This window comes from Acinetobacter sp. HA (assembly GCF_000264725.1).
Taxonomy (GTDB): domain Bacteria; phylum Pseudomonadota; class Gammaproteobacteria; order Pseudomonadales; family Moraxellaceae; genus Acinetobacter; species Acinetobacter schindleri.
The window spans coordinates 1-52,999 of record NZ_AJXD01000031.1; the positions used below are offsets into that span (position 1 = coordinate 1).

The 52,999-nt window shown below is 43.9% G+C and carries 47 protein-coding genes, 2 tRNA genes, 2 rRNA genes and 2 pseudogenes; 25 read left to right on the forward strand and 28 right to left on the reverse strand.

Features of this window, described 5'->3' with window-relative positions:
* From HADU_RS07250 to HADU_RS07260, 3 genes and pseudogenes are all read left to right on the forward strand, one after another.
* Positions 1–383 (forward strand): 23S ribosomal RNA (locus HADU_RS07250); the annotation flags it as partial.
* A gap of 227 nt (positions 384–610) precedes the next feature.
* Positions 611–725, forward strand: a 5S ribosomal RNA gene (gene rrf / locus HADU_RS07255).
* A gap of 148 nt (positions 726–873) precedes the next feature.
* Positions 874–2,489, forward strand: a pseudogene (locus tag HADU_RS07260) (Na/Pi cotransporter family protein).
* Here the strand turns inward: HADU_RS07260 and HADU_RS07265 are convergent.
* Positions 2,452–3,834: a dihydrolipoyl dehydrogenase gene (locus HADU_RS07265; protein WP_008304903.1), complete on the reverse strand. Its 1,383-nt coding sequence runs from the start codon at positions 3,832–3,834 to the stop codon at positions 2,452–2,454. The pseudogene HADU_RS07260 and the gene HADU_RS07265 overlap by 38 nt on opposite strands.
* 154 nt (positions 3,835–3,988) lie before the next feature.
* Between HADU_RS07265 and HADU_RS07270 the strand changes: the two genes are divergently transcribed.
* Positions 3,989–5,992, forward strand: coding sequence for a hypothetical protein (locus HADU_RS07270; protein ID WP_004815999.1), 2,004 nt, complete (start codon positions 3,989–3,991; stop codon positions 5,990–5,992).
* 165 nt (positions 5,993–6,157) lie between these two features.
* Here the strand turns inward: HADU_RS07270 and HADU_RS07275 are convergent, their stop codons facing one another.
* Both HADU_RS07275 and HADU_RS07280 read right to left on the reverse strand, forming a co-directional pair.
* On the reverse strand, positions 6,158–6,580 hold the full coding sequence (locus HADU_RS07275) for a beta-lactamase hydrolase domain-containing protein (protein WP_008304907.1): 423 nt from the start codon (positions 6,578–6,580) through the stop codon (positions 6,158–6,160).
* On the reverse strand, positions 6,573–6,908 hold the full coding sequence (locus tag HADU_RS07280) for a TIGR01244 family sulfur transferase (protein WP_004816001.1): 336 nt from the start codon (positions 6,906–6,908) through the stop codon (positions 6,573–6,575). Before HADU_RS07280 ends, HADU_RS07275 begins: the two co-directional genes overlap by 8 nt.
* Positions 6,909–7,032: 124 nt before the next feature.
* On the opposite strand from HADU_RS07280, the gene HADU_RS07285 reads away from it, so the two are divergent.
* The 3 genes from HADU_RS07285 (at position 7,033) to HADU_RS07295 (ending at position 8,798) form a co-directional block, all read left to right on the forward strand.
* Positions 7,033–7,929 carry an alpha/beta hydrolase gene (locus HADU_RS07285; RefSeq protein ID WP_004816002.1) on the forward strand — a complete coding sequence of 299 codons (897 nt, stop codon included), beginning with the start codon at positions 7,033–7,035 and terminating at the stop codon, positions 7,927–7,929.
* Positions 7,930–8,361: a thioredoxin TrxC gene (gene trxC, locus HADU_RS07290; protein WP_004816003.1), complete on the forward strand. Its 432-nt coding sequence runs from the start codon at positions 7,930–7,932 to the stop codon at positions 8,359–8,361.
* A gap of 74 nt (positions 8,362–8,435) precedes the next feature.
* Entirely contained in the window at positions 8,436–8,798 is a 363-nt protein-coding gene (locus HADU_RS07295; protein ID WP_221415591.1) for an acyl-CoA thioesterase, read from the forward strand.
* Positions 8,799–9,014: 216 nt separating this feature from the next.
* Here the strand turns inward: HADU_RS07295 and HADU_RS07300 are convergent, their stop codons facing one another.
* A complete protein-coding gene (locus tag HADU_RS07300; protein ID WP_004816005.1) occupies positions 9,015–9,527 on the reverse strand; it encodes a DUF4442 domain-containing protein in 513 nt (170 codons plus the stop codon).
* 27 nt (positions 9,528–9,554) lie between these two features.
* Positions 9,555–10,043, reverse strand: a complete 489-nt coding sequence (locus tag HADU_RS07305; RefSeq protein ID WP_004816006.1) for a YajQ family cyclic di-GMP-binding protein — start codon at positions 10,041–10,043, stop codon at positions 9,555–9,557.
* A 91-nt stretch (positions 10,044–10,134) separates the two neighbouring features.
* On the opposite strand from HADU_RS07305, the gene HADU_RS07310 reads away from it, so the two are divergent.
* The gene (locus HADU_RS07310; RefSeq protein ID WP_004816007.1) at positions 10,135–10,449 is read left to right on the forward strand and encodes a rhodanese-like domain-containing protein; all 315 of its coding nucleotides are present in this window, start codon (positions 10,135–10,137) and stop codon (positions 10,447–10,449) included.
* A 179-nt stretch (positions 10,450–10,628) separates the two neighbouring features.
* Here HADU_RS07310 and mnmC read toward each other — a convergent pair whose 3' ends face one another.
* The 4 genes from mnmC to HADU_RS07330 are packed head-to-tail and all read right to left on the reverse strand — an operon-like array spanning position 10,629 to position 14,039.
* Complete coding sequence (gene mnmC / locus HADU_RS07315) at positions 10,629–12,527, reverse strand: FAD-dependent 5-carboxymethylaminomethyl-2-thiouridine(34) oxidoreductase MnmC (protein WP_008304913.1); 1,899 nt, start codon at positions 12,525–12,527, stop codon at positions 10,629–10,631.
* A gap of 39 nt (positions 12,528–12,566) precedes the next feature.
* Complete coding sequence (locus tag HADU_RS07320) at positions 12,567–13,091, reverse strand: hypothetical protein (RefSeq protein ID WP_004816010.1); 525 nt, start codon at positions 13,089–13,091, stop codon at positions 12,567–12,569.
* Between the two features lie 5 nt (positions 13,092–13,096).
* A complete protein-coding gene (locus HADU_RS07325) occupies positions 13,097–13,399 on the reverse strand; it encodes a YciI family protein (RefSeq protein ID WP_004816011.1) in 303 nt (100 codons plus the stop codon).
* 28 nt (positions 13,400–13,427) lie between these two features.
* Entirely contained in the window at positions 13,428–14,039 is a 612-nt protein-coding gene (locus HADU_RS07330; RefSeq protein ID WP_008304915.1) for a septation protein IspZ, read from the reverse strand.
* Between the two features lie 44 nt (positions 14,040–14,083).
* Here HADU_RS07330 and HADU_RS07335 point away from each other — a divergent pair, with 44 nt between their 5' ends.
* A complete protein-coding gene (locus HADU_RS07335; RefSeq protein WP_008304917.1) occupies positions 14,084–14,935 on the forward strand; it encodes a PHP domain-containing protein in 852 nt (283 codons plus the stop codon).
* 6 nt (positions 14,936–14,941) lie between these two features.
* Here the strand turns inward: HADU_RS07335 and HADU_RS07340 are convergent, their stop codons facing one another.
* The 3 genes from HADU_RS07340 to radC form a co-directional block, all read right to left on the reverse strand.
* Positions 14,942–15,970 carry a hypothetical protein gene (locus tag HADU_RS07340; protein ID WP_004816018.1) on the reverse strand — a complete coding sequence of 343 codons (1,029 nt, stop codon included), beginning with the start codon at positions 15,968–15,970 and terminating at the stop codon, positions 14,942–14,944.
* An 80-nt stretch (positions 15,971–16,050) separates the two neighbouring features.
* A complete protein-coding gene (locus HADU_RS07345) occupies positions 16,051–16,962 on the reverse strand; it encodes a bestrophin family protein (protein ID WP_004816019.1) in 912 nt (303 codons plus the stop codon).
* Between the two features lie 68 nt (positions 16,963–17,030).
* Entirely contained in the window at positions 17,031–17,729 is a 699-nt protein-coding gene (radC, locus tag HADU_RS07350; protein WP_004816021.1) for a RadC family protein, read from the reverse strand.
* A 113-nt stretch (positions 17,730–17,842) separates the two neighbouring features.
* Here radC and coaBC point away from each other — a divergent pair, with 113 nt between their 5' ends.
* Both coaBC and HADU_RS07360 read left to right on the forward strand, forming a co-directional pair.
* Positions 17,843–19,117, forward strand: a complete 1,275-nt coding sequence (coaBC, locus tag HADU_RS07355; RefSeq protein WP_004816022.1) for a bifunctional phosphopantothenoylcysteine decarboxylase/phosphopantothenate--cysteine ligase CoaBC — start codon at positions 17,843–17,845, stop codon at positions 19,115–19,117.
* 202 nt (positions 19,118–19,319) lie between these two features.
* A complete protein-coding gene (locus HADU_RS07360) occupies positions 19,320–19,823 on the forward strand; it encodes a hypothetical protein (RefSeq protein WP_034592500.1) in 504 nt (167 codons plus the stop codon).
* Between the two features lie 57 nt (positions 19,824–19,880).
* On the opposite strand, the gene dusA is transcribed toward HADU_RS07360, so the two are convergent.
* On the reverse strand, positions 19,881–20,906 hold the full coding sequence (gene dusA, locus HADU_RS07365; RefSeq protein WP_004816026.1) for a tRNA dihydrouridine(20/20a) synthase DusA: 1,026 nt from the start codon (positions 20,904–20,906) through the stop codon (positions 19,881–19,883).
* A gap of 271 nt (positions 20,907–21,177) precedes the next feature.
* Between dusA and HADU_RS07370 the strand changes: the two genes are divergently transcribed.
* The gene (locus tag HADU_RS07370; protein ID WP_008304921.1) at positions 21,178–21,822 is read left to right on the forward strand and encodes a hypothetical protein; all 645 of its coding nucleotides are present in this window, start codon (positions 21,178–21,180) and stop codon (positions 21,820–21,822) included.
* Between the two features lie 7 nt (positions 21,823–21,829).
* Here the strand turns inward: HADU_RS07370 and HADU_RS07375 are convergent, their stop codons facing one another.
* Positions 21,830–23,020 (reverse strand): MFS transporter, encoded by a 1,191-nt coding sequence (locus HADU_RS07375; RefSeq protein WP_008304922.1) that lies wholly within the window; start codon positions 23,018–23,020, stop codon positions 21,830–21,832.
* 955 nt (positions 23,021–23,975) lie between these two features.
* Here HADU_RS07375 and HADU_RS07385 point away from each other — a divergent pair.
* The 5 genes and pseudogenes from HADU_RS07385 to HADU_RS07405 all read left to right on the forward strand — a co-directional run bounded on the left by HADU_RS07385 (position 23,976) and on the right by HADU_RS07405 (position 29,140).
* Positions 23,976–25,103, forward strand: coding sequence for a Re/Si-specific NAD(P)(+) transhydrogenase subunit alpha (locus HADU_RS07385; protein WP_008304924.1), 1,128 nt, complete (start codon positions 23,976–23,978; stop codon positions 25,101–25,103).
* A gap of 11 nt (positions 25,104–25,114) precedes the next feature.
* Positions 25,115–25,441 carry a proton-translocating transhydrogenase family protein gene (locus HADU_RS07390; RefSeq protein WP_008304925.1) on the forward strand — a complete coding sequence of 109 codons (327 nt, stop codon included), beginning with the start codon at positions 25,115–25,117 and terminating at the stop codon, positions 25,439–25,441.
* Positions 25,441–26,885, forward strand: a pseudogene (locus HADU_RS07395) (NAD(P)(+) transhydrogenase (Re/Si-specific) subunit beta). Before HADU_RS07390 ends, HADU_RS07395 begins: the two are co-directional and overlap by 1 nt.
* A gap of 290 nt (positions 26,886–27,175) precedes the next feature.
* Positions 27,176–28,510: an ammonium transporter gene (locus tag HADU_RS07400; protein ID WP_008304926.1), complete on the forward strand. Its 1,335-nt coding sequence runs from the start codon at positions 27,176–27,178 to the stop codon at positions 28,508–28,510.
* Positions 28,511–28,528: 18 nt separating this feature from the next.
* Complete coding sequence (locus tag HADU_RS07405) at positions 28,529–29,140, forward strand: hypothetical protein (protein WP_004816039.1); 612 nt, start codon at positions 28,529–28,531, stop codon at positions 29,138–29,140.
* A 75-nt stretch (positions 29,141–29,215) separates the two neighbouring features.
* Here HADU_RS07405 and rsfS read toward each other — a convergent pair whose 3' ends face one another.
* The 5 genes from rsfS to HADU_RS07430 form a co-directional block, all read right to left on the reverse strand.
* Positions 29,216–29,620, reverse strand: coding sequence for a ribosome silencing factor (rsfS, locus tag HADU_RS07410; protein ID WP_004816041.1), 405 nt, complete (start codon positions 29,618–29,620; stop codon positions 29,216–29,218).
* An 88-nt stretch (positions 29,621–29,708) separates the two neighbouring features.
* Positions 29,709–30,491 carry a hydroxypyruvate isomerase family protein gene (locus tag HADU_RS07415; RefSeq protein ID WP_004816043.1) on the reverse strand — a complete coding sequence of 261 codons (783 nt, stop codon included), beginning with the start codon at positions 30,489–30,491 and terminating at the stop codon, positions 29,709–29,711.
* Between the two features lie 45 nt (positions 30,492–30,536).
* Positions 30,537–31,400, reverse strand: coding sequence for an NAD(P)-dependent oxidoreductase (locus tag HADU_RS07420; RefSeq protein WP_008304930.1), 864 nt, complete (start codon positions 31,398–31,400; stop codon positions 30,537–30,539).
* Positions 31,401–31,429: 29 nt separating this feature from the next.
* Entirely contained in the window at positions 31,430–32,218 is a 789-nt protein-coding gene (locus HADU_RS07425) for a crotonase/enoyl-CoA hydratase family protein (protein ID WP_008304931.1), read from the reverse strand.
* Between the two features lie 99 nt (positions 32,219–32,317).
* Positions 32,318–35,128, reverse strand: a complete 2,811-nt coding sequence (locus HADU_RS07430) for an ATP-binding protein (RefSeq protein WP_008304933.1) — start codon at positions 35,126–35,128, stop codon at positions 32,318–32,320.
* A gap of 368 nt (positions 35,129–35,496) precedes the next feature.
* On the opposite strand from HADU_RS07430, the gene cysM reads away from it, so the two are divergent.
* From cysM to HADU_RS07455, 5 genes are all read left to right on the forward strand, one after another.
* Complete coding sequence (gene cysM, locus HADU_RS07435; protein ID WP_004891398.1) at positions 35,497–36,426, forward strand: cysteine synthase CysM; 930 nt, start codon at positions 35,497–35,499, stop codon at positions 36,424–36,426.
* 18 nt (positions 36,427–36,444) lie between these two features.
* Positions 36,445–37,263: a 3'-5' exonuclease gene (locus tag HADU_RS07440; protein WP_008304936.1), complete on the forward strand. Its 819-nt coding sequence runs from the start codon at positions 36,445–36,447 to the stop codon at positions 37,261–37,263.
* Between the two features lie 6 nt (positions 37,264–37,269).
* Positions 37,270–38,646, forward strand: a complete 1,377-nt coding sequence (rlmD, locus tag HADU_RS07445) for a 23S rRNA (uracil(1939)-C(5))-methyltransferase RlmD (protein ID WP_008304938.1) — start codon at positions 37,270–37,272, stop codon at positions 38,644–38,646.
* A gap of 44 nt (positions 38,647–38,690) precedes the next feature.
* Positions 38,691–41,000: a RelA/SpoT family protein gene (locus tag HADU_RS07450; RefSeq protein ID WP_005223232.1), complete on the forward strand. Its 2,310-nt coding sequence runs from the start codon at positions 38,691–38,693 to the stop codon at positions 40,998–41,000.
* A gap of 103 nt (positions 41,001–41,103) precedes the next feature.
* Complete coding sequence (locus HADU_RS07455; RefSeq protein ID WP_008304943.1) at positions 41,104–41,754, forward strand: hypothetical protein; 651 nt, start codon at positions 41,104–41,106, stop codon at positions 41,752–41,754.
* 49 nt (positions 41,755–41,803) lie between these two features.
* Here HADU_RS07455 and secF read toward each other — a convergent pair whose 3' ends face one another.
* From secF to queA (HADU_RS07495), 8 genes are all read right to left on the reverse strand, one after another.
* Complete coding sequence (secF, locus tag HADU_RS07460; protein ID WP_171056659.1) at positions 41,804–42,778, reverse strand: protein translocase subunit SecF; 975 nt, start codon at positions 42,776–42,778, stop codon at positions 41,804–41,806.
* Between the two features lie 8 nt (positions 42,779–42,786).
* Positions 42,787–44,685 carry a protein translocase subunit SecD gene (gene secD, locus HADU_RS07465; protein ID WP_008304945.1) on the reverse strand — a complete coding sequence of 633 codons (1,899 nt, stop codon included), beginning with the start codon at positions 44,683–44,685 and terminating at the stop codon, positions 42,787–42,789.
* Between the two features lie 52 nt (positions 44,686–44,737).
* Complete coding sequence (yajC, locus tag HADU_RS07470; protein WP_004816064.1) at positions 44,738–45,067, reverse strand: preprotein translocase subunit YajC; 330 nt, start codon at positions 45,065–45,067, stop codon at positions 44,738–44,740.
* Positions 45,068–45,169: 102 nt separating this feature from the next.
* The gene (gene tgt, locus HADU_RS07475) at positions 45,170–46,300 is read right to left on the reverse strand and encodes a tRNA guanosine(34) transglycosylase Tgt (protein ID WP_004816067.1); all 1,131 of its coding nucleotides are present in this window, start codon (positions 46,298–46,300) and stop codon (positions 45,170–45,172) included.
* A gap of 158 nt (positions 46,301–46,458) precedes the next feature.
* A complete protein-coding gene (locus HADU_RS07480; protein WP_008304946.1) occupies positions 46,459–47,274 on the reverse strand; it encodes a DUF4303 domain-containing protein in 816 nt (271 codons plus the stop codon).
* A 111-nt stretch (positions 47,275–47,385) separates the two neighbouring features.
* Complete coding sequence (locus HADU_RS07485) at positions 47,386–47,952, reverse strand: LemA family protein (protein WP_005223221.1); 567 nt, start codon at positions 47,950–47,952, stop codon at positions 47,386–47,388.
* A gap of 24 nt (positions 47,953–47,976) precedes the next feature.
* Positions 47,977–49,005: a hypothetical protein gene (locus HADU_RS07490; protein WP_005223219.1), complete on the reverse strand. Its 1,029-nt coding sequence runs from the start codon at positions 49,003–49,005 to the stop codon at positions 47,977–47,979.
* A 15-nt stretch (positions 49,006–49,020) separates the two neighbouring features.
* Positions 49,021–50,055 (reverse strand): tRNA preQ1(34) S-adenosylmethionine ribosyltransferase-isomerase QueA, encoded by a 1,035-nt coding sequence (gene queA / locus HADU_RS07495; protein ID WP_008304947.1) that lies wholly within the window; start codon positions 50,053–50,055, stop codon positions 49,021–49,023.
* Between the two features lie 168 nt (positions 50,056–50,223).
* Between queA (HADU_RS07495) and HADU_RS07500 the strand changes: the two genes are divergently transcribed.
* Positions 50,224–50,310, forward strand: a tRNA-Leu gene (locus tag HADU_RS07500).
* Between the two features lie 272 nt (positions 50,311–50,582).
* On the opposite strand, the gene HADU_RS07505 is transcribed toward HADU_RS07500, so the two are convergent.
* Positions 50,583–50,669 (reverse strand) — tRNA-Leu (locus HADU_RS07505).
* Positions 50,670–50,837: 168 nt separating this feature from the next.
* Between HADU_RS07505 and queA (HADU_RS07510) the strand changes: the two genes are divergently transcribed.
* Positions 50,838–51,872 (forward strand): tRNA preQ1(34) S-adenosylmethionine ribosyltransferase-isomerase QueA, encoded by a 1,035-nt coding sequence (queA, locus tag HADU_RS07510; RefSeq protein ID WP_008304947.1) that lies wholly within the window; start codon positions 50,838–50,840, stop codon positions 51,870–51,872.
* Between the two features lie 15 nt (positions 51,873–51,887).
* Positions 51,888–52,916: a hypothetical protein gene (locus HADU_RS07515; RefSeq protein WP_005223219.1), complete on the forward strand. Its 1,029-nt coding sequence runs from the start codon at positions 51,888–51,890 to the stop codon at positions 52,914–52,916.
* Positions 52,917–52,999: the final 83 nt, after the last annotated feature.

Here is a 52,999-nt window from a genome sequence, read left to right on the forward strand (position 1 = left end):
TGGGGCTGAAGCAGGTCCCAAGGGTATGGCTGTTCGCCATTTAAAGAGGTACGCGAGCTGGGTTTAGAACGTCGTGAGACAGTTCGGTCCCTATCTACCGTGGGCGCTGGAAATTTGAGAGGATCTGCTCCTAGTACGAGAGGACCAGAGTGGACGAACCTCTGGTGTACCGGTTGTGACGCCAGTCGCATCGCCGGGTAGCTATGTTCGGAAGGGATAACCGCTGAAAGCATCTAAGCGGGAAGCCTACCTCAAGATAAGATTTCCCTGTGACTTTATGTCACCTAAAGAGCCGTTGAAGACTACGACGTTGATAGGTTGGATGTGGAAGTGTAGCGATACATGAAGCTGACCAATACTAATTGCTCGTGAGGCTTGACTATACAACACCCAAACAGTTGTTGTACGAACTGCGCAAGCAGTGAGCAGAGATTGATTCATTAAAGACCAAACGGTCTTGAAATACTTGATTCAGCTAACGCTAGAACATACAATTCGACTCAAATATTTCTATTAATGAACGATGTTCAAAACACTGTTTTGAACAAGTGCAAGATCTGACCAAGCATTGGCATCTAAATAAGACCAAACGCAAAGTCATACCAGTTGTGCTGGCGACCATAGCAAGAGTGAACCACCTGATCCCTTCCCGAACTCAGAAGTGAAACCTCTTAGCGCTGATGGTAGTGTGGGGCTTCCCATGTGAGAGTAAGTCATCGCCAGCTCATTATTCTAAACACCCTCTGTCAAATGGCAGGGGGTGTTTTTTTATGCGTGAGAAAAATAGAGGGGTAAACTATTTGCTAGGCTTGGTTTGGTTTTAGCTATCGTATATAAATTATTAAAACTTAAAAATTATAAAAAGGGATAAGTGTGTTTGATGTATTTGCACAACTTTGTGGTGGAATAGGTTTATTCCTGCTCGGCATGACCTTGATGACCGACGGCCTGAAGGATATTGCAGGTGAATCTCTGAGACAGTGGTTAGGTAGATTTACGGGTTCTCCTTTAAAAGCGATGAGCTCAGGTATTATCTTTACCTTGATTGTGCAGTCTTCAACAGCGACAACACTTGCTACTATTGGTTTTGTAAGCGCAGGAATACTGACTTTTGCTCAATCTGTTGGCGTGATTATTGGTGCAAATATTGGAACCACCAGTACTGGCTGGATGGTAGCGTTGCTTGGTGTCAAATTCTCGATTGGACAATTCGCTTTACCCTTAATTACAGCGGGTGCATTACTCAAGATTTTAGCTCAGGGTCGGCTAGCTTTAACTGGGCTTGTAATTGCAGGCTTTGGTCTGATTTTCTTTGGAATTGAGTTATTGCAGGTGGCAATGTCTAGTCTGGCAAATCGTATAGACCTTTCATATTTAGCACCCAAAACTTTTTCTCAAAATTATTATTAGTCTTGATTGGCTTGGTGATGACGGTCATTTTACAGTCATCTAGTGCTGCAATTACGACGACGATTACTGCATTGGCGAGCCAGATTATCCAGCTAGAACAGGCCCTTTTGCTGGTTATTGGTCAAAATATTGGAACTGTAGCTACGGCAGTCTTAGCGGCAATTGGGGCGAATAGCAATGCACAAAGAACGGCTGCAGTACATGTGATTTTTAATCTGAGCAGTGCAACTTTTGCCTTCCTGATATTAATTCCATTTTTTCTCTGGTTATCCCACGAAGGTCACTTGCTGGCTTCCTGGGATTCTGTAGTAATTGTTGCAGCTTTTCATACGGCATTTAGTTTATGTGGGGCTGTATTATTAATGCCTTTCATCGAACAGTTTAAGCATTTTCTGACTTGGCTCATTCCTACTGATGAGGACAGTTTAATTCAGTCTCTGGATGAGTCGAGTCTTTCAGTACCCGCAGTCGCAGTTGCGAATGCTGAAAATGTCATTGAACAGATAGTATGGCAACAATATGGCTGGTTTATTGCAGCATTTAAAGATGGACAGCTGGTTGCAGCTAATCAACTCAAACAACAAGATGAACTCATTGCAAAGCTTAAACAATATTTGGCTCAAATTACCGTGTCTCAAAATACCGAAGAGCAAGCACGTTTATTGGCCTTACTCAGGAAAGTGGTCTATCTCAATGTATTCCGCAGTGATCTTGAACAATTATCCTATAGTTTGGATATCCGGACTCAGCCTGCTTTATATCAGGTTATATTGGATGTTGTTGAAATTTTTGATAATTATTGGAAGGAAGCTGCAGATGTAAAGGATTATGATAAAATTTGCATGTTACAAAATGAACTGATTCTGCTGGAACAATGGACGAAACAACATCATGCTGATCTTCGTGAAAAGATTAATCAGTATGCTTCTAGCAATCAATTGAGTGCTGCCAGAACCTTGGAATTACTCGCAGCCCATCGCTGGCTGGATCGGTTTATTTCCCATAGCCAGCGCTTTGTAAATGTATTAAGTGAAAATGAACTCAATGCTGATCAGCTAACTGACGACGCGCATGCTTGAGTGCAGTACGTAAGCCCTCTTCTAGAGTCGGATGATAGAACGGTTTTTCAAGGATCTGATCAATTATCATTCCTTCACCAATTAACCAGGCAAGAAGATGAGCTAGATGTTCTGCCTGTGCACAGAATAGTTCTGCACCCAAAAGTTTACGCGTAGACCTGTCTACATATATTTCAGCACCACCCATATTGGTAGCTTCCACCCGCGCTCGGCCCTGTCTTTCATAAGAAATAAAACCTGTAACGAAATCAGTTTTTGCTTTTTTTAATTGCTGATAATTTTTTCCAATAATAGCCATTTCAGGCTGACTGAACACAATCGCCAAAGGGGTTAGTTTTGGAATTGCTTGTATATCTGGATAATTTAGGCAATTTTTGACGATTTTTTTACCTGAATATGCAGCTTCATGCTGAATTGGAGCATCAGGAGCTGCATCACCAATAATAAAAATTGGATAGTTAGCTAATTGTTTTGTGGAAAGATCAATTGGAAGATTTTTGATGTCTGTATATGAAGGATCGATTTTTTCCAGTTCGAGTTGATCAAGGTTGCTGCTTCTTCCGGTTGCCGCTAATACGTAATCAACTTCTAAAATTTCTGCTTGGTCATTTTGCTTAAACTTTATCTGGACTTGATCACCTTGTCGGATCATCTCATCAGGAACAGTTTTAAATTTAATCTCAAGTTCTGAGCTGAGTTGCTGTTGAGCAAGTTCCTGAAGCACAGGACTTGTGAGAGAGCCGACTTTTTGACTACGGGCAAATACAATGGTCTTGACTCCTAAGCGTTGCATGGCTTGAGCAAGCTCAATGGCAATTACTCCGCTACCAATCACTGCCAGTGACTCAGGTAGGGTAGGAAGCTCAAACACTTCATTAGAGCTAAGCAGTCGCTCACCAAGTACTTCTTTTTGTTTTGAATCGATATTTGGTCGTGAGCCTACAGCCAAAATAAAACTTTTAGCTTGATAATATTGTCCATCTACTTCTACGGTTTGGGCATCTACAAATTTGGCATGACCTGAAATTTTATGTTTTGGATTCCATTGATTGACTTCTTTAAGGGTGGCTTGAGTAAAGAAATCACGTAATTCACGAACACGTGACATGACATTGTTCGGGGTAACTTCACTATCAATATTTAAAGCTAAATCATGTGCATGCTGAATCAGGTGCATACGATTGGCTGAAGCAATTAAAACTTTACTTGGCATACATCCGACGCGTGCACAGGTCGTATCCCAAGGGCCAGCATTAATGATCAGAATATTATCCGTATGTTTGATTGCTTCTTTATAGGCAGTGATACCTGCAGTGCCTGCACCGATAATGATGAGGTCGTACATTAATTGCTCTTATTGAAATCAATTTATGAATATAAGCTAGCATAAAAAACATTTAGCTTACCTTTATTTACATAAATGCTTAACTATGATTACATATCGCATAATGAATAAAGATTGATAACAAACTCTATAATAGAGGGTCTTGGGGATTTAAATGATTAGTAAACAATTAGGTATTAAATTATCTGCTCTTACTTTGGCACTAATGTTAGCAGGCTGCGGGGGCGGTGGAAGTGATGGTTACTATAATAATGATGGCTCTAGTTCTGGAAATATTACTACGAACCCTAGCACAGGTGAAGAAGTAAAATCTGTTAATATTAGTACTATACAATTGATTGATCGAAATGGTAACTTGACTCAGGCAATCGCTGCAGAAGGTGTGAGCGCTCAAGTCAAAGTAACTGATCAGTCGGGTAAAGGAATTAGTGGTGCATTAGTTACATTTACAGTGACTGGTGGTGTTGTTTTAGGTAGTTCCAATGGTGCTGTTTTAACAAATACAAATGGTGAAGCGAGTATCTCAGTTAAACCTGAAAACTTAAATACCAATGGTGCCTATCAAATTTCTGCAGTTGCAGATTTTGATGGTACCGAAGCATCAACACCAGCACTTAATTTCTCACTTCAAGCAACCAATATTATTTTAGTCGATTTAACGGCAGCTAGTACTCAATTAGAATCTGGTGGTTCAACAAATATCACGTTAAAAACGCAAGATGCAAATACAAAAGTCAATCAGAATAATGTCAATGTCGAATTCACTGCACCATGTGGTAAATTTGAACCTGCTACAGTTGTTTCATCAAATCAAGGAAATGTTACGACAACTTATAAAGCGATTGGTACAGATGGAAAGCTTTGTACAGGAACACAAAAAATTTCGGCAACAGGTTTAAATATCCCAGAAGTTGGAATTGATGTCAGTATTAAGGCACTTGAAGCTAATTCACTAGTATATACATCTAATAAAGTTAATTTGGGGATTAGAAAAAGTGGCTCAGCATCATCTGGTCAAATTGAATTTACTTTGTATGCAAATGGTGTACCTATAGCAGATCAAGATGTTTTGATTGAGAAAGTACAAGCACCAGAAGATTTATCGTTCGTATCATTTGGAAATCAAAATAACAAAACTATAAAAAGTGATTCAAATGGTAAAGTGATTGTGAATCTTTATCCAGGAGATAAACCTGGGCCTGTAGAGATAAGAGCAACTTTAGTTTCAGACAAAAATGTTTCGGCTGTATCTAAAAATGTATCTGTATCCATTGGTCGAGTAACTCAAGATGGATTAAGTTTATCAGTATCTAAAAATTCATTACAGAATGTAATTGATGGTGACACTGCAACTATTACAGCGAGAATGGTTGATCGTACACGGAACCCTGTTCCAGATGGTACAGTAATTAGCTTTGTTTCTGAGGGAGGGAAGGTTGAACCTAATTGTTCAACAGTCCAAGGAGTATGTTCTGTAACTCTAACAACACAAGAACCTCGTCCTTTAGATAATCGTGTGACTGTATTGGCTTATGTTGAGGGTGATAAAAGCTTTACAGATTTAGATGGCGATAATCTTTATACTAAAGGCGTAGATCGACTTCTTAGTAATATTGGTAGCTTTTTCCGTGACGATAACGAGGATAATCAATATAACAAAGATTATGGTATTGGTGAATTTCTTTATAATCGTGCGGTATTAGGAAACAAAGCGACCTGTGCTCCATCTACAATTAGACAGCCGAATATCGCAGACACATGTGACGATAATTTAGATACGGTCATCCGTCAGCAATTATTATTTGCATTTGCTGAAAATACACCAACCTTTACTAATGTAAAGGCAAGTGGAAGTTTATTGTCTTTTAATATGTATGGAAATAGCGCTCAAAGTGTGCCTATGCCAACAGGTACCACAATAAGTGTTACGCCTGAGGATAATACAAAAGCTAATAATTTATCTTGTACTGCAGAGTTAGCAACAGGAAGTTCACCTGTCGCAAATGTCTTTGATCTTTTGACACCAAGCACTTTCAAAAATAGTAATCAAAGTTATTATGGCTATCGTCTAAAAGAATGTGCGGTAGGAGATACGTTGAAAGTTTCTGTTTCTTCGCCAGATAGTAAAGTATCAACAATTTATGTAGATTATCAATAGAAATTATATTTGTATAAAAAACAGCGCCGAAGCGCTGTTTTTTTTTATGGGAACTAAAATTTAAAAAACTAAATTGATGTTCCCACACTCACACCCACAGTCGGTCGAACATTCATCGAACTACAACCAACAAAACTTAAACTTAAACAAATGATCAGTAAAACTTTATTCATGAATTAATCCTTGGTCCTTCGCCTTGTAATACAAGGCGGCAGAGCGTGTACCACTACGGCAAACCATTAAAATGGGTTTAGGTAAGTCATTATAGTATTTGGAAAACTCTTCAATGTTCTGTTGTGTAATTTTTCCGCTAATCACTGGCTGATAAATTACACTGGCATGATGGCGCTCTGCGATAGTGCGAAGCTGAATAACCGATACTTCATTACCTGTTTCCTGATCTGGACGATTGACAATGACAGACTTAAAACCCTGTTTCATTAATTCTTGAAACTTAATGCTATTCATTTGTCCAGCTACACTTACTGTAGGAGTTAATGGCCGGCTTAATTCTGCAGAAAAACTGAGTGTAGCAAAGCTTAGACCGAGTCCAAGCATTGCACATTTCCAGAAGCAGGGATTAGTCATCCAATAAATCCATTTGTTTTGCGATCTGGTACAGGTTATTAGAACGGTTACCAGTACGGCAGAACATCAATAAGGGTTTTGGTAGTTCATTATAGTGATTGGCAAAAGTACGGACATCGAGTTCAGTGATCTGACCTGCAACTACAGGTTGATGCACATAATCCAGACCTGCTGCACGAGCAGCCTCTTCAATTTGTGCACTGGTTGGCTGATCCGAACCACCTTCCATATCCGGGCGGTTATTGATAATGGATTTAAAGCCTTTCTCAACTACCTGTTCGATATGTTCTGGACCAATTTGACCTGCAAAGCCTACATTTTCACTCATGATGTCACTCCATCATTTCATTTATAAAGATATGCTTTATGATAGCATTAAGCTCAAAAATGAGCAGAAAGATCTGAAATTTTTATAAACGAATACAACCATAAAATAACGCAACGGAGCGCGTATGCATGTATATACAGTTGAACCACTGTATGTCAAAAGCGGTCAAGATGTCATTGCTGCCGATTTTTATCGTCCCAAGAATATACACAAACCAGCAGTCATTTTAATGGCACATGGTCTGGCTGCCTTACGTCATTTTGAACTGGTCAAATATGCCCAACGTTTTGCAGCAGCGGGTTATGCCGTCATTTTGTTTGATTATCGCTACTGGGGTGGAAGTACCGGACGACCACGAGAACTGGTTTCAATTAAAGCCCAGCTTGAAGACTGGCGAACCATGATTGCTCACGTTAAAGCACGTAAATCCGTAGATGCTAAACGTATTGTGCTCTGGGGAACGAGTTTGAGTGGCGGATATGTACTAACACTTGCCGCAGAATCCAAAGATGTACAGGCCATTATGGTCCAAGTCCCATTTGTGGATGGTGCTGAAAGTGCCAAATTGTATCCTTTACAGCAGCTGCCTAAAGCGCTGAAAATTTCCAGTCAAGATTATATGGGCTCTAAAGTCGGGATGACGCCACGAACTTTACCCGTTGTAGCCCAGAATGAACTCTGTTTCTTACCAACACCCGATAGCTACGAAGGTTATCTGTCAATTGTTCATCCAGACCATTACTGGAGTGGGGAAATACCAGCCCGGGTGTTCTTTAAACTGATCCGCTATCGACCGATTCAGGATGTGCGTAAAATTACAGTACCGGTTCTGTTTATCGCTGCGCAACAGGATAGCCTGATTCCGATTGAGTCCAGCCGTGAAACGGTAACCAATATCGCACCATTTGCCCAATATCATGAGTGGAATATGCGACATTTCGATATATATCATGGTGAATGGTTTGAAAAAGCAATTTCGACCCAATTAGAATTCTTACATCAATATATTGGAGTTCGTTAGATGATCATTGTATGTCCGTCATGTCAGGCCAAAAACCGTGTGCCTGAAGATAAACTCACCGAGAGTCCTGCATGTGGCCAGTGTCATCAGGGCCTGATTCCACTTGCACCGATTGAACTCAATGAACAGAATTTTAGCCAGTTCGTGACTGGCAGCGATTTACCGATTCTGATTGACCTATGGGCAGACTGGTGTGGCCCATGCAAGATGATGGCTCCGCATTTTGCAACAGTAGCACAGCAGTATCCAAATGTGGTATTTGCCAAAATTGATACTGAAGCGAATCCACGACTCAGCGCTGCATTTAATGTTCGTAGTATTCCAACACTGGTTTTGATGAATAAAACTGATGAAATTGCTAGAATAAGTGGTGCGCTCAGAGCACCTCAGCTGCAACAGTGGCTGGATCAGCATCTGAATGCCAAATCCTAATACCCAGGCCTGGAGTTAACGTGTCAGATTCTCATGTAAAACCAGAGGGAGTTCTTTCCCTACAGACGATTGCAATGCCAGCAGATACCAACTGGAGCGGTGACGTATTCGGTGGATGGATTGTTTCACAAATGGACTTGGCCGGTGCGATCCATGCAGAACGTTTTTCCAAAGGACGTTGTGCGACAATTTCGATTAATCAGATGACTTTTCTGGTACCGGTAAAAGTCGGTGATGTGATCAGCTGCTATACCAAGATTCTGAAGGTGGGGAATACTTCGATTCAAATGCAGATCGAAGTGTGGGACAGTCACGATGATTCCCGTCCGCCTGTTCGTGTCACAGAAGGCGTGTTTACCTTCGTAGCGGTGGATGTCAAAGGCAATAAGCGTCCGATTCCAGATGAAGCAAAACAGAAGTTCCTTGACGCTCAGTAAACGAATTGATGAATGCAAAAAACCAGACAATTTGTCTGGTTTTTTATTTTTGAAAATTTAAATTCTTAGGCAATGATTTTTATTGCTTATCCTGATTTTAAAGCTAAAAAATCAAATAGTTTTTAAGCTGAGACAAGGAAAACAGTCATTATCTTGATAGATGATGAGGATACTTTTAAATAATCCCCAATTTATTTAGCGTATATTCTTAAAAAATTAAGATGCGGCTTTGGTTTTAAGCTGCGATTTAGCGATCCAGGCCCACAGCATTTCACACTGAATTGGTGCTTCACCAGATTCATCTGTTATGACAACCTGCACCAATGTTTCGCCTTTATCTGTACTTTGCATCAATTGCTGCTGTTCAGCAGTCAGAGTGGCTATAGCACGCATTGCCCCCTGGGTAGGACGTTTATAATCAATTTTGATACTTTTAATAAGGACGACTGCAGAATCAGGCACGTTCATTGCGGTGACAAATCCTGTGGCTGTTTCTGCAAGCAGTGCCATGGCACAGGCATGAACCTGACCAATATGGTTCTGCATAGCCTTATGATTGGCCATGCTGACCATGACCTGATCATGACTCACCTGTTCATAGCGAATTCGGGCAGAACCGACCATCGGCACCACACGTCCAAAGGTTTTACTCAGCAGTGCAGTACGAATGCCTTGTGGAAGTCGTGAACTTGCTTTTACCAGTTTGGAGAGTTGATTGCTTTTGGCCATGGTTCTATTATCCGAAAATAGACTGTCTTAGTCTTTAAAGTTGTTGAACTGTAAAGGCACACCAAATTGCTGTTCTTTGAGGAATGCCATAATTTGTTGCAAAGTATCGCGTTTTTTATCGGTCACACGAATCTTGTCGCCTTGGATAGAAGACTGCGCTTTAATGCCACTTTCTTTAATGGCTTTATTAATTTTTTTTGCGGTATCTGAGTCAAGACCGTCTTTCAGTTTAATCACCTGGATATAGTTTTTACCTGAAGGTGCACCTTTTTGCGGATCAAGCGCCTGAATATCTACTTTACGTTTAAAGAAGTGATTTTCTAACATGCTATAAACTTGTTCACACTGAAAATCACTTTCAGTCTTGATTTTGATTTCTTTATTTTTTTCGTTCAGCTCGATTGAAACGTCCTGACCACGGAAGTCAAAACGGGTCGCAATTTCTTTTTGCGTGTTTTGAACTGCATGGTTTACTTCAAAAATTTCTAATTCAGAAACAATATCGAAAGAAGGCATAGTTTAGACCTTTACAAATGGAAAGAATATCTGAGATGCTAGGGATGTTTTCTTCATTTGCCAAGTGTTGTTTACATCAAAGGAGTGCGCAATGATCCGTAAACAAGAAATTACAACATTTGAGTTCCCAGAAGGTGCTGTAATCTGGGATGTACGTGATTCTAATGCTTTTGCTGAAGCACATATTAAGGGTGCGGTAAACCAGCCCATTAACGATCTTTCAGCAGATAGCCTTACTCAAGTGTCCACGGATCAGCCGATTTATATCCTGTGTGGTGGAGGTAGTAAAGCCCCTCGTGCTGCTGAAAAACTAGAGGGTTTCGACAGCTCTCGTGAATATGTCATCCTGATGGGTGGTACACGTGCTGCCCGTGATGCAGGCTTGCCGCTGGAACAGGGTGCCTGATTAAGCTTTAAAAAGAAAAAGCGCCGTCAGGCGCTTTTTTCTTGGCTATATTTCTTCAATGTTCCCCTTTGAAAAAGGTGAGCCATAGATGGCGCAAGAGGGGGATTAAATTTTTTCTATAAATCCTTCCCTTGCGGAACAGTGTTCCTCACCCTTTAATAAAGGAAGGGGCTTTAACACTAAGGTTTAAAATAAGGCTTTTGGGTTTTGATTTTCTTTTCAAAGCGTTTGACATCCAGTTTCTTCACTAGATTTGTGGATGCAGGACAAGCCTCTCCTAGAATCTGTGCAGCCAAAATTTCACTGCACAATGGAGCAAATAGAAAGCCTTTGGAACCTAAGCCAGCCAGACTATAGATTTCCTGATCTGATTTAAGTTTTCCAAGCAAGGGGAAATAATCTTTACTCTGGGCACGAACCGAAGCACGACCTTGCCATTCACTGACATCAGCCAAACTCTGTGCATACTCTGGAAATACTGAATGGATCAGTTCAAGGTTATGGATATGGTCTTCTTCCAGTACCTCTGTATCATCACGATTCAGGCAGAATGAAGCACCGAGCAGCAAATGCTGTTCATCAAACTGGATGCAGTATCCGCCGTAGCTATAGGCAATATTCGGATTGAGTGGTTGATCGCTATTTTTGAGCCAACTGACCTGTCCACGAATGGGTTTAAGTTCAGGATGCTCTTCAAGCAGCTGTGGCGTATTTAATGCGGTACAGACGATGATATGATCAAACTGTCCGAGTGAGCTATCACCATCAAATAATTCTGGACATGAGTGTGGTTCAATTCGGCTAATTTGGGCCTGGATATAGCGAATATTGCTATGTTGCAGGATTTCATCACGCAACTGATGAGGCGATACAGCTCCCGCCTGTAACAACGACAATGCTGGATATTTCGCTGTTAAAGACTGCTGATTTTGATCTGGAACTTCTAGAATACCATCAGGATACTCATCAGCCAGAGCCAACAGGTTTTCTGGATTTTTCAATGCCAGCTGCTGAACCTGAATCGCGTGAAAGGCTTTAAACTGTGCATAATGATTTAGGGCGTGTTGCCAAGCCTGGGTCATTAAATGTTCAGCGCTTTGTGCAATCGGTGACAGTTTCGGATTGAGTAGCGCTAATGGATTACCAGAACCACCGGAAAGTGGTGCTGTTTGATCGAATAGGCTGACTTGATGACCACGTAGAGCAAAAGCCCAGGCTATACTTAAACCGGCAATACCAGCACCAATCACGGCAATCTGGCGTGCCTGACATTTCAACTCTTTATTGAGCGAAGTTTTTTTTTGAGTATGATGTTCAGGAATTGCTGTTACTGGCTGTGCAAATTCAGGCGGATTCCAGATGGCTTTCAGCATTTCACGTTTATGACCAAAGCCACGTGGACGTGAAATCGAAATACCATGATTTCTAAGACCGCGTTTCAGTATACCCGCGACACTAAAAGAGGCAAAGGTGGTGCCATAATCCGAGAGTCGAACAATATTGTTCAGGACATTCTCTTCCCACATATCCGGATTGCAGGAAGGCGCAAAACCGTCCAGGAACCAGGCATTTACTGACACAGTTTTTTCAATGACTGGAAAGACATCTTGTGCATCACCTAGCCATAAATCCAGAGAAAAACGTTCTTCAGGAAAACTGAGGCGATGACAGCCAGCAATTGGGAGTGGATATTGGGAAATCAGCTGATCTGCAAGGGGTTTTAGTTCCGGCCAGGCATTTAAAGCACGAATCAGATCATCTTTTGATAGAGGAAATTTTTCTACTGAAATGGCATGCAGATGGCTCCGGTTATCTGGACGAACCTGTTGCCACAGTTGCCATAAGGCCAGAATATTGAGTCCTGTACCAAAGCCCGTTTCCCCTACACAAAAATATTCAAAAGGTTTGAGATCCGTGAGCCGGGTACCGAGATCATTACCATTTAAAAACACATGGCGTGTTTCAAGCAGACCATTGTCCTTGGAAAAATAAACATCACCGAACTGTTTGGAAACTGGCACGTCAATGCCATCTACCAACTGCCAATCGAGATCGGCAGTTTGAATTGCATGAGACAAAACGGATACAACCTTGAATACGTCAGGAGAGGGAATAGCTTACCACTGACGACGGCGTTTGGTATAAACATAACTCGCAATCAGGAAGCCAAGTAGTACCCCAACTGCCAATGTCGCAGCACCGTAAAGAAACATTTGTGCACTACGTTCACTTTGTAGCACCTGCACCTGAACGCCGAGATTATCGTTTTTCAGCTGTAGTTCCTGATTCTGGGTCAATGCTTCAAGATTGGCTTTTTCCAGTTGTTGCAGACGTGTCGCCTGATCTTTGACCAAAGCCTTCACTTTGGCATCTTGCTGAGCTTTGTTCTGTGCAATATCTTCTGCAGTCAATGGCTTGGCAGCAGGATTTTGAACAAGAGGATTATTCGAAGCAGCCACTGGCATGATGCCAGGTTTATTGGCAGACAGTGTTTGCGGTGGCGTATTGGCTACCGCGGGTTGCACAGTTGCTGGTGTATTTTGCGCTGGGGCAGCAGATTCCGCTGCCGGTGTTACTTCAACTGCCCAGGCAGTTGTACAGGCAAAAGATAAACCGATTAAACTGGCAATTACAGCGTGCATGAACCTTATCCTTGTGGGAATGCTTTATTGAATGGTTTAACGTCAATATGCGCATAGACGCCTTCTTTTAAGAATGGCTCTTCCTGTAACCATTCCTCCAATGCTTCACGGCTGTCAAAGTCCACAATGATGGTGCTGCCATAAAAACCTGCTTGAGGATTACCTGGTTCTTTTGGCATCGCGCCGGCAACGATTAAACGACCTTCATCATTTAATTTTTGCAGACGTGCAAGATGTTGAGGACGAATCGCAAGGCGTTTTTCGACAGTACCTTCCTGATCGGTACAGCTGACAACAAATAATGGCATGGCAGTTCTCGATGACTTAGTCTAACTTTTATTCAGCAGTTTTAAAGTATTTGCGCAATACAATGAACTGAATAATGATAAAGGAAAACATCACGATCATGTCACCAAATGCGGTAAATTCTCCCCAATATTTTCCATCCATAAAGATATAGGCAAAGAAGCAATGTAAGAAAGACATCACCGCAAACATTGCTGCCCAAGTATAGTTGAGCTTAAACCAGCCTTTTTCAGTTAAATTAAAAACTGGTCCAAACAGACGTTGGATTAATGGTTTTTTATCTTTACTGAACCATGGTGAAAGCAGGAATACGCCAGCAAAAACCAGATTTAGCAAGACAGCTTTTAAGCGGATATAGAAATCATCACTGAGTATTAAAGTGATTCCACCGAAGATTACTGTCATAAACAATACGATCCATTGCTGTTTGTCCAGACGGAATTTCTGTGAAACAAATAACGCGCCATAGACCACTAACATGGAAATGATCAGACCTGTGGTTGCCACAAGAATATTGTTATTGTCGACACCGCCTGCGGAGCCAATCAGCTGGAGTAATGGATGATTGGTGTCTTTAGGATCTACTGTCTTATATAAATAAAAGAAAATAATGAGTGGCACAAAGTCTAAAAGTGCTTTCATGTTAGAGTATCTAAATCTGATCAAATAAATGTCATAGTATAGAGATGCACGGCGTAGATTTACATACACACAGCAATATTTCTGATGGAACCTTAAGTCCACAGCAGCTGGTTGAGGCCGCGGCAGCGAGCTTTATCCATACGCTGGCCTTGACTGATCATGACACCATGGACGGTTTAGAGCTGGCGCGTGAAGCCGCGAAAGATCACGAAATTAAGATCATTTCTGGGGTAGAAATCTCCAGTCAATGGTCACGTCCGGCCACCAAGAAGAATTATGGCGTGCATATTGTGGCGTTAGATGTTCAAAATCCTGAGCCATTGCAACAGGCTTTAGAACAGCAAAAACAGATTCGCGCTGAACGCTCAAAAAAGATTTGTGATCTACTGATACCATTGATTGGACAAGATATTTATCCAGATGTAGTCGCTAAGGTCGATAATATTCCAGACCGTGTCACGCGAACCCATATTGCCAAAACACTGGTTGAAAAGGGGATAGTCACCCGTCCACAACAGGCTTTTGATAAATATATCAAGGAAGGTAAGAAAGCTTATGTGAAGTTTGATGGACTGGGACTGGAAGAAACCATTCAGGTGATTCATGCCAGTGGTGGTTTTGCAGTGCTAGCGCACCCCACCCGTTATGATCTGTCTGCAACCAACATCCGTTACCTGATAGAAATTTTTGCCAGGTTCGGTGGGGACGCCGTTGAGCTGCCACCAGCAGTTGATCCGGCTTCTACCCGGCAGATGGTAGATCGGATGATTGCTGAACATGGGCTAAAAGTATCTGTAGGCAGTGATTATCATGGGGACAATATGCCCTGGATTAAGCTCGGCCATATTCCAACGGTTAAAGACGGGCAAGTGGGCATCTGGGAAAGTTTTCGGTAACAGGCGTCAGGCTTCAATAAATGGAGACTGCTTTTGCTGCTGGATTTTTATGCCTAGAAGGCAGGCCAAAGCTAAACTCAGTAATGCCAGTTGCCAAGTTGTTGTAATCGCTGCCATCAGTAATAATGCTGCAATAAGCGTATAGTTCAGTAAATTGCGATAAAGAAAAGGATGGTTTCGGGAAATTACCGCCTGCTGGATGTCTGGATGATGTTTGAATTCTCGATAGCGTAGAAAATCGATCAAATTCGCGAGCGCCAGTTCCAGCTTGTCAAAATGTACTGCCTTGCAGGACATCCGATAGTACTTACCATAATTGGTACTCAGCTTAAGCGTATAAGTTGGAGAGTCATCTTCACGACTCGCCTGAATATGTACAATTCTTGGTAAGTCCAGCATGAGTCGACTGGGAATATGGTCGAAGTAAATCCGTCCGCGGAGCGGTGTCGCGATATAGTACTGCAAATGCTGAAAATTCTGGTCTCCATCATGTGCATACAGTTGAACAATCCAGCGTGTACGCCTCAGGTAATAGACCAGAACCTGCTGGCCGATGAGCGCATCACTTAGTTGAACATGGATATCCAGATACGACTCTGTTTTAAACACCTGATTCAAATCGACATTAAACCATTGTGGTGCTTCATGCTCATTGATCTTTAATAGCAGTTGCTGCTGTTTGCGTAGCCGGGTCGTATGAATCTGACGTTGGCCCATAATGGTGGCATCTGAGCTGCGTAAGGCTCTTTCACGGATATCCTGAGCCAGTTTCGAATCAATCAGATGTTGCTGAATCAGAAAAGGAAATTTGAAATATTGTTTCCGGTCATAGCTTAGACCAAACACCAGTATGAAACTGATGAGAAGCAGTAAAATCCAGTATTGTTCTAATCCACTAAATAAAATATCTTGCCAGGCCAATACACAGCCAAATGCGAACACGACCCCACTACAAAGTAGTAAAGCCGCTAAAGTTGCACCCAGACGCGTCACCGGTTGCGGTGTACAATGATGAATCCGTTGCTTGATAGTCATGAGATCTTATTTTTATTGTTTCAATTATTTTAATTTTGAATTGAATATATATGAGCTGCGTTCAGCTGTAATCGTACTTCTTATAATAGATTATGATCTTGGGCCTGAATAGGTGGTGGGGTTGGTTTGCCTAAAGTACCCAATAGTTCAATTTCAATGGTACGTACCATTGAATCAAGTGGTAAGTCATTGCTTTGCGTACCAAAAGGTTCTTCAATTTCTGAACTGAGCGCATCCAGTCCCAAGAAAGTATAAGCCAAAATTCCGACCAGCAGCGGTGTCACCATTCCAAGGGTCGAACCCAGACTAAATGGCAGCATAAAGCAGAAAAAATATACGGTACGATTCAGCAAGACTGAATAGGCGAAAGGTAGTGGTGTGGTGGCAATCCGATCACAACCTGTCTGTACAATACTCAACTCAGCTACATGCTGGTTCATCTGCGCATAAATGATGTCTGAAATTTCGCCTTCTTTCAGGGCCTGCATAAATTCCCATTGAATCAGACTGAGGGTGTACTGTGGGGCATTGGCCTGTTGATAGAGCTGTTGCAGGGCTTGAGGACTCATACCACTGGTCTGTACCAGTTCGGTTGGATTGGCAGTCTGATGGCGCAAACGATCGCGCAGTACATTGGCAAAGACAATTACATGCTGGATGACCCGCTCACGGCGTGCCTGCGTCAACATACGGCAGTCTCGGTCAAAATGACGTGCATTGGCAATTAGGATCCCCCAGAGTTTGCGCGCTTCCCACCAGCGTTCATAGGCGGCAGAGTTCTTGAAACCAAGGAAAATCGACAGTACTACTCCGATCAGGGTAAAACCGACTAAGGGTAATTCCGGTAAATGTAAATAATTGGTATAAGATAGCCCGCCAATAATGGCAGAAATAAGCATGACCACGCCTAGAGGCGGCAGTACCTTAGGTAAAATCGTTCCCCGCCATGAAAATAATACTTTAAAGATACTGGGTTGGTCACGTACGATCATTTATTGGAATCATCACAATTTTTTTCATGATCTTGTTGAGTTGTGTCTGCTTTGTCAAGTGCTATCGTTCAGGGTTTTACCGTATTAATGAGTTGCTGTTCTGCAAAGGAAAAACTGCCTTCCCGGGCAATGATACAGTGATCAATCAGGCGGATTTCGACCAGGTGACAGGCCTTTGCAATCTGCTGAGTGAGCTCAAGATCTGCTGCGGAAGGTCGAGGCTGACCGAGTGGATGATTATGGGCAATCACAATCGATGTTGCCTGTTGCTGAATGGCATGGCGTAGTAACTGATTAATCGAAATCTCACATGAATTAATCGAGCCATAAAACATTTTCTTAAAGCTGATTTTTCTTAACCCGGCATCCAGACACAGTACAGCAAACACTTCCTGAGTTTCTCCCAGCAGTTCAAAGCGCAGATAGTCCATAATTTTGCGGGAATGATTCAGTTCCAATGCATCTTGGCGAAGGTGCTCGGCAATATAGCGCCGTCCCAGTTCCTTAACAGCCATCAGCTGGGTAAATTTACTGACACCCATCCCGTGAAACTGGCTGATCTCTTGCAGTGGGGCATCCAAAAGAGTACTTAAATGACCAAAATGTTGAATCAGAAGTCGAGCTAGTTCCACTGCGGAATGCCGCTGGGAGCCTGAGCGCAGGAAAATTGCCAGCAATTCGGCATCGGAGAGGCTTTGTGGGCCTGACTGTAACAGGCGTTCGCGTGGACGTTCCTGTTCAGGCCAGTGTTTAATCGAAAATTGCATGTTTATTAGACTTATTTATTATTAATTATTGTTTTTCACACAAGAAGGTCTCTTGGGCATGATTCTATTTAATGCTATTGTGAGCGCCACTGCAACAGAAAGGTAGCCTGTTTGTGAGCTTCGACGTAAGTGTAATTCCTCATAAAAATATTATTTTAGCTGTGACAGGCGGTATTGCTGCCTATAAAAGTGCAATTCTGGTCCGTCGTCTGAAAGATGCCGGTTTTAATGTTCGTGTGGTCATGACTCAAGGCGCACAGGCCTTTATCACGCCGCTGACGCTCCAGGCACTGTCGGGTAATCCTGTCCATACTGAATTACTGGATCCAGAAGCTGAAGCAGGCATGGGGCATATTGAACTGGCACGCTGGGCGGACCTGTTACTGGTCGCCCCAGCAAGCTGCGATACTTTGGCCAAATTCGCTGCCGGTCTGGCCGATGATTTGCTCAGTACACTTTATCTGGCGACCAACGCACCGGTCTGGGTAGCGCCAGCCATGAATCAGCAGATGTGGGCAGCCAAGCCGACGCAACGTAACTTAGCCACTTTGATTGAAGATGGCGTGCATGTGATTATGCCGGATGCAGGTTCACAGGCCTGTGGTGATGTAGGTTTGGGCCGTATGCCGGAACCGGAAGATCTGGCACGTCAGGTAACCGAGTATTTCCATAAGGCACAACGAGCGATTGCAGAAAAATTTGGTCAGCTTGCGGGTAAGCGCGTCACGATTACAGCAGGTCCAACGCGTGAAGCGATTGACCCGGTTCGTTATATTTCCAATCACAGTACCGGAAAAATGGGTTTTGCCTTGGCGGCAGCCTGTTATGCTGCCGGTGCGGATGTAACACTGATTGCAGGACCAGTGACGCTGGATACGCCAAATGGCGTCAAACGTAAAAATGTCAGCTCAGCCGTGAAAATGCTGGATGAAAGTCTGCATATGCTAGAACAGGGCTGTGATATTTTCATTGCGACCGCTGCAGTTGCGGATTACCGCGTAGCACAAGTGGCAGAACATAAGATTAAAAAAGCCGGTGATGAGCTGAATGTCGCACTGATCAAAAATCCGGATATCGTTGCAACCATTGCTCAACAGGAAAAACGTCCATTTATGGTTGGCTTTGCCGCAGAAACACGAAATATTGAAGAATATGCAGCTGGCAAACTGGTCGCTAAAAAACTGGATATGATTGCCTGCAATGACGTTTCCCGTGCAGATATTGGCTTTGCCTCAGATGAAAATGCCATGACGGTATTCTTTGCAGAATCTTATCATATGGAAAAACGTGATCTGGAAAAGGCTTCCAAACAGGAAATTGCCCAGCAACTGGTTGAAGCCATTCATGATGCCCTACATCATGATCCTTCTAAGGATGATGATTTCTAAGTTATTGTATAAAAAAGTCCTGCATAGTCAGGGCTTTTTTATTTCTGCAGAATTGACTGAATGTTCAAAAGAAAACCAAGTATTTTGACCTTGAAAGACACTTTTGGCTATTTCGTGCCCAGTTTGAAAAAGATAAAATCACCCTATAAGAATCAGAATTTTTTTATTTTCCAGCCTCACTAATTTGAGCACTGGGGGTGGTATGAAAAGAATAAGTCTATTGTTTCTGACCTTGCTATTGTTTGCCTGCAGTTACTTTGTCTCTATTGATGAACTGTCGCGCAATATTCAGTCTCAGATGCAACGTGAATTTAATTCCAGTCTGGATTATCGCCATTACCGGTTAAAAGTCATGGATGTAAAAATCATGGAACGTTCTGGTGATCATTTTCAGGCCATTTCCCAGATACAGTATCAGGGCCAATCTTTTCCAGTTAAGGTCTCTATCCAGAAGGTGGAGCAGGGTTATAGCTGGCAGCTGGAAGATGATGCTTTTGCCTTTATTGATGAAGTTGAAATTCAGCGTTATGAACAGCAGTTACAGCAGGAACTGGCTATGATTTCTGCAGAATTCGAACAAGATGAAGGCTTTCGGAACGAGAAGGTCAATGAGATCACTGAGGCTGCAACGCGGGAATCCAGGACGACATCACAGCGGGTTGAAGAACCCATTCCTGTGGGAAATATTACCGCTTATACCCAATAAATTCTCTAGTCAAAAAGCCTTAATAAAAAAAGCACCGGGGAAACGGTGCTTTTTAAATTAAAGATTCTGGGTTTGCTGTTCGAGCAGGTAGTCTTCAGTGCGTTTGATCGCCTCCTGAATATTGAACAAGGCATTTTCTACATCTTTTAAGGTTTTGGCATTACCACCGCTTAATGCCTGACGCCATTTACGCGCACCTGGCAAGTTCTGGAACAAGCCCAGAATATGACGGCTAATAATCGAGAGTGGTGCACCTTCTGCCATACGCTGGGCAATATACGGCATCATTTGTTGCATGATCTCAAAACGATCAGGAGCTTCAAGATTCCAAAGTTGGCCTAACTCGGCCAGTAAATACGGATTGTGATAGGCTTCGCGACCAATCATTACGCCATCCACATGTTTTAAGTGTTCAACCGTTTCCGCATAGGTTTTGATCCCGCCATTGATTTCAATCAGCAGCTCAGGACGTTCCTGTTTTAAACGGTAAACATCTTCATAACGTAATGGGGGAACTTCACGATTTTCCTTCGGGGATAGGCCTTGTAACAGGGCAATTCGGGCATGCACGATAAAATTATTACAACCCGTCTTCGCTACGGTATCGACAAAATGCAGCATCTCTTCATAAGACTGCATATCATCAATCCCGATACGATGTTTCACCGTCACCGGAATATCCACGGCATTGCGCATCTCACCAATACATTCTGCGACTAGATCAGGCTCCGCCATCAGGCAGGCACCAATTTTATTGTTTTGTACCCGGTCACTTGGGCAGCCGACATTCAGGTTGACTTCGTTATACCCCCAATCCTGTGCCATTTTGCTACAGGTGGCCAGGTCTTTGGGATTAGAGCCACCAAGCTGTAACACAACTGGCTGTTCTTGCTGATTAAAGTCCAGATGACGTTTGGCATCACCATGAATGATGGCACCTGTCGTTACCATCTCGGTATATAGAATAATGTTGGGATTAAACAGACGTGCAAAGAAACGATAATCTTTGGTGGTCCAGTCCATCATCGGCGCAACACTGATTCGTGGTTGAAGTTGTTGTTCAATGGTTTTGAGATCAGTCATTCAAAATCACGCCTTAAGTTAGAAATGGAAGAGACAGCACGCCGTTGGGTCTTTTGGGCGCTCACCGGCAGTGATACGACCAGTAAAAGAGGGCGCAATATTAGCATAAAAATAATCAGGCTTCATGGCTGAGTACTAGCACTGCAAGAAAGCATTCTGGGAAATTAAAAAGTATTGAATTCATTCAAATAGATGCAGAGGTCAAGGAATAGTTTACTAAATAGTAAAAGAGTTTAAGATAAAGAAAACAGGATAAAAAAGGAGAAAAATAATGATGTTACTGGAAGAGATTTACAAAACAACAAAAGCTCAGCGTTCAGAATATTTCAATCTACGTGTTCAACGCAGTCTAAGCTGGTTAAGAAAAGCGGTAGAGTTACAGGCCGATTATGATTTTCAGTTTCTGAGCCTGTGGATTGGTCTGAATGCTCTTTACGTACAGGAAAATGAAGATAGTCTTGATCAGCAGGCCTTATCACAATTTCTCCATCTCATCCTTAGCAAGGATCAGGAGAAAAGAATTTCTCAAATTTTATTGGGTCGCTATGAGGTTACGCTGCATGCACTATTGAATAATCAATATCTCACTCAGCACTTTTGGGATTATCAACACAATAAGATTAGCCAAAGTGATTGTCGTGAAATGCTGAAGCAACAAAAAATAGAGGCTCAACAAGCGCTAGGACAGCAGGATATATTGAAGATGCTGTCAGAAGTTTTTAAGCGTTTCACTATTTTAAGGCAACAAATTCTGCAGGGTGGAGTGAGTTATGCCAGCGCCCTCAGTCGCAAGCAGATGCAGGAAAGTTGTAGTCTATTTTCAGCCTTGCTGAACACCTTTATCTATATATTGCTGGAACATGCAGCAGTAATGGATTCCGGCAAAGCCTACTATCCAGTGGTTCAAGTAAATTAGATGATCATTAGTTGGTTTTTACACGCGCATGATAAAACTGATCAATCAGGGCAAAGACGGTGGCAGCTAGTGCAAATATGAATCCAGTCAGGCAGCTCATGCTCCAGCCACCATGATGCCACGCGTATACTCCCGCTGCAGAGCCACAGGCACCTCCAATAAAATACAGGGTCATATAAATAGAGTTAATCCGGGATTTGGCATCCGGACGCAGGCGGAAAATTACATTCTGGTTACAGCTATGGGTAATCGCCAGTCCCAGATTAATTAGCGCATAACCTGCAATATAGCTAATCAACGATGTGCCACCAAAATAGAGAAACAGCCAGCTGCCTGCCAGAATTGAACAGCCAATCCAGCTCAGCAGTTTGATATAACCTCGGTCCGCCCATCTCCCAATCACTTGAGTTGATAATGCGCCAAAAACTCCTACTAAAGTGACTAATCCCACCATAACATCTGCCAGATGAAAGGGAGACTGTGTCAGTAACAGGGCAATGGTAGAGAACAGAATACTCATCGCAGCAAAGGCAAAAGCACCGGTAAGGGAACGAAATACCAGTCGTGGTTCTTGGACCAACAGACTGCCCATAGAGTGGAAAATTCTGGCATAGCTGATTCTGAATTTTGGTAGGGTCGGTAGCTGCCCACGTAAATAGATTCCCAAGAACAGCATCGAGACTGAACTCACTGCATAGATGACTTTCCAGTGAAACAAGTCAGAGAGTAAGCCGGCAATACTGGTCGACAGTAGAATTCCGACCAATAAACCACTCATCAGGAAGCCAACAACTTCACCAGTTTTTTCCGGTTTAACAGTCATGGCCGCTAAAGGAATCAGTACCTGTGCCGCCACAGAAAATAAACCAGCGATAACCGTCCCTAACCAGAGCATGGGCAAATTGATTGCTGTGGCACAGATCATTAGTCCCAGCGCAGCCCCCCACATCAGGGCAGGAATCAGCTTGGTCTTATTCAGCATGTCACCCAATGGCACGATGAACAGCAGGCCCAGTGCATAAGACACCTGAGCAAAGGTCACGGTCAGGGCGACTTGCGATTCAGGTACCTGATAATATTGCTGAATTGATGAAATCAGAGGCTGACAGTAATAATTCGCCCCAGCACATAGACCACATGCAATTGCCATCAGCCAGAGCAAAGGCTTATTTTGACTGATATCCAGTGCAGGATTCATGACAGCTACCTTATATAAGAAGCAGAAGACTATTTTTGATAATGGCATCAAAAAGATGCAAAGATTGCAGGCACTATAGGTCAAAATAGCACATGATAAAAGTAGAAAAATACAACAGAAATTGAAGACAGATCTGGTTATTACCATCTCTGAATATCTTCAAAACCATAACTGATGCGTATTTAATCTTTTTTTTCTTACAAAGTATCTTAAGTTGTCGAAACGGCACTGAAGAAAAACATTGCAATTGAGTCAGAGATAAAAGTGTATTCTATTGCACAAATATAGTGCAAATTTGACAATTTATGATGCTGAGCCAGTTTAAGGTATTAATATAATAAATGACTCAAAAATTATTTTTTAACGATTATTAGAGTAGTTTTAGACTTAAGTAGAATAAGTCAAAAGAGCCAATTAAATGAAACATTAAACTCAACTGATTTAAAAATTTTATGATTAAAAAAGGAAAAAGTTATAGGAAAACATGGTTTTCAGGAGTTCCAAATGAATCAGTATAATTCAGTTAAATTTGTCAAAGAAGTCAAGGAATCAAAAAGTGCCCAATAAAAGTGCCTAAATTAGGGCATTTTGGCATGGCGGAAAAGGGAAGGAGTACAGCAAAAAAAATGGAACGACTGTCAGAATGATCAATGTAACAAAGTACAACAAAAATTAAGCTAAGAAAAAATGAACAAAAAAGGAAATATCCTTTAAGAGAATGAATATCGTTTATAAATTCAGCAGATCAAAAAATCAGGGCCTAACTTATAAATGATATATGACAACATCATTTTTATGAATCATCAGTTCAAAATATAGGTATTTATTAAATAAATATTGGGTAGTATTTTGGAATGGTTTGATTAGAATCCAAAAATTCAACAAAAACACATTCTGAGGGGAAACATCGTTTTTGCGATGTTTACTTAAGAAAAAATTAGCTTGAGGGACGCTCATGCAAATCGGAATTCCAGCCGAAACTGTCGTCGGTGAACATCGTGTCGCTGCGACACCTGAGACAGTAAAGAAATTGATCAGCGCTGGTCATAGCGTGATTATCGAACGTGGTGCAGGGGTAAAAGCTGCCTATATCGATAGCGCTTATGAACAGGTTGGTGCAAAAATTACGGATGATGCCTATACCGGTAGCCAGATGATTTTGAAAGTTCGTGCACCGAAGGGTGAAGAAATTCAAAAATTACCTGCGAATGCTACAGTTGTGGCGATGTTTGACCCATACCGCAATACCGAGCTTGACCATTTCGCGGCACAGAATGTGTCTGCATTTGCATTGGAACTTTTGCCACGCACCTTGTCTCGTGCGCAAAACATGGATGTCCTGTCTTCTCAGGCGAACCTGTCGGGTTATAAAGCAGTGCTTCTTGCTGCAGCAGAATACCAGCGCATGTTCCCGATGCTGATGACTGCGGCAGGGACGGTTAAACCGGCTCGTGTCGTGATCATGGGAGTAGGGGTTGCAGGTCTGCAAGCGATTGCAACTGCAAAACGTCTCGGTGCTGTTGTAGAAGCAACCGACTTGCGTCCTACAGCTAAAGACCAGGTTGAATCTTTGGGTGGTAAGTGGTTAGACGTACCAATGTCTGAAGAAGAACAGCAAAAAGCAGCTGATGCGGCTAAAAATGGTTATGGCTGGATGCCAGGTGAACAGTATATCAAGGATCAGGCGATCATCGTTGATAAAGCAGTTTCCAATGCGGATATTGTGATCACGACTGCACTATTGCCAGGTCGTGATGCGCCACGCTTAATCCGTGCCGAGACCGTTGCCAAAATGAAACCAGGTTCAGTCATTTTAGATATGGCGGTTGAAACTGGCGGTAATGTAGAAGGCTCTCAATGCGGTGAAACGGTTGTGACTGAAAATGGCGTGAAGATTCTGGGTATTCCGAATATTCCTTCAACCTTGTCGACTGAAGCATCTGCACTGTATGCACGTAACGTTTTGAACTTCGTTGAAACTTTATTTGATAGCGAAAAGAATTTCGCCATCAATCCAGAAGAAGAAATTCAGAAAGCCCTACTCGTCACTCACGGCGGCCAAGTGCTGTTAAAGCGTGGTTAAGGAGAGTACTCATGGTTGAAACTATTACGATTTTTGTCCTTGCCATCTTTGTAGGCTACTACGTGGTATGGGGCGTGACTCCAGCTTTGCATACGCCGTTGATGGCAGTAACCAATGCACTTTCTTCGATCATTATCGTGGGTGCGATGATTCAGACTGTTGGTTTACCAATAGTCGGCGTTGAAGGTAACGTAGACTTCCAGACCATTAACGTGGTGAGCGTACTTGGCGCAATTGCAGTATTCCTGGCGAGCATTAACATTTTCGGTGGCTTTGCCGTGACTGCACGTATGCTGGAAATGTTCAAACCAAAACAAAAGAAAAAGAGGGCTAATTGATGGAATTCATTCGTGAATATGCAAATTGGTTCTATTTGATTGGTGCCATTCTCTTTATCTTGACGCTACGTGGTTTGTCAGGTCCTAAAACAGCAATTGCAGGTAACCGCTACGGTATGCTTGCCATGGCGATTGCGGTATTGACGACTTTCTTTGTCGCAGAAAATCCGGTGATCTGGATGATTCTTGGCGCAATGGTGCTTGGTGCGATCGTCGGTATTGCCCGTGCGAAAACTGTACCTATGACTCAAATGCCTGAAACTGTCGCGCTGATGCACTCTCTGGTAGGTTTGTCCGCGGTTTTGATTGCTATTGCTGCGATTATCCATAACAACAAGTTAATCGAATTGGGTCCAGACCTTTTAGCTGCAAATGGGGTAACTTTCCATGAAATGAGCAAAGTGCATTTGTTCGAACTCTTCGTGGGTTGTTTCGTCGGTGCGATTACTTTTACTGCCTCTGTATTTGCTTACGGTAAACTGGCTGCGAAGAAATGGGCAAAAACCATTTCAGGTGCTTGGGTAAAACCAGTTCAGGCATTGATCTTTATCGCAATGCTGGCAGCAGGGATTCACTTCTTCCTGACTGGTAACATGACATCCTTCTGGGCAATGACCGGTCTTGCACTGGTATTCGGTTGGGTATGGATTGCACCAGTCGGTGGCGGTGATATGCCAGTTGTGGTATCGCTTCTGAACTCCTTCTCTGGTTGGGCAGCTGCAGGTATTGGTTTTACCTTAGAAATAACATGCTGATCGTTGCTGGTTCGCTGGTGGGTTCTTCAGGTGCAATTCTGTCTTATATCATGTGTAAAGCGATGAACCGTTCGATCATCAACGTTCTGTTCGGTGGTACGATGGGCGGAACCGCAACAGCAACAGCGGGTGCAGGCGAGCAGGTACAACGTAATCATCGCTCAGGTTCTGCAGATGATGCTGGCTTCCTGATGTCGAATGCAGACAGTGTAGTCATTGTACCCGGTTATGGTATGGCGCAAGGCCGTGCACAGAATGCGGTGAAAGAGTTGGCGAACTTGTTAAAAGAGCAGGGTGTGACTGTACGTTTCGCGATTCACCCGGTTGCAGGTCGTATGCCTGGTCATATGAACGTATTGCTGGCTGAAGCTGACGTGCCATATGAAGACATTCTGGAAATGGATGAGATCAACTCTGACTTCCCGGCAACAGATGTAGTACTGGTAATCGGTGCGAATGACGTGGTTAACCCGGCGGCCAAAGACGATCCAAGCTCACCAATTTACGGTATGCCAATTCTGGAAGCGCACAAGGCACGTACGATTTTGGTGATCAAGCGTTCTATGGCAACAGGGTATGCTGGTTTAGACAATGACCTGTTCTATAACGATAAGACCATGATGATCTTTGGTGATGCCAAGAAAGTTGTGGAAGATATGACCAAAGCCATTAATGGTACGGGTCACTAATTCCTAAAATCTTCTTCCAGATCCTCTTTTGTAAAAGAAAGGTCGAGATGAATTAAAAGATTTAGAAAAAAACCACCTTCGGGTGGTTTTTTATTTTTGCTCTTATTTTTTATACACCACAGTTAATTGATATTTGATCGCAGATAAATATTTATCTTGTGAATTAGGAATTATTTATTTGTGAAAATTTGATAGGTTTATCATTAAATTGCTTCTTCAAATAATTTTAAAATTCATAAATTGTATGGCATTGTTCTTGCTATTCCTTCATTAAGAGCTAGGGGGATTACATGACAAAAATAAAATATTTAGGGTTTTTACTGGGGCTACTGAGTTTACCTATCTATGCAGCTGAACCAGCAGAAATGGTAAAAAATATCCAGGAAATCCGGATATCGCTGGACAGTGTCTGGGTGGTGATGGGCGGTATTCTGGTGTTCTTCATGCAGGCAGGTTTTGCACTGATTGAGAGCGGATCAGTCAGAAGTAAAAATAGTGTGAATGTTTTAATGAAAAATTATATGGATGCCTGTCTTGGAGGGCTGGTTTTCTGGCTGATAGGTTTTGGGCTTATGTTCGGGATTAATCATACCGGGTGGTTTGGTAGCTCACATTTTGCACCGGATAATTTAGATAGCTGGAGCTGGAATTTACTCTTCTTCCAAATGATGTTTGCCGCAACAGCAACCACCATTGCCAGTGGTGCCATGGCAGAGCGTATTCATTTTGTCGCCTATGTGGTGAGTGCCGCTTTTGTGAGTGGCTTAATTTATCCAGTTTTTGGCAGTTGGGCGTGGGGGAGTCTATTTGAGGGTGAAGGCTGGCTCAAAGCCATGGGCTTTATTGATTTTGCTGGTTCAACTGTAGTGCATTCGATTGGTGGCTGGGTTGCTTTGGCGGGCATTATTGTATTGGGTCCACGTATAGGGCGTTTTGGCCGCAATGGCCAAGTGCACTATTTACCCGGCCATAATCTGCCTTTAATTGCCTTAGGTGGTTTTATTTTGTGGTTAGCCTGGTTTGGCTTCAATGCCGCTTCCACAGTTAATGCCGATGTCAGCATTGGGCGGATTGCTTTAAATACCCATCTCGCAGCGTGTGCGGCGGCAGTGGCTTATATGCTGTTTGCCCTGGTACGACGTAAAGCAATTTTAATAAGGACTACGATTAATGCTTCCTTAGGTGGGCTAGTGGGGATTACAGCGGGTTGCGCCACAATGAGTCCTATGTTTGCTGTTATAACCGGACTGGTAGCAGGGTTGCTGGTTAGTGTATTGCCAGCACTACTCGAGAAAATGCGTATTGATGATGTGGTGGATGCTGTCACTGTACATGGCTTTTGTGGTGCTTGGGGGACGCTAGCTGCGGGTATCTTTTATGAAAGTAAAATGTTTGATAGCAGCATTATTGCTGTTCAGGCAGTAGGCGTTGGTGCCGGATTTGCCTGGGGCTTCGGGGTGGCATTTATTGTATTTAAAGTGCTGCATATTATTTTAGGTGGTTTACGTGTGAGTGCACAGCACGAGCAGCGTGGTCTGGACTATACCGAGCATGCTGAACTGTCTTATCCAGAATTCCAGCGAGATGTAACTTTCGATACGGATCACATCACCAAACGACATTAATGGACAGGAGGGTATAACATGAATGCAGAAGTGCTCAATCTAGAACAGCGCCGCCAGGCTATTCAGCGTGGGCTACAGCATTATTTTCAAGGACCTCACCTGGAACAGATCGTAGGATATTGGGAACAGGAATATAGCGGGCAGCCTGCTTTTGTACTGAATCGCTTTCTTAGCGAGATTTGTACTACAGAAGAGCTTAAGCAGAACCGGAAAGATATGCTTAAACAGGTACTGCATGAACTGACCATTCTGGAAAAAAGTGAATGGATCGAGTCTGAAGATACAGAGGCAGTATCTCTGAATCAGAAAGCACAGTACCAGGCTTATATTGAGTTTGGAGAATCAGTTCTTGATCAGGTCAAGCTAGAAGATCAGAAAGACTTTTATAGGGAGCTGGCACAGCAACTGGTACAAGACCGGATTTTGTTCCAGGAAACTAGTCAGAAATTGCAGAAAAGTGCGGATTTGCTGAGCTATGTATCTTCAAAACTTTATGCACAAGCCATTACCAGTCTATATCAGGTATTCTGTGACTTCTATGGCCCACAACGTAGTGATCAGGTCTATGCTCAGGCCAAGAATTTGATCAAACAAAAATACCCAGAAGCTAATTTACAGCAACTCCTTTGAATCTTTTCGGTTAAAGTTTATTTTGAGCCAATAAAAAAAAGCGGCCTCCATGGGCCGCTTTTTTAAGAATCTGTTTTATGCCACTGAATCTGCAGGAGCATTGCTCCACAGGCTTTCTAGGTCATAGAATTTACGCGCTGTAGGAAGCATGCAGTGAACCACTACATATCCGAGGTCTAGGAGAATCCATTCAGCATCACGTTCGCCTTCGATGCCAAGTGGACGGAAGCCAGCTTTACGTGCTTCTTCAGCAACATTGTTGGCAAGAGATTTGATGTGACGGGTAGAGGTACCGCTGGCAATGACCATGGCATCAGCAACATTGCTCATACCGCTGACATCAAGCACAACAACTTCTTTGGCCTTTACATCTTCAAGTGCAGCATGCACAACTTTCAAGCAGTCTTGTACAGTCTGTAAGTGTGAATTCATAGTAAGATCGTGAGAATTAGAAGCGCTGGGCGATGGTTCTAAATTCATGGGGGATATAATTTCCTAACAATTATGCATGATCTAATATAGCGGTTTTGCCCCGAAATTTCAAATCAGCACATTGTTCGGTTTGTAATCAATCTGCAAAATATCGGGTCTTCCAGCCAAAAGACGCTGCTGAATGCTTCAGCGGGCGATATTCTGCTGCCACATAGCCTTGATATTGGCTATTCTCTAACCATTGAAAAATCTCGACATAATTGACAATAGCTGTACCCGGTTCATGTCGTCCTGGACAGTCTGCAAATTGAATGTGTCCAATTGTGTCAATATTCTCTTTTAAAGCTTCAAATACATCTTCACCCATCATCGCCATATGGTAACAGTCATATTGCATCTTTAAGGCTGGATGTTGGACTGCTTCGAGCATTTCCTGTGCTTGAGCTACATTTTGCACCAGGAAGCGTGGCATGTCGGTCCCATTGATCATCTCAAAGACTGGCTGAATATTATGATCTGCCAACATCGAACAGGCCATTTTCAGATTATCTGCCAATGTATTCAGGCAAGGTAACAGGTCACTATCCAGCGGCTGTTTACCTGCCAGAATATTGACGCTCGGTACTTTCAGTGCGGTTGCATATGTAATCGCTTGTTGCATCGCTTGATGAAATTCAATCTCCTTGCCGGGTATACCTGCCAGTCCATGACCGCCTTGCATCAGGTCACCTGCCGGGACATTGATCAGGCATAAACTCAGCTGATGCGCTGTCAACTGTGCCTGAATCTGCTCGATAGTTAGTTCATAAGGAAACTGGATTTCTACATGGTCAAAACCATGCTCACGGGCAAGGGCAAAACGCTGCAGCAGAGGGACTTCCGTAAAAATCATGGAAAGGTTGACTGCGAATTTTAACATCTGAAGCTCCTTGCACTAAATATGGAAATAATCGTGAAAATGAAGTTATTGAACGTGCTGAATGACAGTCGCTAGATCCGTTTCGCTATAGCCATTCTCTTGATGAGCCTTGAGCTGAGATAAAGCTTGAGAAGCAACCGGAATATTTAGCGCATGTGCTGCTGCAAGCTGTACTGCATTATTGAGGTCTTTGGACAAGGTCTGAACTTTCCATTGCACCGGTTTAAAGGTCTGGGCGGCCATACGCGGTGCCAGAATCTGAAACGGTTTTGAATCCGCGAAACCACCGGCCAACGCTGGGGCAAGCAGGGTGGTATCTACTCCTGCACGTCCAGCCAGTGCCACAGCTTCGGCAATCAGCGTACTATTTGCCGCGACAATTAGCTGGTTACAGATTTTCGTCGCTTGTCCTGTACCTGAGTCACCCATGCGAGTCACACGTTGGGAGAGGACTTGGTAAATTGCAGCTAAAGAAGAAATAGTCTGTTCATCACCGCCGGCAAAGATCACAAGACTGCCTTGTTCAGCACCGGCAGTACCGCCAGAAACTGGGGAATCAATCCAGATCACCTGTTGGGTCTGCGCACGTTGTGCCAGTTCCAACGTCTGCTGCACAGATAAACTGGAGAAATCTACAATCACCTGTTGTGCAACCAGATAAGGCTCAATCTGTTTATACACTGCTTTAACGGCTAAATCGTCCGCCAGACAGATGAGAACTACCGGGTAATTTGCAATCTGCTCAAGCTGCAATAGCTGTGCACCTTGAGCAATCAATGCATCACAAGCAGAAGCGGTACGGTTCCAGACAGCAACTTCAAAGCCTGCCTGAATCAGCCGGCTGGCCATACGGCTACCCATCAGGCCCATACCGAGAAATGCGATTTTAGTGGTTTGATCAAACTGCATGATGCTATCCGATATCTACTGAGATGATCTTATGAATACTGGCGAGGCTGGAACTGGACTTCTGGATTTTTGTCTTTTTTGCGTGCCAACTGGCTGTTTTTGCCGAGGAGTAATTTTAACTGCCAGATTTTTTCCATACGTAAGGATTTGTTTGGTCGATGTTCCATAGCATCCAGCACATATTTAGACGCCATTAAAGCATCTGGAGAACGCTGCAACATTTCTTCAGCCAAGGCTTGTGCTTTTGCTAGAGGTTGCTCATCTACATGAGTAATCAGGCCGATCTGCTTGGCATAGTTACCGTCAAAAATACGCGCGGTCAGTGTCAGTTCTTTGGCTAGATCCAGACTTATTAAGCCTTTTAACGAGCGGCTCAGCCCCATATCCGGTACTAAGCCCCAACGGCTTTCCATAATTGACATTTGAGTCTGTGGATGAGCAATCCGAATATCTGCTGCCAGTGCCAGCTGCATGCCTGCACCAAAACAATAGCCTTCCAAAGCTGCAATCACGGGAACCGGTAATTCTTGCCAGATCAAAAATGCTTTCTGAAATAGGCTTTGACCCGGACGCAGCAGTTCCCAGGCTGCATAGGCACGATTTTTGGGATTATTTAAATCAGCAAGATCAATCCCGGCACTAAAGACCTGTGCTTCACCTGTCAGGATGACACAGCGGATACTTTTATCCTTTTTGATCGTGTTGGCGGTTGCAACAAGTTCACGCAATAGCGCAAAACTCATGGCATTACGTTTGTCCGGACGGTTTAAACTCACCGTGGCAATTCCATTATTTTTTTCTAAACGAACCAGTGACATGGCTAAACCCTTCATTTTTATTGCTCTGAGCATAGCATGTGCGTTAGATCACGTGCATGACACTTAAGTCACGCTTTGTGATTATCCTTAACTTGCGCATTAGATCATATGCTTATTTAGCACCTGTTGTGCAGCTTGTTCCACCTGGTCAATGCCTGCTTTAAGCTCATCGAGGCGTTTCATCACCTCTTGGACAAAGGCTTCATCAGCTTTGCGGCGTTCTTTACGTAGGGTAGAAACAAACTGTTCAAAACTGCCAGTCAGCTGTTGCAGGTTCGGCGTACCCACATAACGGGTCGCGCCGTAGAGCCGGTGCAGTACATGTTCCAGTTGTGGAAAATCTTCCAGTTCAATCAGCTGTTCTATTTCACTGAGTTCAGTTTCAAAACTGTCGACCAGCATTCTCAACAGATCTACGGCCAGATCTTCTTTATTGGCAGCCAGTTGCAGACTTTGCTGCCAGTCCAGAATATTGCTATCCAGAGCATCAATGACATTCGCACGTTCTAGCATGGGTGCCTTGCGGAAATTTTCCGTGGTCCATTGAGTCAGAATCTGGATGATCTGTTCAATCTGAATGGGCTTGGTGACATAGTCATCCATGCCACCCTGTAGTAATTTCTGCTTTTCATCAGACAGGGCATGTGCAGTCAGGGCAATAATCGGCAAACGTCGATGGTTTTCAAAGGTGGATTCCAGCGAGCGGATGGCACGGGTCGTATCCATGCCGGACATTACCGGCATCTGAATATCCATAAATACCAGATCAAATGCACTTAAACCTTCTTCATGACGTTTCTGGATAATATCAATCGCTTCCTGACCGCTGGTGGCCTTGGTTGTGGTGACATTCAGTTCACCCAATAGTGCTTCAAGGACGATCAGGTTGGGTAAATGGTCATCGACTGCCAATATATGCAGCCCTTGACCATTGAAGTCTTCATGAGTTTCTTGGTCGAATACAGGCTGGTTATTCAGGAGTTGAATCAGTGCACTACGGCTAAGTGGCTGGTAGAGCGCACGGGCACGATATTCATTCAGCATGTTTGGATCAAGCTGCATCTGATAGCCATAGACTGCCAGATTGCCATGATAACGCGCACGAATTTCCTGTAGCAGGGCCTGACTGTCGCCGCTATGATCAACGATTAGCCAGGTATTTTCAGTCGTGGTTTTTAGATGATTCAGACGGCTAAACAGATCCAGAATCGAAGCACACTCGGTATGCTTCACGTTATAGTTTTCCAGATAATGACGCAGTACATTCGCCGTCGCTGGATGTGCCAGATAAGAGACCACAGTCAGATTGTTAAAGTCTGGGTGTTCGATCACATCATCTTCATCGACCAGGAACTGGGCGGTAAACCAGAAGGTTGACCCTTTCTCGGTTGGGGCGCGTTCCTGGTTATCTTCAAAGCCGATCTGGCCATGCATCAGACTGACCAGCTGTTTGGAAATCGCCAGACCTAATCCAGTGCCACCAAACTGACGTGTAACTGAGGTATCGCCTTGAGAGAAGGATTCAAACAGCTTCTTGCGGTCAGTACCGCTGAGGCCGATACCACTATCCTGTACGCTAAAATGCAGCAGACATTGCCCGATATCATCGTGTTCCATTCGTACCCGCACGATGATTTCACCGTCCGGCGTAAACTTGATCGCATTGGAAATCAGATTAGTCAGAATCTGCTTAAAGCGCAGTGCATCACCATTGACGCATTTTGGTACATTGTCGGCATAGTAGAAGGCCATATCAATATGCTTCTGCGCTGCCAGTGGCGAGAGCATGTCCATTACATCAAAAATCGCTTCTTCCAGATCAAACAGCGCCGTTTCGAGTTCTAGTTTACCGGCATCAATCTTGGAAAAATCTAGCACGTCATTGATCAGGGCCAGCAGATGCGCCGATGATTTACGGATGGTTTGTAAATACAGACTCTGCTCATTACTTAAATTACCCTGACGCAGCAGCAAATGAATAAAGCCATCAATACTGTTTAATGGGGTGCGTAATTCATGTGAAATATTGGCTAAAAATACTGACTTGGCCTGATTGGCAGAAATCGCCTGGTCACGGGCCTGACGGTAGGTGATGTTCTGCACTTCGAGAGTGTCGAGGGTGCGGCGCAAGTCATCTTCGGTCTGTTCAGTATGTTCGCGCAGTTCCAGAAAACTGAAATGCAGCCGTTTTACCACATTGGCAATATCGCGCTGTAACAGGCGCAGTTCACCAGTACTGTTGATGACCATATGCTGATCCAAAGTATCCGCATTCAGGCGTTGTAACTGCATGCGAATTTCATACATCGGCGCAATCCAGCGGCGCGAGTAGAAATTCAGACACAATAAAAGTAGCAACAAAGTCAACAGGCCGGTAGCAATCAATACGATCATCACGCGGTAGCGGGCAATTTCGAGGGGCTGATTGTCCAGCTCAATCGCAAGCCAGCCCGGACTGCCCGTATTGTCATTAATGCGAACCGCAAAAATGTGATTATTCTGATTGACAATCGGGCCAACAAAACTAGCTTCCAGCTTGAACTTTGGCCAAGGTGCCTGGTCCTGAAAACCAATACCGAGGCGGTTTTTGCCTTGAGGATCCAGAATTGCAGCACGAACCAGATGCTTTTCATTGAGCATGTTTTGCATGGCATTGCGTGCCTGTTCATACTGCCAGGGGGAGTAATTGACAATATCCAGCGCAGATTCAGAAGTGGCCTGAAAACGGGTCAGAATGGCAATCGCCATCTGTTTTTGCTGGGCACGGGCTGCATTGGAGGTTTCTGTCAAAACCAGTGCTGCACCCACACAAGCCAAAATTGTAATTGGCACAAAGATCAGGGCAATCAACTGGCCATAGGCATGATTTAAGTGTAGGCGTTTAAACAGCTTTTTATTGATATTTGACATGATTCAAGCAGTGTTTTCCTTATGCTCCGCATATTAGCACGCTTTAAATCTTCAGTTAAAATTTCATCAAGATTTTTCGCAATACCAAATCAAACAGACTTTTTAAGAATAAATCTGGATATGAAAAAAATTCAAATAGATAACGTATAAAATGCTAAGAAATGAAAGCCTTTAAATCTGAAATTGACCTGAGAAATATTGAAATAACAGCGTTTAATTTACAAATAAACTACTGACAGAAAAATGTTTTTTAATTTTTAGACAATGCTGCACGAGTTTTAATCGGTTTTCTGAAAAAGACTGGCTAAATGGGTGCAGGGAAATGCAAATTTTCATACAATAGCCGCACCTCGACATAGGTGCAAATAATGAGTAATACAACCCCTGATTTTCAAGCAGACGAATTTTTACTGGACTACTATGTAGGCAAAACGCCACTGGTACGTCTACAGCGTCTGGCAAATCACACTCAAGCGACAGTGTTAGCAAAGCTCGAAGGCAACAATCCTGCAGGTTCGGTGAAAGATCGTCCGGCCTATAACATGATCATGCAGGCGGAAAAGCGTGGTCAGATCAAGCCGGGTGACACCCTGATTGAGGCGACGAGTGGAAATACAGGGATTGCATTGGCGATGGTTGCGGCAATGCGCGGCTACAAAATGAAGCTGATCATGCCGAATAACATGAGTCAGGAACGTAAGGATGCGATGCGTGCTTACGGGGCCGAACTGATTGAAGTGACCAAAGAGCAAGGCATGGAAGGTGCACGTGATCTGGCACTGCAAATGCAAAACGAAGGCAAAGGCCTGGTCCTAAACCAGTTTGGTAATCCGGACAATGTTGAAGCGCATTATCTGACCACTGGTCCGGAAATCTGGCAGCAAACGGGTGGCAAGATCACTCACTTTGTCAGCTCGATGGGTACGACCGGTACTATTATGGGGGTATCTAAATACCTGAAAGAGATGAATCCAGATATTCAGATTGTTGGTTTACAACCTTCTGACGGTTCAAGTATTGCGGGGATCCGCCGCTGGCCAGAAGAGTATCTGCCAACCATTTTCGACCGTAGCCGTGTGGATCGTATTATCGATATTCCACAAATTGAAGCTGAAAAAACCATGCGCAAGCTGGCACAAAAAGAAGGGATCAGTGCTGGAACTTCTTCCGGTGGTGCAGTCTGGGCATCGATCAAGCTGGCAGAAGAAAATCCAGGTGCCGTAATCGTGTGCATTATTTGTGACCGTGGTGACCGTTATCTGTCTACAGGTTTATTCTCTGTACAAGATCCTGAATAATTCCTGAGTAATCAATTTATGCGCTTGCCTGTTTTAACGTTTGATATTGAAACCCAGACCGATCTTAAGTCAGGCGCACATCTGTTTGGCCTGGACCTGCCGGAACAAAGCCTGGATCAGGCCCTGACCAAACTGCGTCGTCAGGAATCGGGTTCTGACTTTCAGCGTCTGCCGTTACATGAAATTGTCTGTATTTCCGGACTGTGGATTGATGAGCAGGGCATGAAACTGTTTTCCTTTAGCCGGGAACAGAATTCAGAAGCTGAAATTTTACGAAAATTTTTATCGATTTTTGATAAGCGTCATCCAACCCTAGTGAGTTGGAATGGTTCACAATTTGATCTGCCCGTGATTCTTTACCGGGCCATGTACCATGGTTTGTCTGCGCCAAGTCTGTTTGATCAGGGCGAAATTGATACGCAAAAGCGCTATAATAACTATCAGAACCGCTACCATCAGCGTCATGTCGATTTGATGGATGTGATGGCCATGTTTCATGCCCGTCATTTCCAGAAACTGGATGACGTTGCGCATTTGCTCGGTTATCCAGGCAAGCGTGGCGATGGTGGCTACCATGTGCCTGAATATGTGCGTAATCAGGAATGGGACAAGCTCACCAGCTATTGTGAAGGTGATGTCCTGAATACCTGGCTAGTCTATATTCGCTGGCTGTTGTTAAAAGGACAGTTATTGCTGCCTGATTATCAACATCTGTTACAAAGCACGATCCAGTATTTGCAAACGCAACCGCAGCATGCGGACTTTTTATCGGTCTGGCGTGAAACGTCACGACGGACTGAATTTACTCAATTTGATTTTCCCATCTCCACACATTAGGTTTTCATGAAACATCGAGCTCAACCACGGCCCAAGCAGCAACCCGAATACATCTTCCAGGTTGAGTCACTATCGCACGAGGGGCGTGGCATTGCTCACTATGGTTCACATCCGGACCATCCAGCGGACAAGCACGGTAAAAAAGTTTTTATTCGTTATGCACTGCCCGGTGAAACAGTGCGTGCCCGAATCACCCGTGAAGTGAAAAAGCTGGAAGAAGCTGACTCGCTTGAATTGTTGAGTGAAGCATCAGAAATTCGCATACAGCCCCCTTGTCCACATTTTGGGATTTGTGGTGGCTGCAATATGCAGCATATCGCTCCGGATGCACAGATTGAACTTAAACAGAATGTGCTGAAATCGCATCTGCAACATTTTGCCGGGATTCAGCCGGATGAATGGCTAGCGCCATTGCGTTCACAGCGCGAAGATTACCGTCGTAAAGCCCGTATTGGCGTACGCTATTTACCTGGTAAAGACAAGCTGGTGGTGGGATTCCGTGAAAGCCAAAGTAACAAGCTGACTTCGATTGATCGCTGCATGATTCTGGATCAGGAGTTTGGCTCGGTTACACGTCTTAAACAATTGCTCCAAAGTCTAAATGGTAAGGCTGACGTTGGTCATATAGAATTGGCCATGGGTGATCAGGAAATCGCATTAGTAGTTCGTGAAACTGCACAATTACCTGAACAGGATGTCAACCAATTACGCGAATTTGCGTTACAGAAGGGGTGGCAGCTTTATATTCAGCCAGCAGGTCAAAACCAACTGACGCGTATTGATCAACCGCAATTGCCTGCGCGGCTGCATTACCGTCTGGATGATTTTGATGTTGAGTTTGGCTTTGATCCGCTAGATTTTACCCAGGTCAATTCCACAGTAAACCCGCAGATGATACGTCTGGCATGTGATTTGCTACGACTACAACCAGGAGAGCGTGTTCTGGATCTGTTTTGCGGATTAGGAAACTTTTCCTTGCCATTGGCGCGCTGTGTTGGTGCGAGTGGAAGCGTCGTAGGGGTTGAGGGTAGTGAAGAAATGGTGCAACGTGGTGCGGAAAATGCCAAAATAAATGGTATTGCACAACTTTCATTCCATTCGCAGGATTTAACCCAGGATTTTTCGCATCATTCTTGGGCAAATCAGGGTTTTGATGCATTACTAATTGATCCGCCTCGTTCAGGCGCAGAAGAAGTGATGCAATATATTCCTAAGTTTGGTGCAAAAAGAATCGTTTATGTATCATGTAACCCGGCAACTCTAGCCAGAGATGCTGGATTGCTGGTACAACAGGGGTATCGTCTGAGCAGGGCCGGTGTGATGGATATGTTCACACATACGGGCCATGTTGAGTCGATTGCCTTGTTCGAAAAAGAAAATTAAATAAACGATTAAAGAGATGATGTATATAAAAGTAGGAGAATGGTATGGTCACAGTACGTGAACAGCTGCCTGGGCGACTGAATGAGTTGTCACAGGAGGCGACTGTAGAACATGCCGATCAAGCCCTGCAGGATATGACCGAATGGTTAGATCGTGTACGCGGCATATTAGATGGGGCCCCATTAAAACAGCTCGAAGAAGTCGCCCATCTCACTTTAGAAAATGAGTTAGAAACCACGGTTCAGCATCGCTCCAATACTTTCTATACCGGTATTGAGATGGCGGATATCCTTGCCCATTTGCATGTTGATGAAGATACCTTGTCTGCAGCCATGCTGTATCGTTCGGTACGTGAAGGTGTCACACCGCTTGCAGACGTACTGGAGAAATTCGGTGAGAGTGTACATGGCCTGGTGAAAGGCACTCTGTCGATGGGTAAGCTGTCCGAGCTGATTGAAAATAACAAACGTCTGGAAGACCATTTCAACAATAACCAGCGCGAGCATTTGACCGGCATTTACAAGATGCTGATCTCAGTCACCGAAGATGTCCGTGTGGTACTGATCAAGTTGGCCGAGCGTACCTATGCATTGCGTGAACTGGCGAAATCACCTCGAGACCGTCAGGAACGTGTTGCACGCGAAATTCTGACCATCTACTCGCCACTGGCACATCGTCTTGGTATTGCCCAGTTGAAATGGGAGCTGGAAGATCTGGCTTTCCGTTATCTGGCGCCAGAACGTTATAAAGAAATTGCTTCTTTACTGAATGAAAAGCGCTTGGAGCGTGAACATTATATTCAGTTTGTAATCGACAAGTTGCGTGGTGAACTGGCTGAGCATGGCATTGAGGCCGAAATTACCGGTCGGGTCAAACACATTTATTCGATTTATCGAAAAATGAAGAGCAAGGATCTGAGCTTCGATCAGCTCTATGATATCCGTGCTGTACGTGTCCTGGTAAATTCAGTACCTGAGTGTTATCACACTTTAGGTATCGTACATCAGATCTGGCGTCATATTCCGCACCAGTTTGACGACTATATTACCAATCCGAAAGCCAATGGTTATCGCTCACTGCATACTGCCGTGATTGCAGAAAACAAATCGCTTGAAGTGCAGATTCGTACCTATCACATGCACGAAGAGGCAGAGCTAGGTGTATGTTCACACTTTAACTATAAGGAAGGGGCAAAAACCACAGACCATTCCTTTAACCATCGCCTGCATTCTTTACGTGCCGTATTGGAGCATTACCAGGAACGTAATGATGCCAGTGCACATAAAGATTCTGAGGCAGAAGTTGAGAATTTTGAACAGATTCAAGACTTTGAAGGCTTTGAGAAAATCTATGTGTTTAGCCGCGATGGAGATATTAAAGAATTGCCGCGTGGCTCAACAGTCTTGGATTTTGCCTATCATGTCCATACCGAAGTGGGTAACAAGTGCTATGCCGCACGAGTGAACCAGCGCTATGTGCCGCTGACTTATACTCTGAAAACCGGGGAACAGGTCGAGATTCTGACCAAAAAAGACCGTGAGCCAAACCGTGACTGGCTGGTGAACTCGCTTGGTTATATCAAGACTGCACGTGCACGTGACAAGTTACGTCACTGGTTCCGTCAGCAGGATCGTAGCAAGAATCTGGAAGTTGGCCGTGAAATTCTGAATAAAGAACTTTCACGTCTGGCAATTCACCCGAAATCGATCGACTTGGGTGACTATTGCAATCACTTTAATGTGAAGAGTGGCGAAGACATTCTGATTGGTATCGTAAATGGCGATATCAGCCTGCATGCGCTGATCAATCAGGTGAATCGCCATATGCACCTGGATCAGGATGAACCTGAACTGGTACTGAAGCCGGCGCTGAATCCACGTGCCAGTCATACTTTGTCTGCTCATGGTATTCTGATTGATGGCTTAGACAATGTTGAACTACATGTGGCGCAATGCTGTCAGCCTGTACATGGCGAGTCGATTGGGGGCTATATCACGCTCAATCGTGGAGTAAGCATCCATAAGGTGGCGTGTCCGGATTATGTGCGTATGATTTCGCAGGAACCAGAACGTGCCGTAGAAGCTGATTGGGAAATGCAGCCAACCCGTGGTCAGAGTGTCCAGATTGTAGTAGAAGCTTATGACCGCCGTGGCCTGCTCAAAGATCTGACGCAAGTGATCTTCTCTGATCAGATCAATATCCGTCAGGTAAATACCATTTCAGAAGCTGATGGTATTGCCAATATGAAGCTATTGATTGAAGTCAAAGGTTTAGCCCAGCTGTCCAAACTGCTGGCTCGATTAGAACAGCAGCCCGGGATTATTAGTGCCCGTCGTTTGGTTCAAGGCAATTAAATCTACTGATTAATTCGTCTAGAAAAAGCCTGCCATTTATTGGTGGGCTTTTTATTGTAAGGTGCTCAGTAGCACTTAATAAAAATGAAGTCACCCAATTGCGATGAGTACGACAGAACTATTTGAACGTAGACGGGAAAATCTGAGCAGGATCATTGATCAATGGATTGCCAATCAGCGCTTTAAAACAGGCAAAGAGATCTGTGAATATTATGGCCTGTCTGCGACTTATGTCGCTCAGTTACTGAATAGCAAGCGCCAGATTGGAGAAAAGGCGGCTCGGGAACTGGAACAGCAGCTCGGCTTGGAATCCATGAGTCTGGATCAGCAAGAGCTTCAGATAGAACAAGTAAAAAATACTCTGGTTCCTCATTTATATAGTATGCAGGTGGTGGAGCAGGAACTGTTTTGCTTAAAGCCTCTGGATGCTGTTCATTATGAAATAGAGCCTACTATTCAATTGCAGGCGAATCACCATGCTCTGCAAATCAGCAGCGATGCCTATCAGCCTATACTTAAACCGGGCTGGTGGCTGCTATGTGACCGTCAGCGGCCCGCCCAAACGGCTGATTGGCTTTGCATACAGTTCATCAATAAATTCTGTTTAATTTTAGAATTACAGCGAGAAACTGAGCAGGAGTTACAATGTCAAAGTCTGGATGGCAAACGTCAGGTTCGTTTTCAGAAACAGGACGTTCAGCAAGCTGAGGTAGTGATCGCCATCCTGCATCCAGAACAGATTCAACGGCGATAAAAAAGCCCATCTGTAGATGGGCTTTTCATATTTTAAAAGAAGGCTGAAATTATGGAATTTCGTTTTCTTCCTCAAACTCAGGTTTCACTTGCACAATGAAATCCTGACGGTTCAGGCCACGCCATAAAGCAAAGGCTGTACCGATATAGATGGATGAATAGGTACCTACAAAAACACCAACAAACATTGCGATCGAGAACCATTTCAAACCATCACCACCCATGATCATCATGGCTACGACTACCAGCAATAACGTCATAGAGGTATGAATGGTACGACGTAAAGTTTCAGTCAAGGCAATATTGATGATTTCCAATGGTTCAGCACCACGGATTTTACGGAAGTTTTCACGAATACGGTCAGAGACCACGATGTTATCGTTGAGTGAGAAGCCGATAATCGCCAATAACGCTGCCAGTACGGTTAGGTCGAATGGCCATTGCATCATGGCAAAGATACCCAGTGTCACCACGATATCGTGGAACAAGGACAGTACTGCACCAATCGCCAGCTTGAATTCAAAGCGGATGGTGACATAAACCAGCATCAGCAGCAGGGCAAGGGCAACCGCACCTGCAGAACGCACGTACAGCTCATTACCGACCTGACCACCAACCACATCAACTTTTGGTACTTCAGCTGCATTACCTGGCAGCTGAACTGCTGTGGTAATGGCTTTGGTCAAGTCTTCTGCTTCAACATCTTCCTGAACAGGCATACGCACCATCAGGTCACGATCTGACCCTAAGGTTTGTACCACAGCATCATTAAAACCAGCTTGACTCAGCGCCTGAGTAACTGATTCTGGCTGAACCGGATTGGTATAGTTCAGCTCTGCTGCCACACCACCAGTAAAGTCCAGACCCAGGTTCAAGCCTTTAGTGGCAATAAAGAAGATGCTGGCAACCGTTAATAAAATTGAAAACAATGCCGCAGGCAAAGCAATTTTCATAAACGGGATAACACGTTCGTGATCCGGGCGGCCGTATTGTTTTGAATTAGGTTGAGTATTCTCAGTCATCAGTGATCTCCTTAAATGCTCAACTTTTTCAAGTTACGTTTTTTGCCATAGATAATCTGTACAATCGCACGGGTTACAGTAATTGCTGTAAACATCGAGCAGACAATACCAATCATCAGGGTCACGGCAAAGCCTTTGATCGGGCCGGTACCAATCGCGAACAGAATGAACGCTACCAGGAAGGTAGTTAAGTTCGAGTCGAAAATGGTGTTATAGGCTCGGTCATAACCGGCGACAATGGCCTGTTTCGGCGAAGCGCCCCATTTCATTTCTTCCCGTATTCGTTCACAGATCAGGACGTTGGCATCGACCGCCATACCAATGGTAATCACGATACCGGCAATACCTGGCAAGGTAAGCGAAGCACCAATCCATGACATGACTGTCAGGATCATCGCCAGGTTAAATACTAGGGCAAAGTTGGCAATCACACCAAACAGACGGAAGAACACGACCATCCAGATCGCCACCAAGATAAAGCCGATTTGGGTAGACAATACACCTTTATCGATGTTTTCCTGCCCCAGACTTGGACCAATCACACGTTCTTCAACAAAGTACATTGGCGCGGCCAGTGCACCGGCACGTAACATCAAGGCAAGTTCAGACGCTTCCTGTGGAGAATCCAGACCGGTAATACGGAACTGAGAGCCCAATACCGCCTGAATGGTTGCCGCGTTAATTACCACAGATTCGGTATATGGCGTACGAACTTCAGTTTGCTGACCTGTTGCAGGATCTTCAACATAGCTGATCTTCTGCTTGTTCTCGATGAACAGTACAGCCATACGTTTGCCAACGGCATTACGTGTGGCATCCGACATGAGCTTACCGCCCGCAGCATCGAGGGTAATGTTCACCTCAGCACCACCAGTGTCCTGGCTAAAGCCACTTGAAGCATTTTGAACACGTTCACCCGTCAGAATACGGGTACGGTTCAGCAATAACTGACGACCGCTGTCCAGAGATTCATAAGCAAATGCTTCAGTACCAGGGGGTAATGTACCTGTTACCTGACCCGTATATGGATCAATATATTGATCGTTCAGATCTGAGACCAGACGGAACTCGAGGTTTGCAGTACGGCCAAGGACACGTTTTGCCTCAGCAGTATCCTGAACACCAGGAAGTTCAACCACAATACGGTTGCTGCCCTGAGTTTGTACCAGTGCTTCAGCCACACCTAGCTCGTTAATACGGTTACGCAGTGTGGTTAAGTTCTGGTTGACTGCATAGCTTTCAATTTCCTGCTTACGCACATCGGTATAGTTCAGGCGCAGGGTAGATCCGGTAGCCGTCGCTACAGCCTGCTGGGTGAACTCATTGTCATTACGGCGCAGAAAGTCCATTACCGCAGAACGATCATCATTATTGGCAAACTGCATGGTAATGGTGTTGTTGCTGAGGGTCAGGCTGTTGAATTTCAGATTGTTATCACGTAATTGACGACGCAGGTCAGTTGCCGATGTTTCCATACGCTGCGCAATCGCCTTGTCCATATCCACTTCTAGCAGGAAGTGAACACCACCACGCAAATCCAGACCCAGCTTCATTGGCTTGGCGCCAATTTTTTGCAGCCATTCTGGCGTTGTTGGTGCAAGGTTCAATGCTACAACATAATCATCGCCCAGGCCGCGACGCAGTGCTTCCTTGGCTTTGAGCTGTGCTTCGCTAGAATCAACACGAAGTAAGGCCGCATTGTTGCTGAAGCTGTTGTCATGAGTTGCAATATTTTCAGTTTTTAATAATTGCTCTGCTCTTTGTACGATGCCCGCATCGATCTGAGTGCCGGCTTTGGCACCCGAAATCTGTACGGCAGGTTCATCTGGATACAAACTAGGCAGGGCATATAATGTACTGATCGCCAGGACAACCAGGATCAGTACATATTTCCATGCTGGGTAACGCATTTGTTTTCTTCTTAAAATTAAAAAGTCGTGCAGGGAGCACGACTTCTTTTGATTAAATGTTATTTAAAGTGCCTTCAGGAAGTACTGAGACCACGCTCGCACGCTGAACTTTTACTTCCACACCACGGTTGAGTTCAACCACAGCAAAGTCACCTTCAATTTTTGTGATTCTGCCCATTAAGCCGCCTGCAAATACCACTTCGCTGCCAACCCCCAGACTTTCAATCAGTGCACGATGCTCTTTGGCACGTTTAGATTGAGGACGCCAGATCAGGAAATAGAAGATTGCTACGAATACCGCAATCATCAAAAGGTTCGCCATCAGGCTTGGTTGTTGTGCAGCTTCACCTGCAGCGTGAGCAGTCGAAATAAATAGGCTCATTTACATTTTCCTAAACTAAAAATGGTTAATTAACTGAATGATAATAAATTGACTTGTTCTGCAATTTACCTTGTCTTTTTCTTTAGCGCAAATACTGAAAGATTAATCTTCAGGACAAGGCGGCACTTGCATGCCACGGCGGGCATAAAAGTCCTCAACAAATTGCTCGAATGTGCCTTGATCCAGAGCTTCGCGCATCGCTTCAGTCAGGCGCAGGTAATAGCGCAAGTTATGAATCGTACCCAGCATAGAACCTAGCATTTCACCGCATTTCTCCAGGTGAAACAGGTAGGCACGGCTAAAGTTTTGGCAAGTGTAGCAATCGCAGGCTGGATCTAGCGGACTTTGGTCATGACGGTATTTCGCGTTACGGATACGTACTAAACCGCCGGTCACAAAATAATGACCGTTACGTGCATTTCGGGTTGGCATTACGCAGTCGAACATATCGACACCACGGCGTACTGCTTCCACGATATCTTCCGGTTTGCCGACACCCATCAGGTAACGTGGTTTGTCTTCCGGCATTTTCTCTGGAAGATAATCCAGCACCTTGATCATTTCTTCTTTCGGTTCACCAACAGACAGACCACCAATGGCATAACCATCAAAGCCGATTTCAAGCAGGCCTTTTAAGGATTCATCACGCAAATCTTCGTACATACCGCCTTGAATAATCCCGAACAGGGCATTGCGGTTTTTCAGTACGTCGTGATGTTGAGTCTTACAGCGTTTTGCCCAACGTAAAGACAGTTGTAGCGATTTCTGTGCTTCTTCATGCGTTGCCGGATAAGGCGTACATTCGTCAAAAATCATCACGATGTCAGAGTTCAAGGTGTGCTGAATGTCCATCGAGATTTCAGGAGACAGGAATACTTTGGAACCATCAATCGGCGAGCGGAAGGTCACACCTTCCTCCTTGATTTTGCGCATCGCACCGAGGCTAAAAACCTGGAAACCACCAGAATCGGTCAGGATCGGGTTGTTCCATTTCATGAACTGATGCAGACCACCATGTTCACGGATGACATCCAGACCTGGACGCAGGTACAGATGGAAGGTATTGCCCAGAATTACCTGAGACTTAATTTCTTTAATGTCACGAGGCAACATGCCTTTTACCGTGCCATAAGTCCCCACCGGCATGAACATTGGGGTTTCAACCACGCCATGCTCAAGCGTTAAACGGCCACGACGGGCACGGCCCGACTGCGCTAATTTTTCAAACTTCATAGGAGTTCCAAATCAAGGCGAAAAAACAGTTCGCTGATTGTTAATGCTAAAACCGGCTATTTTCCTTGATTCTGACCGTAAACGCCAGCGCTCCATCCAGTCCGGGCTGTTTATTTATGTTGCCTGTATGAATGAAAAATGAAGAATAAGTTTGCGATCTAACGTTCAAACTGGCGGATGCGCTCCTGAATTTCCGCTTGTGTCATGGCACAATTGCCATCAATCTCAGTTGCCATCGCTGCGATATGCTGGATCAGTTTCTGGATATAAAGATTGGCATCGACAAAATGCGGTTCCAGCGTTAGTAAATAGGCCTGATGGGCAACATGTAAATAATCATAAGCTTCTAACTTGACCAGCTGCGCCAGATCAATCAGCAGATCTTTGTCGTTCTGGTTTAGCTTAAATGACTTTGACATAGCAGGTTGATTTGCAGGCTGTTTGCTGAACAGAAACTGTTGTCTTAATGGACTTTCCGGATTTAGAGAAATAGCCGATTGAAATTCTATTTGTGGCTGTGTTGGCATATGGATAAAAAACACAATCCGGTTTAAGTCCAGGCCATAATCCTGTTCTAAAGCATCACGTGCCTGTTGAAAGAGCTTTAACAGTACATCCAGTGTATTGGCCTGATCGGTCTTGCTATGTTCCAGCAAAGGGTTGCCGAAACTATGCTGGTTCTTGAAATAGCTGTCCAGCAGTGCACGAAACTGCGTCATACCGTTATTAGAGCTATGGACGGTACGGTAACGCCATTTCGCTACATTCCAGCGTTCAGTTTCAGACAGATACTGTGCACGATCTTCCTGATCATTAAAAATACTGCGTTCGGTTGATATGGCGAGGTAATCCACTCGCAGAAACTCGTCAAAGACCAGGCTACAGGCATATATTCCGTCGTCACTATAATGATCATAGAGTTGATAAAACTCCTTGATCAGGACTTCCTTTAAGGTATCGAGATGATCTAGCATAGTTTTAATTCTTTATTTTTATTCTGAAGCAAAGTGCCTTAGCTGGAATCTCCTGATTCATCGCTAAGGCAGTTGGGTATTTCTTATCATCGCATAAATATACGTCAGGGTTTAAAAATTCGGACGATAGTCAAAACTTTGGGTCACCGCCTGATCGCGGAAAGGACGCACAGCTTTCTTTTGTAGCAGCATGTTATTGATTATATTATGCGGGAAAACCTGAATCTGGTTATTAAACAGTTCAACATTACGATTATAGATACTGATTGCGGCACCGACATTTTCATTCTGTTCTTCAATTTCGTTCATCATTTTTAGATAAATTTCATTGGCTTTCAATTCAGGGTAGTTTTCGATCACCACATTCAGGTTATGCATCAGCTCCCGGTTCAGGCTTTCGATCCGTTGTAATTGCCCAATATCGGCATCTTTAATATTCAGGTTCATGATGTTCTGACGCAGTTCAGTCACTTTCTCCAGCGTGCCTTTTTCGAAACTGGAATACTGTTCGACCAAAGGTTGCAGGCCATCTAGAATTTTCAGTTTCTGCCGTTCATAGCTGGCAACATCAGACCATGCCCGAATTGTGGCATTATGATAACGTACGATGCTGTTACGGATCATGATGATGGCAACAATCAGCAGAATCGGGATAATGACAAAAACAACAAATCCCATAAAAGCAGTCCCCAGAGAAAATAATTATTTTAAAAACTGAATCAGGTCAGTTTGCAGCTTTTCCAGTTCTACTAATTTAAACGTTCTCAGATGTCCACGCAATGCAGAAATATCCTGGATATTTTGCTTGCGTTCAGGCGCATTAAAAATGTCATGTGGCCCTAAATAGCACAGCACACGTTGTTGGGGATGAAAAATAAGATCGCCTTCACGGTATTGGAAAAATTGACTTAATCGGAGCACAAAACCCGGGCTGAGCTGTTTGGCCATTTGCATGGGATCTGTGCCATAAAATTTTAAACGCTGATTGGTGCGTATATCACTGCTGTGCCAAGGATGGCGATAAGGTGAGGGGAATGGACGTCTTGATGTGCTAATGGCAAGCCCTTGCACAGAGACATCAAAGACAAATGCACCCCACAAATTTTTGTGTTGTTCAATGAGTTTGACGGTATTGCCATTTTTGTCGATGGTTTTAATTTCATCTACATAGTGGTATTCAAAAAGCAAGACTTGGTGTTCTTGTCCATTTTCATCTAACCATGTGGTGCTGGCATAACGTGAGATGTCATTGCGTAATGAGCCACGTTCAAACACAGGAAAAAGGCGTTTTAAATTGCCAATAAATTGCCGAGGATTAAGTGGCATTGAAATATGCTGTGGCTGTTGTTGAAAGTGGAGATGATATTTATGCGTCAGCACACGTTCTTCTAAATATTCAATCACATCATTGATGGAGCGCTCTTGCTCATAAATCAGATAGGCCCAAAATAACATGCCAAAACCCAAGGCAAAATTGCATTGCAGCCAGAAATTGTGCGGTGCAATGATAAGGCTGAATACTTGCATCAAGCCAAAGAGTGCCAAGAACCACGGCAGGGTGTTTTCAAACTTTAGAGAAATTGAACCTTGCCATGGATGCAAGCCATTAAGAATGTCCTGATGGCTTTTGGCATCACTCGATAAGTGCCACAGCCGATCGATATTTTTAAACACCACTTCATTTTTCTTACGACGAATATGAATGGAGCGTTGCACTGCATCGATCGGCATAGATGGGTCCTGTAATTATTTGGTCTGATCAATCAGCATGGCATCACCATAGCTGAAGAAGCGGTATTTGCTTTCTACGGCATACTTATAGGCATTTAGAATATTGTCACGATTTGACAACGCTGAGACCAGCATCAGTAGGGTAGATTCAGGCAAATGGAAGTTGGTAATCAAACGATCAACCACTTTAAACTCATAACCTGGATAGATGAAGATTTGGGTATCACCAGTCCAGCCTTTCAGCTCACCACCATTGGCCTGTGCCGCACTTTCAGTCGCGCGAGTCGCTGTTGTGCCGACAGTAATGACTTTATTGCCACGTTCTTTGGTGGCTTTGATCAGTGCCATGGATGCATCAGAGACCTGACACCATTCGCTGTGCATGATGTGATTTTCAATATTGTCGGTACGAACCGGCAAGAACGTACCTGCACCCACATGCAGGGTCACAAACGTTTTTTGAATGCCTTTTTCTTCGAGTTTTTTCAGCAAGTCTTCATCGAAGTGCAAGGAAGCTGTCGGTGCAGCCACACTGGCTAATTTTGTTGGGTCATTGAAAACCGTCTGATAGCGTAAAGTATCAATCTCTTCCGCTTCACGGTTGAAATAAGGTGGAATAGGCAGGGCGCCGTATTGATCCAGGACATCTAAAATCGGCTGGGAGAATTCCACAACAAACAGATTCTCATGACGGCCTTGAACAGTCACTTTAACGGCATCCGGGCCAATAAACACTTCAGCACCGGCTTTCGGTGTATTGCTGGCTTTAATGTGACAGTGCGCGATGAACTGATCCATCATGCGTTCAACCAGAACTTCAACTGCACCACCTGAAGCACGTTTACCTTTCAGGCGGGCTTTCATCACCTTGGTATCGTTCAGAACCAGCAAATCACCTTCATTCAATAAATCCAGAATGTCGGTAAATTGGTGGTCATGGTATTGACCTTCAGCATCGAGGTGTAAAAGGCGAGAAGCACTACGTTGTTCAAGCGGATAGCGAGCAATCAGCTCATCTGGGAGATCAAAGCTAAAATCAGAAAGTTGCATGACAAGTTACGGTAATAAAAACTGGGCGTAGTATAAACTTTTTTCCTTTTTAAGGAGGAAATTGCAGCTTTATAGATCAAAAAAATGAGTTTTGTTTTAAAATTAAACAAATGCAGAGAATCTGCGTTGACATCTGATTGAAACCGAGTAATATACCTTTCATCCACTCCCGAGGTGGTGAAATTGGTAGACGCGGTGGACTCAAAATCCACTGTCAGCGATGACGTGTCGGTTCGAGTCCGACCCTCGGGACCAAAATTCTAAAGAGCCCTAAGCATATTCAGTCTTGGGGTTTTTTATTGCCTGATATTTAATTTAACTATTTTAATTCCTTTAATTTCAGTAACTAAAGTGTTGAATGAATTCTTTGCTATAAAAAAATCCCTCTAAATTTAGAGGGATTTTTTTATAGCAAAGAATTCATTCAACACTTTAGTTACTGAAATTAAAGGAATTAAAATAGTTAAATTAAATATCAGGCAATAAAAAACCCCAAGACTGAATATGCTTAGGGCTCTTTAGAATTTTGGTCCCGAGGGTCGGACTCGAACCGACACGTCATCGCTGACAGTGGATTTTGAGTCCACCGCGTCTACCAATTTCACCACCTCGGGAGTGGATGAAAGGTATATTACTCGGTTTCAATCAGATGTCAACGCAGATTCTCTGCATTTGTTTAATTTTAAAACAAAACTCATTTTTTTGATCTATAAAGCTGCAATTTCCTCCTTAAAAAGGAAAAAAGTTTATACTACGCCCAGTTTTTATTACCGTAACTTGTCATGCAACTTTCTGATTTTAGCTTTGATCTCCCAGATGAGCTGATTGCTCGCTATCCGCTTGAACAACGTAGTGCTTCTCGCCTTTTACACCTCGATGCTGAAGGTCAATACCATGACCACCAATTTACCGACATTCTGGATTTATTGAATGAAGGTGATTTGCTGGTTCTGAACGATACCAAGGTGATGAAAGCCCGCCTGAAAGGTAAACGTGCTTCAGGTGGTGCAGTTGAAGTTCTGGTTGAACGCATGATGGATCAGTTCATCGCGCACTGTCACATTAAAGCCAGCAATACACCGAAAGCCGGTGCTGAAGTGTTTATTGGCCCGGATGCCGTTAAAGTGACTGTTCAAGGCCGTCATGAGAATCTGTTTGTTGTGGAATTCTCCCAGCCGATTTTAGATGTCCTGGATCAATACGGCGCCCTGCCTATTCCACCTTATTTCAACCGTGAAGCGGAAGAGATTGATACTTTACGCTATCAGACGGTTTTCAATGACCCAACAAAATTAGCCAGTGTGGCTGCACCGACAGCTTCCTTGCACTTCGATGAAGACTTGCTGAAAAAACTCGAAGAAAAAGGCATTCAAAAAACGTTTGTGACCCTGCATGTGGGTGCAGGTACGTTCTTGCCGGTTCGTACCGACAATATTGAAAATCACATCATGCACAGCGAATGGTGTCAGGTCTCTGATGCATCCATGGCACTGATCAAAGCCACCAAAGAACGTGGCAATAAAGTCATTACTGTCGGCACAACAGCGACTCGCGCGACTGAAAGTGCGGCACAGGCCAATGGTGGTGAGCTGAAAGGCTGGACTGGTGATACCCAAATCTTCATCTATCCAGGTTATGAGTTTAAAGTGGTTGATCGTTTGATTACCAACTTCCATTTGCCTGAATCTACCCTACTGATGCTGGTCTCAGCGTTGTCAAATCGTGACAATATTCTAAATGCCTATAAGTATGCCGTAGAAAGCAAATACCGCTTCTTCAGCTATGGTGATGCCATGCTGATTGATCAGACCAAATAATTACAGGACCCATCTATGCCGATCGATGCAGTGCAACGCTCCATTCATATTCGTCGTAAGAAAAATGAAGTGGTGTTTAAAAATATCGATCGGCTGTGGCACTTATCGAGTGATGCCAAAAGCCATCAGGACATTCTTAATGGCTTGCATCCATGGCAAGGTTCAATTTCTCTAAAGTTTGAAAACACCCTGCCGTGGTTCTTGGCACTCTTTGGCTTGATGCAAGTATTCAGCCTTATCATTGCACCGCACAATTTCTGGCTGCAATGCAATTTTGCCTTGGGTTTTGGCATGTTATTTTGGGCCTATCTGATTTATGAGCAAGAGCGCTCCATCAATGATGTGATTGAATATTTAGAAGAACGTGTGCTGACGCATAAATATCATCTCCACTTTCAACAACAGCCACAGCATATTTCAATGCCACTTAATCCTCGGCAATTTATTGGCAATTTAAAACGCCTTTTTCCTGTGTTTGAACGTGGCTCATTACGCAATGACATCTCACGTTATGCCAGCACCACATGGTTAGATGAAAATGGACAAGAACACCAAGTCTTGCTTTTTGAATACCACTATGTAGATGAAATTAAAACCATCGACAAAAATGGCAATACCGTCAAACTCATTGAACAACACAAAAATTTGTGGGGTGCATTTGTCTTTGATGTCTCTGTGCAAGGGCTTGCCATTAGCACATCAAGACGTCCATTCCCCTCACCTTATCGCCATCCTTGGCACAGCAGTGATATACGCACCAATCAGCGTTTAAAATTTTATGGCACAGATCCCATGCAAATGGCCAAACAGCTCAGCCCGGGTTTTGTGCTCCGATTAAGTCAATTTTTCCAATACCGTGAAGGCGATCTTATTTTTCATCCCCAACAACGTGTGCTGTGCTATTTAGGGCCACATGACATTTTTAATGCGCCTGAACGCAAGCAAAATATCCAGGATATTTCTGCATTGCGTGGACATCTGAGAACGTTTAAATTAGTAGAACTGGAAAAGCTGCAAACTGACCTGATTCAGTTTTTAAAATAATTATTTTCTCTGGGGACTGCTTTTATGGGATTTGTTGTTTTTGTCATTATCCCGATTCTGCTGATTGTTGCCATCATCATGAT

What these genes read in the sequence shown, in the direction of transcription:
- HADU_RS07265 (WP_008304903.1), bottom strand. Translation starts at nt 3,834, where the DNA reads ATGTACGACCTCATCATTATCGGTGCAGGCACTGCAGGTATCACTGCC.
- HADU_RS07270 (WP_004815999.1), top strand. Translation starts at nt 3,989, where the DNA reads ATGATTAGTAAACAATTAGGTATTAAATTATCTGCTCTTACTTTGGCA.
- HADU_RS07275 (WP_008304907.1), bottom strand. Translation starts at nt 6,580, where the DNA reads ATGACTAATCCCTGCTTCTGGAAATGTGCAATGCTTGGACTCGGTCTA.
- HADU_RS07280 (WP_004816001.1), bottom strand. Translation starts at nt 6,908, where the DNA reads ATGAGTGAAAATGTAGGCTTTGCAGGTCAAATTGGTCCAGAACATATC.
- HADU_RS07285 (WP_004816002.1), top strand. Translation starts at nt 7,033, where the DNA reads ATGCATGTATATACAGTTGAACCACTGTATGTCAAAAGCGGTCAAGAT.
- trxC (WP_004816003.1), top strand. Translation starts at nt 7,930, where the DNA reads ATGATCATTGTATGTCCGTCATGTCAGGCCAAAAACCGTGTGCCTGAA.
- HADU_RS07295 (WP_221415591.1), top strand. Translation starts at nt 8,436, where the DNA reads ATGCCAGCAGATACCAACTGGAGCGGTGACGTATTCGGTGGATGGATT.
- HADU_RS07300 (WP_004816005.1), bottom strand. Translation starts at nt 9,527, where the DNA reads ATGGCCAAAAGCAATCAACTCTCCAAACTGGTAAAAGCAAGTTCACGA.
- HADU_RS07305 (WP_004816006.1), bottom strand. Translation starts at nt 10,043, where the DNA reads ATGCCTTCTTTCGATATTGTTTCTGAATTAGAAATTTTTGAAGTAAAC.
- HADU_RS07310 (WP_004816007.1), top strand. Translation starts at nt 10,135, where the DNA reads ATGATCCGTAAACAAGAAATTACAACATTTGAGTTCCCAGAAGGTGCT.
- HADU_RS07320 (WP_004816010.1), bottom strand. Translation starts at nt 13,091, where the DNA reads ATGCACGCTGTAATTGCCAGTTTAATCGGTTTATCTTTTGCCTGTACA.
- HADU_RS07325 (WP_004816011.1), bottom strand. Translation starts at nt 13,399, where the DNA reads ATGCCATTATTTGTTGTCAGCTGTACCGATCAGGAAGGTACTGTCGAA.
- HADU_RS07330 (WP_008304915.1), bottom strand. Translation starts at nt 14,039, where the DNA reads ATGAAAGCACTTTTAGACTTTGTGCCACTCATTATTTTCTTTTATTTA.
- HADU_RS07335 (WP_008304917.1), top strand. Translation starts at nt 14,084, where the DNA reads ATGCACGGCGTAGATTTACATACACACAGCAATATTTCTGATGGAACC.
- HADU_RS07340 (WP_004816018.1), bottom strand. Translation starts at nt 15,970, where the DNA reads ATGACTATCAAGCAACGGATTCATCATTGTACACCGCAACCGGTGACG.
- HADU_RS07345 (WP_004816019.1), bottom strand. Translation starts at nt 16,962, where the DNA reads ATGATCGTACGTGACCAACCCAGTATCTTTAAAGTATTATTTTCATGG.
- radC (WP_004816021.1), bottom strand. Translation starts at nt 17,729, where the DNA reads ATGCAATTTTCGATTAAACACTGGCCTGAACAGGAACGTCCACGCGAA.
- HADU_RS07360 (WP_034592500.1), top strand. Translation starts at nt 19,320, where the DNA reads ATGAAAAGAATAAGTCTATTGTTTCTGACCTTGCTATTGTTTGCCTGC.
- dusA (WP_004816026.1), bottom strand. Translation starts at nt 20,906, where the DNA reads ATGACTGATCTCAAAACCATTGAACAACAACTTCAACCACGAATCAGT.
- HADU_RS07370 (WP_008304921.1), top strand. Translation starts at nt 21,178, where the DNA reads ATGATGTTACTGGAAGAGATTTACAAAACAACAAAAGCTCAGCGTTCA.
- HADU_RS07375 (WP_008304922.1), bottom strand. Translation starts at nt 23,020, where the DNA reads ATGAATCCTGCACTGGATATCAGTCAAAATAAGCCTTTGCTCTGGCTG.
- HADU_RS07385 (WP_008304924.1), top strand. Translation starts at nt 23,976, where the DNA reads ATGCAAATCGGAATTCCAGCCGAAACTGTCGTCGGTGAACATCGTGTC.
- HADU_RS07390 (WP_008304925.1), top strand. Translation starts at nt 25,115, where the DNA reads ATGGTTGAAACTATTACGATTTTTGTCCTTGCCATCTTTGTAGGCTAC.
- HADU_RS07400 (WP_008304926.1), top strand. Translation starts at nt 27,176, where the DNA reads ATGACAAAAATAAAATATTTAGGGTTTTTACTGGGGCTACTGAGTTTA.
- HADU_RS07405 (WP_004816039.1), top strand. Translation starts at nt 28,529, where the DNA reads ATGAATGCAGAAGTGCTCAATCTAGAACAGCGCCGCCAGGCTATTCAG.
- rsfS (WP_004816041.1), bottom strand. Translation starts at nt 29,620, where the DNA reads ATGAATTTAGAACCATCGCCCAGCGCTTCTAATTCTCACGATCTTACT.
- HADU_RS07415 (WP_004816043.1), bottom strand. Translation starts at nt 30,491, where the DNA reads ATGTTAAAATTCGCAGTCAACCTTTCCATGATTTTTACGGAAGTCCCT.
- HADU_RS07420 (WP_008304930.1), bottom strand. Translation starts at nt 31,400, where the DNA reads ATGCAGTTTGATCAAACCACTAAAATCGCATTTCTCGGTATGGGCCTG.
- HADU_RS07425 (WP_008304931.1), bottom strand. Translation starts at nt 32,218, where the DNA reads ATGTCACTGGTTCGTTTAGAAAAAAATAATGGAATTGCCACGGTGAGT.
- HADU_RS07430 (WP_008304933.1), bottom strand. Translation starts at nt 35,128, where the DNA reads ATGTCAAATATCAATAAAAAGCTGTTTAAACGCCTACACTTAAATCAT.
- cysM (WP_004891398.1), top strand. Translation starts at nt 35,497, where the DNA reads ATGAGTAATACAACCCCTGATTTTCAAGCAGACGAATTTTTACTGGAC.
- HADU_RS07440 (WP_008304936.1), top strand. Translation starts at nt 36,445, where the DNA reads ATGCGCTTGCCTGTTTTAACGTTTGATATTGAAACCCAGACCGATCTT.
- rlmD (WP_008304938.1), top strand. Translation starts at nt 37,270, where the DNA reads ATGAAACATCGAGCTCAACCACGGCCCAAGCAGCAACCCGAATACATC.
- HADU_RS07450 (WP_005223232.1), top strand. Translation starts at nt 38,691, where the DNA reads ATGGTCACAGTACGTGAACAGCTGCCTGGGCGACTGAATGAGTTGTCA.
- HADU_RS07455 (WP_008304943.1), top strand. Translation starts at nt 41,104, where the DNA reads ATGAGTACGACAGAACTATTTGAACGTAGACGGGAAAATCTGAGCAGG.
- secD (WP_008304945.1), bottom strand. Translation starts at nt 44,685, where the DNA reads ATGCGTTACCCAGCATGGAAATATGTACTGATCCTGGTTGTCCTGGCG.
- yajC (WP_004816064.1), bottom strand. Translation starts at nt 45,067, where the DNA reads ATGAGCCTATTTATTTCGACTGCTCACGCTGCAGGTGAAGCTGCACAA.
- tgt (WP_004816067.1), bottom strand. Translation starts at nt 46,300, where the DNA reads ATGAAGTTTGAAAAATTAGCGCAGTCGGGCCGTGCCCGTCGTGGCCGT.
- HADU_RS07480 (WP_008304946.1), bottom strand. Translation starts at nt 47,274, where the DNA reads ATGCTAGATCATCTCGATACCTTAAAGGAAGTCCTGATCAAGGAGTTT.
- HADU_RS07485 (WP_005223221.1), bottom strand. Translation starts at nt 47,952, where the DNA reads ATGGGATTTGTTGTTTTTGTCATTATCCCGATTCTGCTGATTGTTGCC.
- HADU_RS07490 (WP_005223219.1), bottom strand. Translation starts at nt 49,005, where the DNA reads ATGCCGATCGATGCAGTGCAACGCTCCATTCATATTCGTCGTAAGAAA.
- queA (WP_008304947.1), bottom strand. Translation starts at nt 50,055, where the DNA reads ATGCAACTTTCTGATTTTAGCTTTGATCTCCCAGATGAGCTGATTGCT.
- queA (WP_008304947.1), top strand. Translation starts at nt 50,838, where the DNA reads ATGCAACTTTCTGATTTTAGCTTTGATCTCCCAGATGAGCTGATTGCT.
- HADU_RS07515 (WP_005223219.1), top strand. Translation starts at nt 51,888, where the DNA reads ATGCCGATCGATGCAGTGCAACGCTCCATTCATATTCGTCGTAAGAAA.